This is a genomic window from Ruegeria sp. HKCCE3926 (genome assembly GCF_017872515.1).
In the GTDB taxonomy this organism is placed as follows: Bacteria; Pseudomonadota; Alphaproteobacteria; order Rhodobacterales; family Rhodobacteraceae; genus Ruegeria.
In genome coordinates this window covers 169,420-214,038 of the sequence record NZ_JAEDOU010000007.1, presented here as the reverse complement: position 1 = coordinate 214,038, position 44,619 = coordinate 169,420, and the positions used below count along the sequence as shown (strand labels likewise).

45 protein-coding genes (1 of these 45 only partly in view) are annotated in these 44,619 nt (G+C 60.5%); 22 read left to right on the top strand and 23 right to left on the bottom strand.

Annotated features, from left to right (window positions below):
• Nucleotides 1–343: 343 nt before the first annotated feature.
• Nucleotides 344–1,531, bottom strand: coding sequence for a Zn-dependent hydrolase (locus I9184_RS16985; RefSeq protein WP_171637246.1), 1,188 nt, complete (start codon nt 1,529–1,531; stop codon nt 344–346).
• A 136-nt stretch (nt 1,532–1,667) separates the two neighbouring features.
• Between I9184_RS16985 and I9184_RS16980 the strand changes: the two genes are divergently transcribed.
• The 4 genes from I9184_RS16980 to I9184_RS16965 are packed head-to-tail and all read left to right on the top strand — an operon-like array spanning nt 1,668 to nt 5,167.
• Nucleotides 1,668–2,318 (top strand): histidine phosphatase family protein, encoded by a 651-nt coding sequence (locus I9184_RS16980; RefSeq protein ID WP_171637248.1) that lies wholly within the window; start codon nt 1,668–1,670, stop codon nt 2,316–2,318.
• Nucleotides 2,319–2,336: 18 nt separating this feature from the next.
• Nucleotides 2,337–2,951, top strand: coding sequence for a glutathione S-transferase family protein (locus I9184_RS16975; RefSeq protein ID WP_171637250.1), 615 nt, complete (start codon nt 2,337–2,339; stop codon nt 2,949–2,951).
• A gap of 14 nt (nt 2,952–2,965) precedes the next feature.
• Nucleotides 2,966–4,021: a saccharopine dehydrogenase gene (locus tag I9184_RS16970; protein ID WP_209835233.1), complete on the top strand. Its 1,056-nt coding sequence runs from the start codon at nt 2,966–2,968 to the stop codon at nt 4,019–4,021.
• Between the two features lie 3 nt (nt 4,022–4,024).
• Nucleotides 4,025–5,167, top strand: coding sequence for a saccharopine dehydrogenase family protein (locus I9184_RS16965; RefSeq protein ID WP_209835232.1), 1,143 nt, complete (start codon nt 4,025–4,027; stop codon nt 5,165–5,167).
• Between the two features lie 91 nt (nt 5,168–5,258).
• Here I9184_RS16965 and I9184_RS16960 read toward each other — a convergent pair whose 3' ends face one another.
• The 4 genes from I9184_RS16960 to I9184_RS16945 form a co-directional block, all read right to left on the bottom strand.
• On the bottom strand, nt 5,259–5,462 hold the full coding sequence (locus I9184_RS16960; protein ID WP_171724662.1) for a DUF1127 domain-containing protein: 204 nt from the start codon (nt 5,460–5,462) through the stop codon (nt 5,259–5,261).
• A gap of 58 nt (nt 5,463–5,520) precedes the next feature.
• On the bottom strand, nt 5,521–5,748 hold the full coding sequence (locus I9184_RS16955; protein WP_171637256.1) for a DUF1127 domain-containing protein: 228 nt from the start codon (nt 5,746–5,748) through the stop codon (nt 5,521–5,523).
• 238 nt (nt 5,749–5,986) lie between these two features.
• The gene (locus tag I9184_RS16950; protein WP_117871872.1) at nt 5,987–6,304 is read right to left on the bottom strand and encodes a DUF3775 domain-containing protein; all 318 of its coding nucleotides are present in this window, start codon (nt 6,302–6,304) and stop codon (nt 5,987–5,989) included.
• A 40-nt stretch (nt 6,305–6,344) separates the two neighbouring features.
• Entirely contained in the window at nt 6,345–7,163 is an 819-nt protein-coding gene (locus tag I9184_RS16945) for a DUF1365 domain-containing protein (RefSeq protein WP_209835231.1), read from the bottom strand.
• Nucleotides 7,164–7,309: 146 nt separating this feature from the next.
• Between I9184_RS16945 and I9184_RS16940 the strand changes: the two genes are divergently transcribed.
• The 3 genes from I9184_RS16940 to I9184_RS16930 are packed head-to-tail and all read left to right on the top strand — an operon-like array spanning nt 7,310 to nt 9,077.
• Entirely contained in the window at nt 7,310–7,966 is a 657-nt protein-coding gene (locus I9184_RS16940) for a sigma-70 family RNA polymerase sigma factor (RefSeq protein WP_245218181.1), read from the top strand.
• A gap of 10 nt (nt 7,967–7,976) precedes the next feature.
• Complete coding sequence (locus I9184_RS16935) at nt 7,977–8,627, top strand: ChrR family anti-sigma-E factor (protein ID WP_171637471.1); 651 nt, start codon at nt 7,977–7,979, stop codon at nt 8,625–8,627.
• 45 nt (nt 8,628–8,672) lie between these two features.
• Nucleotides 8,673–9,077 carry a hypothetical protein gene (locus I9184_RS16930; RefSeq protein WP_209835230.1) on the top strand — a complete coding sequence of 135 codons (405 nt, stop codon included), beginning with the start codon at nt 8,673–8,675 and terminating at the stop codon, nt 9,075–9,077.
• 3 nt (nt 9,078–9,080) lie between these two features.
• Here the strand turns inward: I9184_RS16930 and rmuC are convergent, their stop codons facing one another.
• The 6 genes from rmuC to I9184_RS16900 all read right to left on the bottom strand — a co-directional run bounded on the left by rmuC (nt 9,081) and on the right by I9184_RS16900 (nt 16,392).
• Nucleotides 9,081–10,310 carry a DNA recombination protein RmuC gene (gene rmuC, locus I9184_RS16925; RefSeq protein WP_209835245.1) on the bottom strand — a complete coding sequence of 410 codons (1,230 nt, stop codon included), beginning with the start codon at nt 10,308–10,310 and terminating at the stop codon, nt 9,081–9,083.
• A 57-nt stretch (nt 10,311–10,367) separates the two neighbouring features.
• Entirely contained in the window at nt 10,368–12,233 is a 1,866-nt protein-coding gene (mutL, locus tag I9184_RS16920) for a DNA mismatch repair endonuclease MutL (protein ID WP_209835229.1), read from the bottom strand.
• Between the two features lie 263 nt (nt 12,234–12,496).
• Nucleotides 12,497–13,426 (bottom strand): metal ABC transporter permease, encoded by a 930-nt coding sequence (locus I9184_RS16915; RefSeq protein ID WP_171724665.1) that lies wholly within the window; start codon nt 13,424–13,426, stop codon nt 12,497–12,499.
• Nucleotides 13,423–14,628: a metal ABC transporter permease gene (locus I9184_RS16910; protein ID WP_170346667.1), complete on the bottom strand. Its 1,206-nt coding sequence runs from the start codon at nt 14,626–14,628 to the stop codon at nt 13,423–13,425. Before I9184_RS16910 ends, I9184_RS16915 begins: the two co-directional genes overlap by 4 nt.
• Nucleotides 14,629–14,631: 3 nt before the next feature.
• Nucleotides 14,632–15,435 carry a metal ABC transporter ATP-binding protein gene (locus I9184_RS16905; protein WP_152459357.1) on the bottom strand — a complete coding sequence of 268 codons (804 nt, stop codon included), beginning with the start codon at nt 15,433–15,435 and terminating at the stop codon, nt 14,632–14,634.
• 3 nt (nt 15,436–15,438) lie between these two features.
• Entirely contained in the window at nt 15,439–16,392 is a 954-nt protein-coding gene (locus tag I9184_RS16900) for a zinc ABC transporter substrate-binding protein (RefSeq protein WP_171171957.1), read from the bottom strand.
• Nucleotides 16,393–16,593: 201 nt separating this feature from the next.
• On the opposite strand from I9184_RS16900, the gene deoC reads away from it, so the two are divergent.
• From deoC to I9184_RS16885, 3 genes are read left to right on the top strand one after another with little or no spacing between them, the layout of a single operon-like run.
• Nucleotides 16,594–17,592, top strand: a complete 999-nt coding sequence (deoC, locus tag I9184_RS16895; protein ID WP_209835228.1) for a deoxyribose-phosphate aldolase — start codon at nt 16,594–16,596, stop codon at nt 17,590–17,592.
• Nucleotides 17,593–17,603: 11 nt separating this feature from the next.
• Nucleotides 17,604–19,937 carry an aldehyde dehydrogenase family protein gene (locus I9184_RS16890; protein WP_171637274.1) on the top strand — a complete coding sequence of 778 codons (2,334 nt, stop codon included), beginning with the start codon at nt 17,604–17,606 and terminating at the stop codon, nt 19,935–19,937.
• Between the two features lie 23 nt (nt 19,938–19,960).
• Complete coding sequence (locus I9184_RS16885; protein ID WP_171637275.1) at nt 19,961–20,770, top strand: SDR family oxidoreductase; 810 nt, start codon at nt 19,961–19,963, stop codon at nt 20,768–20,770.
• Nucleotides 20,771–20,793: 23 nt separating this feature from the next.
• Here I9184_RS16885 and I9184_RS16880 read toward each other — a convergent pair whose 3' ends face one another.
• The 7 genes from I9184_RS16880 to I9184_RS16850 form a co-directional block, all read right to left on the bottom strand.
• Entirely contained in the window at nt 20,794–22,104 is a 1,311-nt protein-coding gene (locus tag I9184_RS16880; RefSeq protein WP_209835227.1) for a pitrilysin family protein, read from the bottom strand.
• A complete protein-coding gene (locus tag I9184_RS16875; RefSeq protein WP_171724670.1) occupies nt 22,101–23,441 on the bottom strand; it encodes a pitrilysin family protein in 1,341 nt (446 codons plus the stop codon). The genes I9184_RS16880 and I9184_RS16875 overlap by 4 nt, the downstream gene beginning before the upstream one ends.
• An 81-nt stretch (nt 23,442–23,522) precedes the next feature.
• On the bottom strand, nt 23,523–24,038 hold the full coding sequence (locus I9184_RS16870) for a DUF3035 domain-containing protein (RefSeq protein WP_171637281.1): 516 nt from the start codon (nt 24,036–24,038) through the stop codon (nt 23,523–23,525).
• Between the two features lie 50 nt (nt 24,039–24,088).
• Entirely contained in the window at nt 24,089–24,565 is a 477-nt protein-coding gene (gene lspA / locus I9184_RS16865) for a signal peptidase II (protein ID WP_171637283.1), read from the bottom strand.
• Nucleotides 24,565–26,154 (bottom strand): bifunctional phosphoribosylaminoimidazolecarboxamide formyltransferase/IMP cyclohydrolase, encoded by a 1,590-nt coding sequence (purH, locus tag I9184_RS16860; RefSeq protein WP_209835226.1) that lies wholly within the window; start codon nt 26,152–26,154, stop codon nt 24,565–24,567. The genes lspA and purH overlap by 1 nt, the downstream gene beginning before the upstream one ends.
• A gap of 22 nt (nt 26,155–26,176) precedes the next feature.
• Nucleotides 26,177–27,916 carry a heparinase II/III family protein gene (locus I9184_RS16855; protein ID WP_171724674.1) on the bottom strand — a complete coding sequence of 580 codons (1,740 nt, stop codon included), beginning with the start codon at nt 27,914–27,916 and terminating at the stop codon, nt 26,177–26,179.
• A gap of 90 nt (nt 27,917–28,006) precedes the next feature.
• A complete protein-coding gene (locus I9184_RS16850) occupies nt 28,007–29,266 on the bottom strand; it encodes a transcription antitermination factor NusB (protein ID WP_209835225.1) in 1,260 nt (419 codons plus the stop codon).
• An 88-nt stretch (nt 29,267–29,354) separates the two neighbouring features.
• On the opposite strand from I9184_RS16850, the gene I9184_RS16845 reads away from it, so the two are divergent.
• Nucleotides 29,355–29,537, top strand: coding sequence for a DUF1674 domain-containing protein (locus tag I9184_RS16845; RefSeq protein ID WP_152459369.1), 183 nt, complete (start codon nt 29,355–29,357; stop codon nt 29,535–29,537).
• A 4-nt stretch (nt 29,538–29,541) separates the two neighbouring features.
• On the opposite strand, the gene I9184_RS16840 is transcribed toward I9184_RS16845, so the two are convergent.
• Nucleotides 29,542–30,396 carry a LysR family transcriptional regulator gene (locus I9184_RS16840; RefSeq protein ID WP_171637293.1) on the bottom strand — a complete coding sequence of 285 codons (855 nt, stop codon included), beginning with the start codon at nt 30,394–30,396 and terminating at the stop codon, nt 29,542–29,544.
• 99 nt (nt 30,397–30,495) lie between these two features.
• On the opposite strand from I9184_RS16840, the gene I9184_RS16835 reads away from it, so the two are divergent.
• The 3 genes from I9184_RS16835 to I9184_RS16825 are packed head-to-tail and all read left to right on the top strand — an operon-like array spanning nt 30,496 to nt 32,884.
• Complete coding sequence (locus tag I9184_RS16835; RefSeq protein ID WP_209835224.1) at nt 30,496–31,632, top strand: TauD/TfdA family dioxygenase; 1,137 nt, start codon at nt 30,496–30,498, stop codon at nt 31,630–31,632.
• Nucleotides 31,629–32,219, top strand: coding sequence for an HD domain-containing protein (locus I9184_RS16830; protein WP_171117191.1), 591 nt, complete (start codon nt 31,629–31,631; stop codon nt 32,217–32,219). The genes I9184_RS16835 and I9184_RS16830 overlap by 4 nt, the downstream gene beginning before the upstream one ends.
• On the top strand, nt 32,216–32,884 hold the full coding sequence (locus I9184_RS16825) for an ureidoglycolate lyase (RefSeq protein ID WP_171724678.1): 669 nt from the start codon (nt 32,216–32,218) through the stop codon (nt 32,882–32,884). The genes I9184_RS16830 and I9184_RS16825 overlap by 4 nt, the downstream gene beginning before the upstream one ends.
• Here I9184_RS16825 and I9184_RS16820 read toward each other — a convergent pair.
• Together I9184_RS16820 and dapB are read right to left on the bottom strand one after the other, a co-directional pair.
• Nucleotides 32,871–33,554, bottom strand: a complete 684-nt coding sequence (locus tag I9184_RS16820) for a DUF2306 domain-containing protein (RefSeq protein ID WP_171724679.1) — start codon at nt 33,552–33,554, stop codon at nt 32,871–32,873. The genes I9184_RS16825 and I9184_RS16820 overlap by 14 nt on opposite strands.
• A gap of 39 nt (nt 33,555–33,593) precedes the next feature.
• Nucleotides 33,594–34,403, bottom strand: coding sequence for a 4-hydroxy-tetrahydrodipicolinate reductase (gene dapB, locus I9184_RS16815; protein ID WP_209835223.1), 810 nt, complete (start codon nt 34,401–34,403; stop codon nt 33,594–33,596).
• A gap of 91 nt (nt 34,404–34,494) precedes the next feature.
• On the opposite strand from dapB, the gene rbfA reads away from it, so the two are divergent.
• The 6 genes from rbfA to rpsO all read left to right on the top strand — a co-directional run bounded on the left by rbfA (nt 34,495) and on the right by rpsO (nt 38,636).
• Nucleotides 34,495–34,890, top strand: coding sequence for a 30S ribosome-binding factor RbfA (rbfA, locus tag I9184_RS16810; protein WP_152459376.1), 396 nt, complete (start codon nt 34,495–34,497; stop codon nt 34,888–34,890).
• The gene (locus tag I9184_RS16805; protein WP_209835222.1) at nt 34,887–35,624 is read left to right on the top strand and encodes a phosphodiester glycosidase family protein; all 738 of its coding nucleotides are present in this window, start codon (nt 34,887–34,889) and stop codon (nt 35,622–35,624) included. Before rbfA ends, I9184_RS16805 begins: the two co-directional genes overlap by 4 nt.
• A 60-nt stretch (nt 35,625–35,684) precedes the next feature.
• Nucleotides 35,685–36,590 carry a tRNA pseudouridine(55) synthase TruB gene (gene truB, locus I9184_RS16800; RefSeq protein WP_170346688.1) on the top strand — a complete coding sequence of 302 codons (906 nt, stop codon included), beginning with the start codon at nt 35,685–35,687 and terminating at the stop codon, nt 36,588–36,590.
• Nucleotides 36,591–36,611: 21 nt separating this feature from the next.
• Nucleotides 36,612–37,115 carry a DUF1643 domain-containing protein gene (locus tag I9184_RS16795; RefSeq protein WP_170346689.1) on the top strand — a complete coding sequence of 168 codons (504 nt, stop codon included), beginning with the start codon at nt 36,612–36,614 and terminating at the stop codon, nt 37,113–37,115.
• Nucleotides 37,116–37,209: 94 nt separating this feature from the next.
• Nucleotides 37,210–38,223, top strand: a complete 1,014-nt coding sequence (locus I9184_RS16790; RefSeq protein ID WP_209835221.1) for a calcium-binding protein — start codon at nt 37,210–37,212, stop codon at nt 38,221–38,223.
• A 143-nt stretch (nt 38,224–38,366) separates the two neighbouring features.
• On the top strand, nt 38,367–38,636 hold the full coding sequence (rpsO, locus tag I9184_RS16785; protein WP_152459381.1) for a 30S ribosomal protein S15: 270 nt from the start codon (nt 38,367–38,369) through the stop codon (nt 38,634–38,636).
• A gap of 182 nt (nt 38,637–38,818) precedes the next feature.
• Here the strand turns inward: rpsO and I9184_RS16780 are convergent, their stop codons facing one another.
• Nucleotides 38,819–39,571 (bottom strand): class I SAM-dependent methyltransferase, encoded by a 753-nt coding sequence (locus tag I9184_RS16780; RefSeq protein ID WP_209835220.1) that lies wholly within the window; start codon nt 39,569–39,571, stop codon nt 38,819–38,821.
• Nucleotides 39,572–39,965: 394 nt separating this feature from the next.
• Between I9184_RS16780 and I9184_RS16775 the strand changes: the two genes are divergently transcribed.
• Nucleotides 39,966–41,087 (top strand): Hint domain-containing protein, encoded by a 1,122-nt coding sequence (locus I9184_RS16775; RefSeq protein ID WP_245218180.1) that lies wholly within the window; start codon nt 39,966–39,968, stop codon nt 41,085–41,087.
• A gap of 116 nt (nt 41,088–41,203) precedes the next feature.
• Here I9184_RS16775 and I9184_RS16770 read toward each other — a convergent pair whose 3' ends face one another.
• Entirely contained in the window at nt 41,204–42,805 is a 1,602-nt protein-coding gene (locus tag I9184_RS16770) for a BCCT family transporter (protein WP_171637305.1), read from the bottom strand.
• Between the two features lie 482 nt (nt 42,806–43,287).
• Here I9184_RS16770 and pnp point away from each other — a divergent pair, with 482 nt between their 5' ends.
• Nucleotides 43,288–44,619, top strand: the 5' portion of a protein-coding gene (pnp, locus tag I9184_RS16765) for a polyribonucleotide nucleotidyltransferase (protein ID WP_209835219.1). Its footprint extends 819 nt past the window's final position; only the first 1,332 of its 2,151 coding nucleotides appear in the window; its start codon is at nt 43,288–43,290; its stop codon lies beyond the right edge, outside the window.

Sequence of the window (44,619 nt, the reverse complement as noted above, 5' to 3'; positions counted from 1 at the left end):
TGCCACCAAGTTCGACGTGAAGGTCATACAAGGGCGTGCGCTTCGGTGTGGTCATGATCCGGTCAACTTCCGATTATCCAAAGGTCAAAATGCATAACCGTCAGTCTGCCCCAAGCCGCATAGAATGCAATGATTCCACCCGGTTTTTAGTGAAACACCGATCCGTAGAAGAGGCGGTATACAGACGCATGCACCATGAATGTTCCTATAGGAAACTTTTTTCCGTTAGGCAACAATCCTTGTTTCCATCGCGTGAATTCCCTGGCGTCCGACCGGATACCAGAGGGAAGGATTTCACCGTCGATACATACCTTCTTCGGGATTTCTCGGCGCAAAGTGACGTTCAGACAGAGAGGGACCGCACCGCACGCACCAGAACTTCGAGCCCGGCAATCAAATCGACCTCTGCCGTATCTTCTGCAAAATCATGGCTGATACCGTCGATCGAGGGCGTGAACAGCATCGCGACCGGCATCAGGCGAGACACATTGGTGGCATCGTGCAAGGCCCCCGAGGGCATCCTGCGCCACCGACCCGGTGCGACCTGTTCTGCACCGCGTTCAAGAGCGCAGCGCAAGGTCGGATCCATGGCAACGGGATCCAGCCCCAGCATGGGGCCGTAATCCAAGCTCATCCCCATTTGCTCAGCGGTTTCTTGTGCTGTCGCCCGAATGATCTCCTCCATCCGGGCCAAACGGTCTGCATCAGCATCGCGCCATTGCATCGAGAACCGAACCCGTCCCGGCACGATGGACGAAGCGTTTGGATGCAGGTTGACCCGCCCGATGGTCCAGACCGTCTGCGGCGTGACGACATTGCGAAACCTCTCATTGAGCCGGGTGTTGAACAGGGACAGGGCCTGAAAGGCGTCGCGGCGCAGGTGCATGGGGGTGGTGCCGGCGTGATTCTGCTGACCTTCGAATGTGATCGACATATCGCGGATGCCAACGATATCGGTGACGACTCCGATTTGGTCTCCGGACGCGTCCAGAGAGGGGCCCTGTTCGATATGCATCTCTATGAAGCCATTGAAACGGGACGGGTCCACGAATCCGTGGGACAGATCTGCCATGGACGATCGGGCCTGGCCAAAGCTGACGCCCGCCCCATCGGTCAACACATCGGCTTTTTCCAGAGACAAACCGCCCGACCAGACAGCAGAACCTGTGGTCACGCCAAACCGCCCCTCTTCGTCCTGAAAGCTGACAACTGAAATGGGACGGTCGACGGAACGTGCAACTTCCAGTGCGGCGATGACGCCAAGGGCGCCGTCCAGCCAACCGCCTTCGGGCTGACTGTCGGAATGTGATCCCATCAACAGCGAAGGGCCGGACGCCAATCCGAACAGGTTTCCCACCGGGTCAAACTGCGGAGTCAGGCCCGCTTCACGCATACGTCCGGCAAGCCACTGGCGCGCAGCGATATCCGCGTCGGAATAGGCAGGGCGGACAACCCCCTTGCCCACTCCTGCGGCACCAAATGCACGCAACTTATGCAGGTCGGTCAGAAAACGCGTGTGATCGACGGTCATATACCCCTCCGGAGGTTTGTTCGGGGCGAACCATAGCCAGAAACAGAAAAGGAGCGAGGTTTTTTTCGACAGGCGTGAAACCCCTCTGGCACCAGAGGGGAACCTGCCCTAAGACTTCGGCGCAAGAGGGACCGACATGTCACATATCACATTGGTGCGTCACGGGCAGGCAAACACAACGGCGCGGGACGAGGCAAGTTATGACAGGCTCAGCGACTTGGGGCATCAGCAGGCGCGTTGGCTGGGGGCGCATCTGCGCGACACCCGCAGCCACTATGCCCGGGTCTATTGCGGCACCCTGACCCGTCACGCCGAGACAGCGGACAGCATGGGATTGCACGATCCAATCCGTGACGCGCGACTGAACGAGATCGAGTATTTCACGCTGGCGCAACTGTTCGAGGACCAACACGGCGTCGCGATCCCCACCGACCGCGAAGGTTTCGTCGAACACCTGCCCAGAACATTTGCGGCCTGGGCCAATGGCGAAATCAAGAACCCGCCGGAAACCTTCGAAGAATTCGAGACGCGCGTGCGCGACGCGCTGCACGAGATCGGGACCGAGGGCGGACCGGCCATCGTCGTGACCTCGGGCGGGTTGATTTCGATGGTGGTGCGGCAGGCGATGGGGTTGGATATCCCGTCAATGGCACGGGTGGCCCTTGCCATCATGAACACGTCGATGCATCGTCTGCATCCGATTGGCGCTCAGCTGAGCCCGGTTCTTTTCAATGCCGTTCCGCATCTGGAAGCCCCTGATCGGCAGTTCGCGCAGACCCACCTGTAACCAGATCGGAGACGCCTGATGCAGCTCTACTATGCACCCCGAACCATCTCGGTCGCTGTCGCGATCGCACTGGAAGAGGCCGGGCTGGAATACGAAGCGATCAAACTCGACTTCGCCGGGGGCGAACAGACGAAACCAGCTTACAAGCAAATAAACCCCAAAGGCCGCGTTCCGGCGCTGGTGGTGGATGGCGGCATCCTGACTGAAACCGGAGCCCTGCTGGAATTCGTTGCGGCCAAGGCCCCCGAGGCCGGGCTGGTGCCGGCTGATCCGGTGATGGCTGCCCGGATGCGCGAAGTGATGTTCTACCTTGCCTCGACCATGCATGTGAACCACGCGCACAAGCTGCGCGGGCACCGCTGGGCCGACAAGAAATCCAGCTGGAAAGACATGAAAGACAAGGTCGCGCAGACGATGACCGCGTCCTGCGATTATATCTCGTCGAACGGCCTGCGTGGTCCATTTGTGCTGGGCGAGGCGTTCTCGCTGGCCGATGCCTATCTGTATGTGGTGTGCAGCTGGCTGGAAGGCGATGGTGTGGACGTTTCGGCCTTTCCCAAAATCGTCGCCTTCCGTGAGGCGATGGAGGCACGCCCTTCGGTTCAGGCAGTGCGTGCTGCCGGAATGCTCTGACAAAAGGAAATAAGATGACACATCTCTGGGTCCGGGCAGAACAGCGCCCGAACGAAGAACGGGTTGGGCTGACGCCGGAAGGTGCCGCCGCGCTGATCGCGGCCGGCATCCGCTTGACGGTCGAGGAAAGCCATGCCCGCGCCATTCCACTGGACGGCTACAAGGAAGCAGGCTGCGAGATCGCGCCCGAGAATTCCTGGCCCGAGGCCCCGCTGGACGCGATCATCTTCGGCCTCAAGGAACTGCCCGAAGACGGTACACCCCTGCCCCACCGCCACATCATGTTCGGCCATGCCTTCAAGGGCCAGCATTCGGGCCGGGCTCTGCTGGAACGGTTCAAGGCGGGCGGCGGCACGCTATATGATCTGGAATACCTTGTGGATGAAGATGGTCGCCGGGTCGCCGCATTCGGCTATTGGGCAGGCTACGCGGGCGCGGCGGTGACGCTCAAGACCTGGGCGGCGCAGCAACGGGGCGAGATCTGCGGCCCTGTCGGCGTCTATCCCGGCAAGGACGCGCTGAACGCCGAACTTCTGGCAGAATTGGACGCCACAGGCGCGCCCCGGCCCCGCGCCATCGTCATCGGAGCTTTGGGCCGTGTAGGCACCGGCGCCGCAGACCTATGTGAGGCGATGGGCGTCGCGGTCACCAAGTGGGACATGGCCGAAACCGCGCGCGGTGGGCCTTTCCCGGAAATCCTCGACCTTGATCTGTTCCTGAACTGCATCTTCGCGCGCCCCGGAACGCCTGTCTTCGTCCCGCGCGAGGCATTGACCGCCCCGCGCAAGCTGACCGCCATCGGTGACGTGGCCTGCGACCCGGACAGCGATTACAACCCGGTGCCCGTCTATGACCGCGCCACCACGTGGCAAGAACCCGCCCTGCGCGTGGCCACCAACCCGGTGATGGACGTGATGGCGATCGACAACCTGCCGTCGATGCTGCCGGTCGAAAGCTCGGAAGACTATGCCGCGCAACTGCTGCCGTCCTTGCTGACTCTGACCGATCTGGACAGCGGTGTCTGGGGTCGGGCAGAAGCAACTTACAAAACGCATATTGAAGGACTCTGAACGATGACCATTCATTGGTGTGGCACCGGCCTCTCGGCCATTCCCGGCCTGCGTCGCCTGATCGAAGGCGGCCACAAGGTCACCGTGTGGAACCGGACCGTCGACAAGGCCAGGGCCGAGGTCGGAGACCTGACCGACGACATCCGCGCCTTCGACATCGACGCGCTTGGCGCCGTACTGGAGAAGGGCGATGTGATCGTCTCGATGCTGCCGGGCGACTGGCATGTACCGCTTGCGGACCTGGCAATTTCGAAACAGGCCAATTTCGTCTCGTCCTCGTATATCGCGCCCGAGATGCGCGCGCTGGACGACAAGGCGCGCGACGCCGGCGTCGCACTGGTCAACGAGGTCGGGCTGGACCCGGGCATCGATCACCTGATGGCGCATGCGCTGGTGGACGACTACCGCGCCTCCGACGCCTTCGACCCGAAAAACCACCTGAGCTTCATTTCCTATTGCGGCGGCATTCCCAAGAACCCCAACCCGTTCCGCTATAAATTCAGCTGGTCGCCGCTGGGCGTGTTGAAAGCGCTGCGGTCGCCGTCGAAATCGATCCGAGATTACGCGCCGCTGGACGTTGCCCGCCCCTGGGATGCGATCAGCAGCTATATCGCGCCGCTGCCCACACCGGAGAGCTTCGAGGTCTATCCGAACCGCGATTCGATACCCTTCATGGCGCAATACCATTTCGAGGATCACTGGCCGGTCAAGGAATTCGTCCGCGGCACGCTGCGTCTGAACGGCTGGGCCGACGCGTGGTCGGATGTGTTCACCGAGATCGAAACCCTGTCCGGCCCGGAAGGGGATGCGCGTCTGAAAGAGATGTCGGACCAGTTCTGGGAGGAAAACGCCTATGACGAAGGCGAGCCTGATCGTGTTGTGTTGTGCGTGGGATTGAAGGCCGAGAAAGACGGCGTCGAAGTCTGGCACAAGACCTATGTCATGGATGCCTGGGGCGACGAGCGTGGCACGGCGATGGCGCGTCTGGTGTCGATTCCGGTCTCACTTGCGGTCGAGGCCGTATTGAACCGCGCCATCCCGGCCGGTGTTCACGCGGCCCCCAGCGATCCAAAGCTGGTGCAGGGATGGATGGGTGAAATCGAAAAGCTGGCCCAACATCTGCAAATCGTCGATCACAAGGCCTGAATGCAAAAAAGCCATTCCAGACTGCCTGGAATGGCTTTCATTGTTCCACTTTACGCATGTTGTCCTCGTTCGGGTTTCCCTCACCCGGACTTCAGATATACCGCTGGATGGTATCTTCGATATCACTGCGGTTGATGCCCAGCTCGGACAACTGATGATCGGTCAAAGCATTCAGATGCTGGGCTGCGCGGACAATATCAGGGCTGATCGAACGGATTCGCATGGCACGATCGAACAGCAAAAGCGCAGTGGCGGCCGGAGCCGGTTGATTGGTGGGCGGTACGACGTCGAACATTCTGGTAACCTCGCTAACATGCTTTTGGGGATTGTCTCAGTTCACGCTGAATGCTTGATCACTGCCGGTATGGCTTGTTGTGATACACACTTTCATATGCGCGTCTTTTGATCTGATCCCGCTGGATGCCGATGTCGGCCAGTTGTACGTCATCAAGCTTTTCCAGATCCCGCACGGTTTTCGAAAAAATCCGGCGGCGGAAATGCTCGACCTTTGCTTCTGCATAGTTTGAAAACAGACCGTCAAGCAGGCCACCCCGGCCTTCGAATGTTTGTGTATGTGCCATGTCTTTCTCCTCCTGAACTCAATGTCTTTGTCTTCCTGACATCAGATTTGGGAAGGCTGCCTTAACGTTGCCAAACCGGTTCATTAAGGTTTGTTAAGACTGTATTGGAGGGAAAGTTCGGGCTGGACCGGCGCGTTGATTACAGTCTTCGATCCAGGCCCGCGACATGTCTTTTCAGTGGCGGATCAAGATAACGCGAATGTCGATCCGTCGCAGAAACCGCCCCTTTGCAGGCAGGTCACATCAGATCGTTTTCAACGTCCTCGGCTGATATCCCCAGCGCGTCCAGACCGTTCTCAAGGTGGTCTGACATGTGCGGAGTGCCGATCAGGTAGTCGGCACAGGGGGTCGAGGCCTCGGCCTTGGCAGTGGCAATCGCTTCGGCCAGATCCTCGGCGAAAAAGCTTTCGCGGCCGATCCACATGATGGCAACCAGTTCGGCTTGCTCGTCTTCGCTCATACGTTCGATGAAGGCGCGCATTTCACCTTCTGCCCGGTTCAGCTCGCGCCCCATCATGGCAATCTGAGCGACCTTTCTTGCCGATATTTCCAACATGCATCAGCTCCTCGTGTTCGCGGTTGTTGTGCCATCACAATCACCGAACGGGGGGCGAGTCTTTGATCTTACGCAAACAACGGCCCTCGTTCCGCGCACGCGAAATCGGCCGGTCCGGTACCGGTTGCCTACGAAACGGGCGAAAGGTGGCTTTTTTCAACCACAGCCTGAAAGCCTGCCAGACGATCAGTGCAAAGGTTCTCCGGGCGCCGAATGGCCGCCGCAGCAAGGACCACAGAATCACGCGGTTCGTCAGGGGTTGCCGCGGGCCGGTCAGCGTCGCGATCAGCCCACCATCAGCGCGCCCGTAATCAATCCAGACACCGACGCGATCCGCGCGATAGTCGAAGCGGAACGTATAGCTGCCTTCGATTTTCTGAAACGGTGAAACATGCATCAGCTTGTCCGCCACCACCCTGTCAGTCGGTTCGATGACCGAGAAATCGGGTTTGTGACACAGGTAACTGTGACGGGTGCCATAGGTATTGGTGACCTCGGCCACCACCGCATAAAGGTGATCGCTGTCGTCAAAACAGAACCAAAAACTGACGGGATTAAAAACGTGCCCCAAAACGCGCGGTTGCGTCAGCAACTTGAAACGCGCCGGTTGTTGCACCGACATTTCATCAAACCGCGCGCGGAGCCACTGGGCCCCTTCCCCGTGACTCGGCTCTCCCCCATGGTCGGTGGTGCGCCAGTTCGTGACATTCGCGCGATCAACCGAAAACAGCAAAGGGGTGTCCAGCTCTGCTTCGGGGTCCAACAGGATGTAATCGACCGAGTATCGGAATGCGTTTTCAATCGCACCCTTGCGCCCGTGATAGGTATGACCCGCGATATGGTCTATTTCCTGCGTCATCCGCTGCTTTCTGGCCTTCCCGTAAACGCCTTGAACTGCACTGATTTCCCTCAGATGCTGGCAATTCTGATACGGCAATTTGCACAATTTGGATCATAATGTCCCGATAAAGTGATCCGGCTTGGGGAACGCGCCGTAATGAGGTTATGTTTACCGAGATCGATACCGTGACCTTGGACGAACCTGCGGCTGAACCGGCCGCCCTTCAGCCTCGGCGCGAAAAGAAACGCATCAAGGGTAGACGGGTGAACGGAAATAACGGCGGGCGCGAGACCAGAACCGAATGGGTGGATCACGTCAGGCGCATCCGCGACGCGCAGGACCAGGCGGCATTTGCCGAACTGTTCCAGCACTTCGCGCCACGGATCAAGGCGTTCCTGATGAAGTCAGGATCAGACGCCACGATGGCCGAGGAGTGTGCGCAGGAGGTGATGGCGACCTTGTGGCACAAAGCCCATCTGTTCGACCCGGCGCGGGCAACAGTGGCTACTTGGGTATTCACGATTGCTCGGAACAAGCGCATTGACGCTCTGCGAAAGCAACGCCGCCCCGAACCCGAAGAATTGTGGTGGGGTCCCGAGGCCGAGCCTGAGCAGGACGATGTCATCGCGCTGCAACAAGAAACCGCGCAGCTTCGCACCGCTTTGACAGCGTTGCCAGACGCGCAGAGAGAGCTGATCGAAAAGGCGTATTTCGGTGATCTGAGTCACCGCGAAATTGCGTCTCAGACCGGGTTGCCCCTGGGAACGATCAAATCACGAATCAGGCTGGCGCTGGACCGCTTGCGCCATGCAATGAACTGAGATGAGTATGATGAGTAAGTCGATCAAACATCACCTGACAGATGACCTGCTGATGGCATACGCAGCAGGCAGTCTGCCCGAGGCATTCGACCTGATGGTCGCGACGCATCTGTCGCTCTGCGACCATTGCCGTGCGCGGGCGGAAAGTTACGATGCCGTAGGTGGGCATGTTCTGGAGGAACAGACTGTATCCATCGCCATGAGTGATACATCTCTGGCCGCGACTATGGCGTTGATCTCCAAAGGTGCGCCAGCGGCCAAACCGGCGCGTCCGAACTGTTCGGTATTGCCGGCCCCGTTGCAGGATTATGTCGGCGGTACGGTTTCAGATATCCGATGGAAACCGATCGGCATGGGTGTGAAACAGGCCATTCTGCCGACCACAAGCGAGGCCTCGGCCCGGTTGCTGTTCATTCCAGCCGGAACGGCTGTACCAGATCATAGTCACAACGGTATAGAATTGACGATGGTGCTTCAGGGCGCATTCTCGGACGAAGTGGATCGCTTCGCCCGTGGCGACGTCGAGATCGCGGACGAGGATTTGGAACACACGCCTGTGGCGGACATTTCGGAAGACTGCATTTGTCTGGCGGTTACGGATGCACCGTTGAAATTCACCAAGCTGATGCCACGCCTGTTCCAACCCTTCCTGCGCATCTGAAATTGCCCGCGAGGGCCGCGAGCGGCGTGTTTGAAAGGAATGATCATGTTCGCAAGACTTGCTGTGTGCGCCCTTCTCGTTGCTGTCGCGCCCGTCGTATCGGCCCAAATGTCGGCCGAGGTTCAGTTTCAGCCCGGCAATTTTGGCACCATGGTCAGCGGAACCATCTCAGGAGATGAGTACTTCGACTATTCGCTGGGCGCCAAAGCCGGGCAGGAGATGTTTGCCGATCTTCAGGTCAGCGACACCAATGGTAACGGCGTGATCTATTTCAACATCCTGCCGCCGGGCAGCGACGGTGTGGCGATTTATAACGGGTCGATTGACGGCAATACGGCCCGGATCACCCTGCGCGACGATGGAGACTATACGATCCGCGTCTATCTGATGGGCAATGACAGGGATACCGGAAAAACCGTGGGGTACAATCTGGACCTGTCCATCCAGTAGATTTCAACCTTCGTGACGAGCAAGGGGCACAACGCCGTTTTCGGCCTTGGTCTCGATTTCTTCAAAGTCGAAATTGTCCAAACGCTGCGCGCGGCGGCCAGCCTTTTCGGCGCTGATCTTGATTTCCGAGATATCCTTGGCCGCCTGCCCGAAATGACGATCCAGGTTCGAGACGCGATCACCCAGGCGGTCCACATCCTTGTGCAGCAACCCCAACTCTTTGCGGATCGCGCCGGCCTGTTCGCGCATACGCGCGTCTTTCAGGATCGCCCGCATGGTATTCAGCGTGGCCATGCACGTCGTCGGGGACACGATCCAGACCCGCGCGGCGAACCCTTCACGCACGACATCAGGCAGACGCGCGTGCAGTTCGGCGTAAATCGCCTCGGAAGGTACGAACATCAAGGCGCCGTCCGCGGTTTCCCCGTCCAGGATGTATTTTTCGGAAATCGCCTTGATATGCACTTTCACCGCAGCGCCGAAGGCCCGCAGGCATCTCTCGACATCCGCCTTCGTCTGCGCAGCGGCCAACGCCTCGAAATCCTCCAACGGGAACTTTGCGTCGATCACGATCGGTCCCGGCGGGTTCGGCAAGTGAATCAGGCAATCCGCCCGCCTGCCGTTCGACAAAGTGGCTTGCAACGAATAACTGTCAGCGGGCAGCGCCTTGGACACGATATCGTTCAGCTGGATTTCCCCGAACATCCCGCGCCTTTGCTTGTTTGACAGTATATCCTGCAAAGACAGCACATCGCCTGACAGTTTGGTGATATTGTCCTGTGCCTTGTCGATGGCGGCCAGACGTTCCTGCAATTGGGTCAGCGAGGTCGCCGTCTGTTTCGACGAGCCATGCAACGTTTCTTTCATCCGTTCCTGCATCTCGGCCAGCGCACGCGCCGATTTCATCGCATTATCCGCCAGCCGGTCATTCATCTGTTGCTGGACCGAAGCCAAACGCGCCTCGACCGTCTGAATCACCTGCATCTGCGCATTGGCCTGAGTGTCCGAGACATGCTGAAGACCGCCGCGCAACTGTTCTTGCCCCTGGCCCAGTTGCTGAACATGCTGACCCAGATGCGCCATCTGCCGCGCCAAAGGTTCCGCCAGCCGGGCCGAGCGGTTGGCCGCCCGCAACGACAGGAACAGCAGCAGCAGAATCAACGCCACCACGCCACCCACGGTCAGTATCACGGGATCATTCAACGCCATCTCAGTGCCTGCAATCTGGATCATGGGGGTCAATTTGTTCTCGTTTTGTTTCTATCTTGTTAAACCGTGTTTGAAACCAGATCAACTGCGTCCGAACAGGCGTTCGATATCGCTGAGTTTAAGTTCCACATAGGTTGGTCGCCCATGGTTGCACTGGCCGGAATGCGGCGTCGCCTCCATCTCGCGCAGCAGGGCATTCATTTCCTCGGCCCGCATTCGACGGCCGGATCGGATCGACCCATGGCAGGCCACCCGGCTGAGGATCGCCTCGATCCTTGCCTGCACCATCTGGCTTTCACCCTGATCGGCGAGTTCATCCAGGATGTCGAGGATCATGGCGCGCGCATCGACTTCGCCCAGAATGGCGGGGGTTTCGCGTACGGCAATGGCGCTTCCGCCGAAAGGTTCGATGGTCAGGCCAAGGCGCGTCAAGTCATCTGCGACGGCCATCAGGTGGGCGCAATCCCCTTCCGACAATTCCACGATTTCCGGAATCAGCAGGGCCTGCGCCGCGACGCCATTCTCGGCCATCTGCGTTTTCAGCTTTTCATAAACCAGCCGTTCATGTGCTGCGTGTTGATCTACGATCACCATGCCATCGGCGGTCTGGGCAATGATGTAATTCTCGTGCACCTGTCCGCGGGCTGCACCAAGCGGCAGATCCTGCGCCTGAGGCTGCTCCTGCATCTCGGCGACCTGCGCAACCGGGGTCGGCTCGACAATGCTGCCGCTATAGTCATTGGCCAGCTCGGCAAAACCCGGAGCCTGCGCGCGATATGCCGCCGTGCGCGCGGCAGGCGACGGACGATCCATCTGGTAAACCCGCGCCGGAGCAGGCTGTGCAGGTTCTGGCCGCATCGCGCCCAGCGTCGCATTCGCCACGGTCGAGGATGCCCTGTGCCCGGCTTCCGCCAAAGCATGACGCAGACTGGACACGATCAGCCCCCGCGCGACGCCGGGATCCCGGAACCGAACCTCGGATTTCGCGGGGTGGACGTTCACGTCAACCAGCGTGGGGTCGCAGTCGATGAACAACGCCGCAGCCGGGTGGCGGTCGCGGCTCAGGAAATCGAAATAGGCCGCCCGCAGCGCGCCGGTCAGCATCTTGTCGCGCACGGGGCGTCCATTGACGAAAAGATACTGTGTTACGGCAGCCCCCCGCGAGTAGGTCGGCAGGGCGGCATAGCCGTACAGCCGGATGCCATCACGCGAGGCATCAATCTGCAAAGCGTTTTCTGCGAATTCGCGCCCGATCACGCGGGCCAGTCGGGCGTGGAGCGCATCAAACAGATCTCCGTTCTCACGATCCGCGCGGAAGGTCACGCGACCCTCTCCGCCGCCGGATACATCCCGCAGAGCGAATGTCACGGAAGGTTCGGCCATGGCCAGCCGTTTCACAATATCGGTGATCGCCTGCCCCTCGGCCCGGTCCGTGCGCATGAATTTCAGGCGGGCCGGTGTGGCGTAGAACAGATCGCGCAGTTCGACCACAGTCCCCGCGCGCAGGGCGGCGGGTTTGACCGCATCCATCTTGCCGCCCGCGACGTGCACCTGCGCCGCATCCGCGCCGGGAACACGGCTGGTGATGGTCAGACGCCCAACAGCACCCAAGGATGGCAGCGCCTCGCCCCGAAAGCCGAAAGTGTGGATGTTCAGCAGGTCCGAACCGTCAATCTTTGACGTGGCATGGCGGGACAAGGCCAGCGGCAGATCTTCCGCCGCGATACCGCAGCCATCATCCGTGACCCGGATCAGGGTCTTGCCGCCATCCGCGATATCAATGGCGATCCGCGTGGCCCCGGCATCGATTGCATTCTCGACCAGTTCCTTGACCGCCGAGGCCGGTCGTTCCACCACCTCACCAGCCGCGATGCGGTTGATTGCGGCATCGTCGAGCTGCCTAATTACGGGGCGTTTTTCGCCGATATTGGGGTTTGCCTGCGCCATACCCCTACACCTAGCATAGTAGCGCACGATTCTGCCACCGGTTTGAACCGCAGATTCTAAAAGAGAGGGGGCGCCCGGGTATCCGCGAACGAGAACTCATTCCGGATCACCCGGACGTGCCAAGTGAGTGGTGTGTTTCAGCTAATTTATGAGACCGCATGTATCACGCACCTGTCGGAAAATCTGCTTAAGATTCTCGGGCTCAGTTTCTTGGCAGAGATTGGCCGATGACGTGTGGGCCTGTGTGGCGGGAAGATGCCTGATCAGGCAGATATGCGCGCACCGATCCTGCCCCGGCAGGGTCCGAACATCGCTGCCGCCGCAAGAATCAGGCCTGACATCGTGGCGATCATACCCGCCGCGCTGACGGCATCCGCGCCGCCCAGCCACAGCGGGCCATAACCTGCCAGCACATAGCCCGACACCGCCGAGGCAATGGCGAACACAACGCTCCAGGCGATCTGCGCTTCCAGCCGGTTGGTCAACATCCGCGCCGCGGCAGGCGGGCAGATGAACATGGCGATCACGATGATCGAGCCCACCGCGTCAAAGGCCGCCACCGCCGCGATGGCCGCGGTGATGACCAATGCCATGCCCAGAACGCCGGTGCGAATGCCAATGGTCCGGGCAAAGCCTTCGTCGAAGGTAGAGATCTTCAGCGGCCGCCAGAACAGCCAGGTGAACAAAGACACACCGAGCAGTGTCAGCGCTATGCGGGGTAATTCCGGGGGCAGCCCGGACAGCGCCTCTGTGTCCAGCAAGGACGACCATCCGGTGGCGTCCAGCCAGATCAGGCTTTCGAGATTGCCGTAAAGCGCATGTTCCACATCCAGATGCACCGTCGACGTATCCGTCTGCTCAAGCAGCAGGACGCCCGCGGCGAACATGGTGGTAAAGACCACGCCCATGGCGGCCCCCGGTTCGATCTGACCCAATCGGCGAATGGCTTCGATCAGCACCACGGCCACAACGGCAGCGCCCGCCGCGCCCAGCATCATCGGCCAGGTCGATATCGCCCCTGTGATCAGAAACGCCACGACGATCCCCGGCAGCACCACATGGCTGATAGCGTCTCCGATCAATGCCTGTTTGCGCAACACCAGAAAATTGCCGGGCAACGCGCAGGCAATGGCCGCAAACGTACCGATCAGCAACGGTGTCAGAGACAGGGGGACAAATTCTTCACCACTCATACCGGCACCCCCATTGGCCCGCCGATGCGGCGGTCTATCTCGGCGATCTGGTCGCGGGTCAGGACGGTTTCGATGTCCCGTAACCCGTCATAAAGCGCGGCTGTTGCCTCATGCGCCTGATCTGCGCGCACGATTTCCCAGCGCTTTTCGTCCCGCAACGCCTTGGCCGCGCGGGCTTTGCCGATATCGGTCGCAACGCCGTCCGCGCGCACCAGCCCAGCGCGGCGCAGCAAGCGCAGGGTCAGGGGCTCGTAGATCTTTTGCCCCTGCGCCAAGGCCAAAAGACCCTGACGAATATGCACCCGGCGCTGAAAGCGCAAATGGCGCAGCACCGCCGCCAGAACGCCACGTATCGGCGCCAGAAACAAAGACACGACAAAAAAGGCAAAGCTGACCAGAACGATAATCGGCCCCGTCGGAAGGTTTGGCGCCGAGGCCGAAATGGCCGCGCCAATGTACCCTGCCAACCCGCCGGCCAATCCCGCAAGCAGAACCACATGGTCCGAGCGTTCGGACCAGAACCGCGCGGTCACGGCGGGAATGATCAGCAAAGCCACGATCAGAATCAGACCTACGATTTTCAGGCCGACCACGGTCACGGCCATGACCAAACCCATCATGGCCAGATCGATCCTGTGCACCGGCAACCCGCGTGCTGCGGCATATTCAGGATCGAAGGCCACAAGAATCATCGGGCGACGAATGATCATGACCAGCAGCAGCGTCGCAGCGCCGCCGACCGCAATGATCATCGCATCAGCCCAGAGCATCCCGGCAGTGGATCCCAAAAGGAAGCCTTCCAGCCCGGCCTGACGGCCTACGCCCATCGTCTGAATGACCGTCAGCAACACGATGCCAAAGCCGAAGAAGACCGACAGGACCGCTCCGATGGCGGCATCTTCGGCCAAACGCGTGTGACGCGTCAGCCAGTTCATGCAGAGAAGGCCGATCCAGGCCGAGATGGCCGATCCTGCCAACAGGCCCAGCAGGTTGCGCCCGTCTCCTCCCAGTGCGACCAATACCATGAAAGCCAGACAGACGCCCGGCAGGGTTGCGTGGCTGATTGCGTCACTGACCAAAGCGCGCTTGCGCAGAAACAGAAACGTCCCCGTCACACCGGCTGAAACACCCAGCAAGGTTGCACCGATGGCGACCAGCGTGGCGTTGTAGCCAAGTTGCAGGGTCAGAGCATCCCAAAGCATGCGTTACCCCAGCGCGCGCGATATCTGATCGATCTGCGCGGTTGCCAGTCGACCCCCATATGCTGATTGCAAGGTTTCCGCCGTGAAGGCCTCGGCCACTGGTCCCTCGGCCACCTTGCGGGTGTTGATCAGGAAGACATGGTCGAAATAATCGGTCACGGTCGCAAGGTCGTGATGCACCACGACAACCGTCTTGCCCGCCTCTTTCAGGGATTTCAGCACCGAGATGATGGCTTTCTCGGTGGCGGCATCGACACCTGCAAAAGGTTCGTCCAGAAGATACAGATCCGCGCCCTGCGCCAGCGCGCGCGCCAGAAAGACACGTTGTTGCTGCCCGCCGGACAGCTGCCCGATCTGGCGATCCGCGAAATCCCGCATTCCCACACGGTGCAAACAATCCATCGCGCACGCCTTGTGGCGGGCACGCACGCGGCCCAGCAAGCCAAGTTCGCGCGACAGGCCCATCAGAACCACGTCGATGACACGCGTTGGAAAATCCCAATCCACGCTGGCACGCTGAGGAACATAGGCAATGCGCGCGCGCTGCGTGTCCAATGGCTGGCCAAACACGGTCACTTGACCTGACAAAGGGGAAACGATGCCAAGCGCCGCCTTGAGCAATGTGGATTTCCCGGCCCCGTTCGGCCCGATGATCGCCGTCATCGCCCCGGGCTGTACGGTCATGTCGACTGAAAACACCGCAGGTTTCTGCCCGTATGAAACCGTCAGGCCGCGCAGGGCAAGGGGGCTGTCGGCCAACCCCTTGTCACCCACGGTCACGCCTTCATTGCTGATCAGGCCCAGCATCGATCAAAACCCCGCCGACAGTTTTCCGTCCATGCCACGATCTGGCACATCGCCACCCAAAGCACTGGCAATGACCGTGATGTTATGGTCCAGCATACCAAGATAGGTACCTTCATAGGTTCCTTCTTCACCCATGGCGTCCGAGAACAACTCGCCCCCCACGTGCACTTCATGACCCTTGGCGGCCGCGCCCTCGATCAGCGCGCGGATCGAACGATCCGAGACCGAGCTTTCGACGAAAACAGCCGTGATCTTGCGGTCAACCAGCAGATCGACCAATTCGCCTATCCGGTTCAGTCCCGCCTCGGACTGGGTCGAGATGCCCTGAATTCCCAGAACCTCGAACCCGAAACTTTCACCAAAGTAACCAAAGGCATCATGGGCAGTTACAAGAACCTTGTTGTTGTCGGGAACGGACGCCAGAACTTGATCTGCATAGGCTGTCAGGCGATCGATATCTGCCAGGTGGGCCTGCGCATTCGCTGCAAAAACCTCGGCCGCTTCAGGACGCACCTCGGTGAGGGCTGCCTGCACTTCAAGTACCACGTCCCGCCACAACTCGGGCGTCATCCAAACATGCGGATCATATTTGTCGGCGTAATCGTCATGGGCGCGCAGCTTCGACGTGTCGATACCTTCGGCAACTGCAACTACGGTTCGCTTGCGTTCAAGGTCATGGAAGAAATCTTCCATCTGCGCCTCGAGGTACAAACCATGCCACAGGATCAGATCCGCACGCGTCATCGCCACAATATCGCTGCGGGTCTGACGATAGGCATGCGGGTCGACGCCCGGCCCCATCAGCCCCTTGACGTCTACCTGATCACCACCGACCTGACGTGCCGCGTCAGCAATCATGCCCGTCGTGGCCACAACCTTGAGGGGTGCATCGGCCCAGGCCGTGACCGGCAGGGAAAAGGCCAGCGCCAATACCGCAAGAAAATTCCGGCGAATCATCTTCTACCTCAGTTTTTGCTTCTCGTTCGAACTGAATATGAGAACCATTCGCAAGTAAGTCAACGCTAATGCGAATTATTCGCAAGAAAGCGGTTACATTTTGTCCATTTGGTCAAAAATTATCCAAACATTGCCCGCCTGCATCTTCCATTCCCCGGTCTCCCGTGCGATTTTGTCGCAAACCTCCCAAAGGACGTGACAATGGATACGCAGAGCTCAGAAAGCCCCGTGCGCACCGCGCATCTGCCGCAAGTGACCGAAGCCCGGAATCCCGGCATGGATCTGGACCTGGACTGGGTGCGCGCCGTGCAGGCCAACACCTCGGCCATTGAACGCCGGGCCGCGACCCTGCCCGGGCGCCGGTCGGTGAAAAAGGAACATCAGGCCGCGTGGCTGCTGAAGGCAATCACCATGATCGACCTGACCACCCTGTCGGGCGATGACACCGAGGGCCGCGTGCGCCGCCTGTGCTCCAAGGCCCGCCAGCCGGTGTCGCCCGCCCTGCTGAAGGCGCTGGACATGCCGCCGATCACCACCGGCGCGGTCTGCGTCTATCATGACATGATCGAAACGGCGGTGGATGCGCTGACAGGCACCGGCATTCCGGTCGCGGCCGTCTCCACCGGCTTTCCGGCGGGCCTGTCGCCCTTTCACCTGCGCGTGGCCGAGATCGACGAAAGCGTGAAGGCCGGGGCCGAGGAGATCGACATCGTGATCTCGCGACGCCTTGTACTGAAAGGCGACTGGCAGGCGCTCTATGACGAGATGAAGGCATTCCGCGACGCCTGCGGCGAGGCGCATGTAAAGGCCATCCTGGCCACGGGCGAGCTGGGCAGCCTGCGTAACGTGGCGCGTGCCTCGCTGGTCTGCATGATGGCGGGGGCCGATTTCATCAAGACCTCGACCGGCAAGGAAAGCGTCAACGCCACTCTGCCCGTGTCGCTGGTGATGATCCGCGCGATCCGTGACTATTATGACCGCACCGGCTATCGCGTGGGCTACAAGCCCGCGGGCGGGATTTCCAAGGCCAAGGATGCGCTGGTCTACCTGTCGCTGATCAAGGACGAGCTGGGCGACCGCTGGCTGCAACCCGACCTGTTCCGGTTCGGCGCGTCGTCCCTGCTGGGCGATATCGAGCGGCAGTTGGAACATTTCGTCACCGGGGCATACTCGGCCGGCTACCGGCACCCGATGGGCTGAGGACAGGAAAAATGACAGTCAAAGAGATTTTCGAGACCATGGAATACGGACCCGCCCCGGAAAGCGCCGCCGAGGCCCTGGCATGGCTGGTCGATCAGGGCGACACGTTCGGCCATTTCATCGACGGCGCCTTCACCAAGCCCGGCAAAGGGTTTGAAAGCCGCAACCCGGCCACGGGCGAGGTTCTGGCCAAGCTGACCCAGGCCACACAGGCCGATGTGGACGCCGCCGTTGCCGCCGCCCGCAAGGCCCAGCCCAAATGGGAAAAGCTGGGCGGCCCCGCCCGCGCCCGATACCTCTATGCCATCGCGCGGCTGATACAGAAGCATGCCCGCCTGTTCGCAGTGCTGGAAACGCTGGACAACGGCAAGCCGATCCGGGAATCGCGCGACATCGACATTCCGCTGGTGCAGCGGCATTTCTACTATCACGCGGGAATGGCCCAGCTGATGGAAACCGAGCTGCCCGACGCACAGGCGCTGGGGGTCTGCGGCCAGATCATCCCGTGGAACTTCCCGCTGCTGATGCTGGCGTGGAAAGTGGCCCCAGCGTTGGCCATGGGCAACACGGTGGTTCTGAAACCGGCCGAATACACCTCGCTGACAGCGCTGCTGTTTGCCGATATCTGCATGCAGGCTGGCCTGCCCAAGGGCGTGGTCAACATCGTCACCGGCGACGGCGCGGTGGGCGAGATGATCGTGGCCGCAGACGTGGACAAGATCGCCTTTACCGGCTCGACCGTAGTGGGCCGCCGCATCCGCGAGGCCACCGCCGGGTCGGGCAAGTCCCTCACGCTCGAGCTGGGCGGCAAGTCGCCCTATATCGTCTTCGACGATGCCGATATCGACAGTGCCATCGAAGGTCTGGTCGATGCGATCTGGTTCAATCAGGGCCAGGTCTGCTGCGCGGGCTCGCGCCTGTTGGTGCAAGAGGGCATTGCCGAGCGCTTCTATGCCAAGCTGCGCGCCCGCATGGACACGCTGCGCATCGGCAACCCGCTGGACAAATGCATCGACGTGGGTGCCGTGGTGGATCCGGTTCAGTTGCAGACGATCACCTCCATGGTCGACAGCAATACGGTGGGCCATGTGCATCAGGCTGCCTGCGAATTGCCCGCAAATGGCTGCTACTACCCGCCGACGCTGATCACCGGGCTCGAAACCTCGGACCCGTTGATGCAGGAGGAGATATTCGGCCCGGTTCTGGTCTCGTCGACCTTCCGCACCCCGGCCGAGGCGGTCGAGCTGGCCAACAACACCCGTTATGGATTGGCGGCCACGGTCTGGACCGAAAACGTCAACCTTGCGCTGGACATCGCACCCAAGCTGGTCGCGGGCGTGGTCTGGGTCAATGCCACCAACCTGTTCGACGCGGCCGCGGGCTTTGGCGGCGTGCGCGAAAGCGGCTTTGGCCGCGAAGGCGGCTGGGAAGGGCTGGCCGCGTATACCAGACCTAAGGGCAAGGCCAAGCCGCTGACAAAGGTCGAGGCAGCCATGGGCGAAGGGGCACCGATCGACCCGATTGATCGCACCGCCAAGATGTATGTCGGCGGCAAGCAGGCGCGACCCGATGGTGGATATTCGAAACCGGTCTGGGGCAAGGCGGGCCTGCTGGGCCATGTGGGTCTGGCCAACCGCAAGGACGTGCGCAACGCGGTTGAGGCCGCGGCGGGGGCCAAGGGCTGGTCCAAGACCACCGGCCATCTGCGCGCGCAGATCCTGTATTACATCGGCGAGAACCTGTCGGCCCGTGCTGACGAGTTCGCCGCGCGTATCGACGCCATGACCGGTCGCAAGGACGGTGCGAAAGAGGTCGACGCCGCGATCCAGCGCCTGTTCACCGCCGCCGCCTGGGCCGACAAGTATGACGGCCAGGTGCATGGCGTTCCGATCCGGGGCGTGGCGATTGCGATGAAGGAACCGGTGGGCGTGATCGGCGCGCTGTGCGCCGACGAGGCGCCGCTGCTGGGTCTGGTCTCGGCCATGGCCCCGGCGATCGCGATGGGCAACCGGGTGGTTCTGGTGGCGTCCGAGCCCTACCCGCTGGCGGCGACCGATTTCTATCAGGTGCTGGACACCTCGGACGTGCCCGCAGGCGTGGTCAACATCCTGACGGGCAGCCACGCGGAACTGGCCAAACCGCTGGCCTCGCACCTGAACGTGGACGCGGTGTGGTCGTTCTCATCGACGGACCTGTCGGCGCAGATCGAGGTCGTCTCGGCCGGGAACCTGAAACGGACCTGGGTGAATAACGCGACGGCATTCGATTGGGGCATGGACCATTCCCGCCGCTTCCTTCAGGCTTCGACCGAAGTGAAAAACATCTGGGTGCCCTACGGCGAGTAGGGCTCCCGCCAAGGGAGGCCTACATGGATTTTTCGGGAAAAACCGTCATCGTCATCGGTGGCACCAGTGGCATCAACCGGGGCATCGCCGAGGCCTTCGCGGCCTCGGGCGCGAAACTGGCCGTGGCCAGCCGCTCGCAGGACAAGGTGGATGACACCGTCGCTGCGCTGAAGGCGGCAGGCGCGGCCGAGGCGATCGGCGCGGCCTTTGACGTGCGTGATGCCGAAGCGGTCGCGGAGGGGCTGAAACAGTTCCACGCGGCGCTCGGTGATTTCGACGTGCTGGTTTCGGGGGCGGCGGGCAACTTCCCGGCGCTGATGGCGGAAATGTCGGCCAACGCCTTCCGCACCGTGGTCGAAATCGACCTGATGGGCACCGTGCATGTGCTTAAAGGCGCCTATCCCTATCTGAAACGGCCCGGCGGCAACATCATCAACATCTCGGCGCCGCAATCCTACCTGCCCTACGAGGGCCAGGCCCATGTCTGTGCCGCCAAGGCGGGCGTCGATCAGATCACCCGCACCCTGTCGATGGAATGGGGTGTGGAAGGCATCCGGGTGAACTCGGTGGTGCCGGGCTTCATCGAGGGCACCGAAGGCGCGAAACGGCTGGCCCCCACCCCAGACGCGGGCGAGCAGCTGCGCCGGGACGTGCCGCTGGGCCGCTGGGGCACCCCGCAGGACGTAGCCAATGCCTGCCTGTTTCTGGCCTCGGACATGGCCAGCTATATCAGCGGTACGGTTCTGGCGGTGGACGGGGCGTTGTATCAGCGCGGCTCGGGCCAGTTCGGCCAGATGATGGGAGACATGCTGCGCAGCATGAAAAAGGGGTAAGCCGCAGCTTACCCCCGAAAGGTTCAGTTCGTTGTTTCCAGGCCCACCGGCTTGCCAACGACGACAAAGTGGAGACCGTCCGGGTCAAGCAGTTCGGCAGCAACGCGGTTGACATCTTCCAATGTCACCGCGTTCACCTTGTCATTGCGGGTGGCGATATAGTCGATCGGCAGGCCTTCCATCTGCATTCCGACCATGATCGAGGCAATCTGACCATTGCCATCGAACCGCAGCGGATAGGCGCCGGTCAAATAGGTCTTGGCGTCGTCAAGTTCCTCTTGCGTCACACCCTCGGTGGCCGCGCGCGCCCATTCATCGCGAATTACGTCGACGGCTTCGGCGATACGGTCATTGGCCGAGGACACGGACCCGAGGTAGACCGAAGCCAGATCCTTGGGCACCAGATAGGTCCCGACCCCATAGGTCAGGCCGCGCTTTTCGCGCACCTCCTGCATCAGCCGGCTTTCAAACCCGCCCCCGCCAAGAATGTGGTTCAGAACGAAGGCCGCAAAGAAATCCGGGTCATCCCGATCAATCCCGGCCTGACCGAACAAGGCCACGGACTGAGGCGTGTCGAATTCGACAACACTGACGCCGCCGGGAATGTTCACCTGGGCCTTGCCCGGGATGGGCTTGCCGGTGTCCGGCAAGTCGCCAAGCAGGGTATCAAGCAGGGTACCCAGTTCCTCAGCCGTGATATCGCCGACGGCCCCCACGTACAGACGATCCTTGGCGAACACGCCTTTGTAAGCCGCGACCACGTCATCGCGGGTCAGGGCCGAGACGCTTTCGATGGTGCCTTTCCCCTCGGATCCGTAGGGGTGATCGCCGTAGGCCATCTGCGCAAAGGTGAGGCCTGCGAGTTCGTTCGGGTCAGTCTGGTCCGAGCGCAGGCCCGACAAAACCTGCGCGCGCACGCGGTCAACCGCATCCTGATCAAAACGCGGTTCGTGGATCGTCGTGCGCAGCAAATCGACCACTTCATCCCGGTTTTCGGACAGAAAACGCGCGGAAATCGAAACTGAATCGTCGCCGGCATTGTATCGGAACGAAGCCGCCAGAGCCTCCAGCTCGCGGGCATAGGTCCGCGCATCCATGTCGCCCGCGCCTTCTTCGATCAGCCCGCTCATCAGGTTGACCGCGCCGCGTTTGTCAGGGTCGTCCAGCGACGTGCCACCACGGAACCGCAACTCCAGCGCGGTGAATGGGATGGAATGATCCTCGACCAGCCAGGCTTTGATACCACCGGGCGAGGTCACTTCTTCGATCTCGATCTCGGCCAAAGCCGGCAGGGCGACCAGGCAGGCAATCAGCGTTGCAACAAACCGTTTCATTGCGTCACCTCGTCATCGCGCATCAGCCAGCCTGTGACCGATGCCTCGGGTTGCAGAACTTCGCGGGCCGCGGCGATGATCTCATCCCCGGTCACGGCCTGAAGGATCTCGGGCCAGGCCTGAACATCTTCGACCGTCAGGCCGCTGGTCAGGGCCCGGCCATAGCGGTTGCCGATGCCGTCCACGTTGTCGCGCGCATAGGTCTGGGCGGCGCGCAGCTGCATCTTGATGCGCTCAAGATCGTCTTCGTTCACACCTTCGGCGATGAAGTCGGCCACGGCCTGGTCCATGGCGTCTTCGGCCTCTTGCAGGGAAACACCCTCGGACGGAACGACGATCAGATCAAAGGTCGTGTCATCCAGCGAAACACCGCGATAGAACGCTCCGGCATAGACGGCCTTTTGCTGATCAAACTGCAACTTTTCGTTCAGGTAAGACGTCGTGCTGCCGCCCAGCAACTCGGCCAGCAGAAACAGAGCCGCCGCTTTTTCCTGTTCGCCCGGATCGCGTTCCGGGGCCAGATAGCTGCGCTGAACGTAAGGCTGGGCCACGCGCGGGTCTTTGAAGGTCAGGCGACGCTCGGCCGTTTGCGGCGGCTCTTGGGACCGAACCCGCTCGGGCAGGTCCGGGTTGGCGGGAATCACACCGTAATACTGATCGGCAAGCGAGCGGACTTCAGCGGGATCGACATCGCCCGTGACCACCAGAATGGCGTTGTTGGGCGCATAATGGGTCTGGTAGAACGACAGCGCGTCCTCCATGTCCAGATCCTCCATCTCGTGCATCCAGCCGATGATCGGCACGCCGTAGCGGTGGTTCAGATACTGGGCCGCGCTCATCTGTTCGCCGAACAGGGCGCGCGGGTTGTTTTCGGTGCGCTGGTTTCGTTCCTCGAGAATCACGTCGCGTTCGGTCAGAATGTCCTCTTCGCTCAGCCGGAGGTTCCGCATCCGGTCGGATTCCATCCGCATCATCAGCTCAAGCCTGTCGGCGGCGACACGCTGAAAATAGGCGGTGTAGTCATACGAGGTGAAGGCGTTGTCGTTGCCGCCATTGGCAGCAACGGTGGCAGAGAACTCTCCCGGGGCCAGCGTGTCGGTGCCTTTGAACAGCAGGTGTTCCAGGAAATGCGCCACGCCGGATGATCCGATCGGCTCATCAGCGGATCCGGCCCGGTACCAGACCATATGCTGCACGACCGGGGCACGGTGGTCTTCGACCACGACGACATCCATGCCGTTGTCCAATGTGAATGTGGTGACCGCTTCTTTCCCGTCCTCGGCAAATACCGGGGCGGCAGCGATCAGGGCAGCCGACAAGGCCAGGGCCCGAACCATAGGGCATCCTCCGTTTCGTTTCTGGTATTCAAACTACGGTGACGTGGCCCGGGTTCAAGCCCGATGACAGAAAGTTAAGAATTATTCACCCGGCGGCGAAGAAGGGGTTTCGATCCCGGCCCGACGGGCGGCTTCCGTTTCCGCGAACGGATCGATCGATTGTTTTTCGTAAACCTGACCATAGCGGTCGACCGGGAACAGACGCAGGCCGGTCCAGCGCCCCCGGCGTTTGCGGAACGCGGCGTCATCAGCCTCGACCACCTGCCGCGCATCGGGAGAAACACCATATCGACTGGAAGCCGTGACAAGCGCTGCATCCGAGGATGGCACAGACGCGTTCGGATTCAGCGCAGCAGCATTGCCGCCCAGCGCAGCCACCGCATCGGCATTTGGGTTCGGATCCGTCAGATTCGCGCCACCCGGCGTGGGTGCAGGCAAGAACGCATAGTCCTGAGGTTGGGTCAGCGGCTTGACCGGCAGCACCGAAAACTCATCCGGCCCCGGGCCCGGAGGCGCCAGATCCCGCAAACCGGGATTCGAACACGCCGCAACCGCAGCGGCAACAGTCAAAACAAATAGGGCGCGCGGCATCCGCATTGGTGTCTCCAGCCTGTTTCAGGCGCTTTTATCGCATATCATTCCGCGCGTCACGAGGCCTTTTTGCCGTCAAACAGCACCAGCCCGATGGCTCCTGCAAATATGAAGACATCTGCGAGGTTGAAAACAAACGGATTGTTGATGCCGCAACAGGACATGTTCAGGAAATCCAGAACAAAGCCGTAAAGAACCCGATCCACCACATTCGCCAGCGCACCGCCGATCAGCAGGCCACCGCAAAACAGCATCAGCCCCGAATGGGCTGCACGGCTGAGCCAGACAAGCACGCCGACACAGATCGCCACGGAAATACCGATCAGAATCCAGCGCGCAGCCTCCGAATTTCCTTGGAACAGGCCGAAATTGATTCCCCGGTTCTCGCCGTATTTGAACACCAGAAGCGGTGGCACAACATCAATGCCGCCGGGCTGATCGGCCACGCGCATGACATGAACGACCAGATATTTGCTGATCTGATCGATCGCAAAGGCGGCCAGGGCCGCCCAGAGAAGCAGGCGTGACCGCATCAGTGACGGAAATGGCGCATGCCGGTGAAGACCATGGCCAATCCGGCCTCATCCGCAGCGGCGATCACTTCGTCATCCCGCATGGATCCTCCCGGTTGAATGACGCAGGTTGCACCTGCCTCGGCCGCTTCCATCAGCCCGTCAGGGAAGGGGAAGAACGCGTCCGAGGCCACGGCAGAGCCGATGGTCAACGGTTGGGCCAAGCCCAGCGCGTCGGCCATGCGCTCGGCTTTCTTGGCGGCGATCAGGGCCGAGTCCACACGGCTCATCTGGCCCGCGCCGACGCCGACGGTGGCGCCGTCTTTGACATAGACGATGGCGTTGGATTTGACGTGTTTGGCCACTTTCCACGCGAACAAAAGGTCACGCATCTGTTCGTCGGTCGGGGCCTTCTTGGTCACAACTTTCAGATCATCCAAGCCGACAAAGCCGTTGTCCTTGTCCTGCACCAGCAACCCGCCAGCCACCTGACGCACGGTTTTCCCGCCGGCGGCCACATCCGGCAAAGCTTCGGTTGTCAGCAGGCGCAGGTTTTTCTTGGCGGCAAAGATTGCCTTGGCCTCATCCGATGCGCCGGGAGCGATCACGACTTCGGTGAAAATCCCGGTGATCTCCTGCGCGGTTTCGGCGTCCAGGGGCTGATTCAACGCCACGATCCCGCCAAAGGCCGAGGTGCGGTCGCAATCGAATGCCGCCTTGTAGGCCTCAAGCAGGGTTGCACCCTTGGCCACACCGCAGGGGTTGGCGTGCTTGATGATGGCACAGGCGGCGCCCTCAGTGGGGTCAAACTCGGCCACAAGTTCAAAGGCCGCATCCGTGTCATTGATGTTGTTGTAGCTCAGTTCCTTGCCCTGATGCTGGATCGCGGTCGCTACACCGGGCCGATTGGTGCCGTCGGTGTAGAACGCGGCCTGCTGATGGCTGTTCTCGCCATAGCGCAAGGTCTGTTTCAATTCACCGGCAAACGCGCGGCGCTTGGGGGCTTCAAGCTCCAGCGCATCGGCCAGCCAGTTGGACACTGCCGTGTCATAGGCGGCGGTACGGGCATAGGCTTTCTGCGCCAGCTTGCGGCGGAATTTCGGACAGGTCGCGCCGTCGTGCTGATCCATATCGCCCAGCAGTTTTTCGTAGTCTTCAACATCCACGACCACATTTACGAACGCATGGTTCTTGGCCGCCGCGCGGATCATCGCCGGACCGCCGATGTCGATATTCTCGACGCACTCATCGTAACCTGCGCCTTTGGCCACGGTTGCTTCAAACGGATAGAGGTTCACAACCAGCAGATCGATTGCACCGATGCCGTGTTCGTTCATGGCTGCAACATGGGTGTCGTTGTCGCGCAGGGCCAGCAGCCCGCCATGCACCATCGGGTGCAGGGTCTTGACCCGGCCATCCATCATCTCGGGGAAGCCGGTGATCTCGCTGACATCCTTTACCGCAAGCCCTGCATCGCGCAGCGCCTTGGCCGTGCCGCCGGTCGACAGCAGCTCGACCCCGCGTTCGGCCAGCGCCTTGCCCAGCTCGATCAGCCCGGTTTTGTCGGATACGGAAAGCAACGCGCGGCGCACGGGGTGAAGATCGGTCATGGGTCCAAAGGTCCTTTTGGCGTCAGTCTAACTCGGGCTCGTCCCGGTGCGTATCGCGCACGGCATAGGCTGTGTCCTGTGCCTTGCTCAGAGTCCACCGGGTGCGCGTCGCATACTCCATTGCGCGCCCGGATAGAACGATCTGTTTTGTCGCGCGTGGCTTCAAACGCCCTTTTTCAAGGTAAACGCTTGGCTCGACGGACAATTTTCCAACGCCGTCATGTCGGAAAACCCAGATTTCACCGCTTTTGAGCGCCATCGACACTGCCGCCCCGCCCAAATCCAGCGCCGCATCGACATCCGGATGCAGGTGAAACCGGATGTCATAGCCAATGCCTTTGAGGCCCGAAGCGTCCATCGCCTTGTCAAATTGACGCTTTGCCTTGTCGGTCGCCGTCAGCAGAATATCCTCGACCGTCAGCTCGCGCCCGTCAAATCGCAACTCAAAGGTCCGCGCATGGGTCAGACCAAAGACCTTTGCGTATCCATCGTGCCCCGCCATGAAGCGGATGCCCTCGAACGCATCCTCGAAATCAACGGGCACCTCCTGTGGTGCGTCCACCAGCGCCTGCGCTTCACGCCCCGGCACCGGTTTGGCCAGCCGGGCGCTTGAGAACCCATCTAGGCAAAGCGTCGAGTGCGACGGCGTCGCCCGTCCTGCGCGGCGCCATTCCAGCCCGAAACTGGCCCCCGATCCGCAATTCACGATCAGCGGCCGCCGCCCCGAGGTCAGCTCGAACGCCAGAGTAGAGGCATGCGCATTGTACGAGGCCGCCCCCGACGGCGGTATGCTGGCATCCACGATCACCGTGGTGCGCGCCGCAGACAAACGGGCATAGCCCATTGGCAGTTCGGTCGCTGCCTTGTGCTTGACGCCGCTTTGCGCAAGGGCCTGTTCCAGTCGCCCTTCGACACCGCGCCCACCGCCATGGAACCGCGCCAAGGCCCCATCCGCATGGCGCAGGCTGCGCAGGGTCGGCGCGATCCGTTTGATCGCATTGGCCTGAGCGGCAGGCGTCCCGCGACCAAGATCATTCAGCGCAGCCGAAGTCCAGCTGAGCAGCGTGAATACCTCGAGCAATTCTTCCGGATTGCGGGTTGGAATTCCGCCCTGCGCATCCACCTGACGGTCGCATTCCCCGGCCAGGGCGCGCAGGGCCGGGTCGGCCATTCGCTCCAGCCCCTCCAGCGCCAGCCCGGCCTGCACCAGTCCGGCCAGCGCCTCGAACCGGGGCAGTCCCGGGGTCGCGGCATGCCAGCGTTTGGACAGGAACCATGTTTGCTGGGCCAGCGAGCGGAAAAACAGTTTGCTTTGTTTTTCATCCGCCCCTCGCAGCAGAAAAAGCGCATGGTTGATCCAGCGCATCACCCGACGTCCGGTCAGATCAGGCGCCCAGCCGGGCCCTTGCCCGCGGCCATGAGATTCGATCCATCCCCACACCCAGCGCTGCGCCTTTTCCCGCGCACGCATGTCTCCGACCGCCGCCAGATCATCCAGCCACGCAAAGCCGTGACGTTCTTCGTCAAAGCCGGCACTGGGGGCGGTGACGTCCCAAAGCCCGGTATCCTCGGCCTCGACCAGATAGCCCGCGAACAACAGATTTCCGGCAACCAGTTGCCGGCCACGTGCGAACGAACCCACCGAGCGCGGATCCGGTTGCGCAACAAACCCTGTGACCGCCTTTTGCCGCTGGCTCAGGCGCGCATAGAAACGGTTCTGAAACCGCATCCACCGACTGGCCATGGTGTCTGAATTCGACATGACGCGTGTTACTCTGCCCCTTGCGCTCTGCTGGCGCTTGAGACCCAACGATAGACCGCGCCGATCGTCAAGTCACCGAAAAGCGTGCGTTCAGACGGATTTGGTCAGACAAGCGATATAGAACCCGTCCATACCACCCCGATCCGGCCAATAATCCGGTCGCAATCGCAAGCCGCCTTCTTCGGTGATCCAATCCGTTTCGACACCGGGTACGTTCAGCGCGTCGCGATCCACGCTCATGTCCGAGTACATGTCCAGCGCCTCTTCAACCTGAACTTCCCCCTCGTCCGGCAGCAGGGAACACGTGCAATAGACCAGACGCCCACCGGGTTTGAGCAAGCCCCACGCATGGGCCAACATGCGCGTCTGGAGCTCGATCAGGCCGCCGAATTCCGAACCGTCCTTGGCAAACGGCAAGTCAGGATGCCTGCGAATCGTACCCGTGGCCGAGCACGGCGCGTCCAGCAGGATCGCGTCGTACCGGTCTTCGTGTTCCAGCGCATCGCCCACGATGACCTTCGCCCTGAGGCCGGTCCTTGCAAGGTTCTCGCGCACCCGTTCCATCCGTGATTCCGACACGTCTAGCGCCGTGACATTAGCCCCTGCGGCCGCAAGCTGCATCGTTTTCCCACCCGGCGCCGCACACAAATCCAGCACTTTCTGGCCCGCCTTCGGGGCCAGAACGCGAACCGGCAATGCGGCCGCCGCATCCTGCACCCACCAGTCTCCGGCCTTGTACCCCGGCAGGGTCGAGACCTGACCCGCATCGTGCAACCGCACCGACCCGGTCGGAAGGATCTCGCCTGAAGGGCCTTCCGCCCCGGGTTTCAAGGTAAGGTCCAGTGGCGCACCCGCGAAATGTGCCTGCTCCATTCCGGTAACGGCATCCGTGCCCCACGCTGCGATCAGCGGTTCACGCAACCAGTCCGGCAAACGCGGAACGCGCATCTTCGGCCACGCCTCGGGGCCTTCTGCCGCAACCTTGCGCAGAACGGCATTCACCAACCCCTTGAGGCGACCATGCTTGCGCGAACGGCTGACGATCTCGACCATGGAATTGACGACGCCATGGGCGGCTTCGCCGTTGCAAAGTTCGACCGCACCCAGTCTCAGCGCGTTGTGGACCGTCAGAGCGGGTGTTCGGTTCAGGTGGTTGGCCAGCAGGCGGTCGGCCCGTTCCAGCCCACGCAGTGTTTCCAACGCCAGTCGCTGGGCACGCGCGCGATCCTCGGGTTCCAACCGATCCACTGCGCCCGCCGCCAGACACTCGGCCAGCAGGCGACCTTCGCCCAGAACCTGATCCAGAAGATAGATTGCGCTGCGCCGTGCTGCTGTCGCGCTGTTAGACATGGTACCGCCTTCATGTGACCTGCGCCCGCATTGCCAATAGCGGACGCGGGCGTATATCAAGACTGCGCAAGGAAAGGAACCCGATGTCATGAGTGACGACCGCAAAGACTTGCCCCCCGCCGCCCAGCGCGCCCTGGCCGAAGCGGAAGAACGCCGCCGCAAAGCCAAAGCCGAGGCCCGGGAATTGCCGAAAGAGCTGGGTGGCCGAGACGGACCGGACCCGGCCCGCTACGGTGACTGGGAAAAGAAGGGCATCGCCATCGATTTCTGAACGGTCAACCACGCAGCGCCTTGAGGAAATCCTCGATCAGCGCCCGTTGTTTTCTGGACTTCGCCCGGTCTTCAGGCCAGGTCAGCCAGTACCCGTCTTTGGTGTGCAATTCGGGTAAATCCAGCCGCCGCAACCGACCCTCTTGCAAGTCGGCAAGGGCCAAGGGCACCGATCCCAAAACCACACCCATGCCGCGCTGCGCAGCCGAAATCGCATGTTCCATCGAATCAAAACTGATTTTTGATTGCGGCAGGTCCTGCTGGCCGTTTTTCTGGCTCCACTCTCTCCAGCCGGGGCGTTCTCCGCGCAGGTCAATCAATTGGGCGCCCCAGTCGACACCCGGCGGCGCCATGGGGGCAAGGACCTCAGGCGCGATCAGGGCGGCATCACGCCCGGCCCAGATGCCCCGACCATATCGGATTTGCAGCCAGGTTCGTTCTTCGTCCAAAGACGACCGGCGCGCGACCGAGTCGGTCATCACCCGAACCCCTGGCTGCATCTCGTGAAACCGGGTCAGCGCCGGCAGAACCAGTGCGTGGATGTTCGACGACAAGCCGGCCACGCGCAACTCGCGCGGGGATTTGCCAAACAGGTCCTCGGTATTGCGCTCCAGCGCGCGAAGGCTGTCCTGCACCAAAGGCAGATAGCTTTCACCTTCGACCGTCAGTGACACGCCCCGCGCCTCGCGCACGAACAAGGATCGGCCCAGCCAGGCTTCGAGGTTGCCGATCCGCTGGCTGACAGCGGCCTGCGTCAGCCCGAACTCCTTGGCTGCTGCCGAGAACCCACCAAGACGCCCGGCGGCCTCGAACACGCGCAGCCAGTCCAGTGGCGGTAGCCCGATCTTTTTCTTAGCCATTAGATTTTCCAAGCCTCAGCCGAAATAAGGATTAATTGTCGTAATGCCATGAACGGCGTATCTGCTCAACCAAAGCTCGCGCCGAACAGGAGACCCCAAATGCTGCGCACCGCCACCCATGACACTTCGATCGTCACCGTCGCGTTCGACACAGGAACGCAAGCCCGCTTTCACGCCGTCTGGTTGCGCGACAACGCGCTGGACCCGGAAACCCGCGCCCCGGGCAACGGCCAGCGGCTGATCACCATCGGCGATATCCCTGCTGACATCTCGGTCAGTTCAGCCGAGGTTGTCGCGGGCGGCCTTCAGGTCACGTTCCAGCCCGAAGACAAAACCGTTACCTTCCCGGCCGAATGGCTGGTCGAACACAACTATGATTGCGAACGGGACGATACGCTGGGCCGCACCGCCCCCGGCATCATCACCTGGGAAGGCGGGATCGCCGCACCCTCTGGCGATTGGAACGAGGTTCATGCCAGCCCTGCGGCCAAACGCAACTGGCTGGCGTCTGTGGCGAGTTACGGCTTTGCCAAGCTGACGGGCGGGCCTACCGAACCAGAATCGCTTTTGAAAGTGGCCGACCTGTTCGGCTATGTCCGCGAAACCAACTATGGCCCTTATTTCGAGGTTCGGACGGAAGTGAACCCGACCAACCTCGCCTACACCGGGCTTGGCTTGCAGGCCCACACCGACAACCCCTATCGCGACCCTGTGCCGACGCTGCAAATTCTCTATTGTCTGGAAAACAGCGCCGAAGGCGGCGACTCGATCGTGGTCGACGGCTTTCGCGCTGCCGAAAAACTGCGTGCGCAGAACCCCGAAGGTTTTGCGCTGCTGGCAGGCTACCCGGCGCGGTTTGAATATAAGGGGTCAGACGGTGTCTGCCTGCGGTCTCGCCGTCCGATGATCGAATTGTCGCCGGATGGAGAACTGGTTGGCATTCGCTTCAACAACCGTTCCTCAGCGCCATTCGTGGACGTGCCTTTCGACAGGATGGAAGCCTATTACGCGGCTTACCGCCAACTGGGCGAGATCATCGACGACCCGGCCATGGGCGTGTCGTTCAAACTGGAGCCGGGCGAAAGTTTCATCGTCGACAACACCCGTGTCCTGCATGCACGGCTGGGCTATTCCGGTGCCGGTTCGCGCTGGTTGCAGGGATGCTATGCCGACAAGGACGGGCTGCTGTCCAAACTGGCGGCGATGAAGATGACGCAGCCGGAGGCAGCGGAATGAAGCCCGATTTCTCGACCCTGAACCGGGACAATATCGTCGCCTTCATCGGGGATATCTTCGAACGCCGCGGCGGTGAGGAATATCTTGGCGAACCCGTCACCATGGCCCAGCACATGCTGCAAGGCGCCACCATCGCCGAACAGAACGGCCAGCCTGAAGAGATCATCGTCGGCGCCTTGTTGCATGATATCGGCCATTTCACGTCCGAATTCGGAACCTACCACCCCGATGATACCGAAGACCGCCACCACGAGGATGCGGGTGCTGAGGTGCTGGAACAGTTCTTCCCTTCGGTCATCACCGATTGCTGCCGCTATCACGTGGCCGCCAAACGGTATCTCTGCGCCACCAAGCCCGAATATTTCAACCGCCTCTCTGCCGCCTCGGTCCATACCTTGGAACTGCAAGGCGGCCCGATGAGCGCCGAAGAAGTCGCCGCCTTCGAATCCAATCCAAACCTGAAAGAGATCATTCAAGTCCGGTACCTGGATGAGGCCGGCAAACGGGCGGACATGGAGACACCGGATTTCGCCCATTTCGCACCGATGGTGCAGCGCATGGTCGACAAGCACCTGGGGGCATCATGACCGCACCCGAGTACATCTTCGAGGCCAGTTCCAAGCCATCCCTGCCGTGGCACGAGGTTCCCCTGATCCGGGCGACGGACAACACGGTTAGGGGGTACGGCTGTTTGGTTGACGACCCCGAGACCTTTGAAATCGAGATCGTACGCTGGCCGCAGCAGGGCTGGCGACCGATTGACGACGGCACGGGTGACGAAGGCGGCTGGGTTGAAGGCACGTTCAAATGCGATTGGCAGGGTGACGTGCTTTACGGTGAGAACGAGGCGGTCAAAGGCCATTACGTGCTGGGTTGGTCCGCCGACCCTCAGCACGCGCAAACCGACCGGCAAACGGCCCCGCGGGATCAGGTGTTGCTGTGGCATATGAATTATCACCCCGATGGCGGGCAGATGTTCTGGCCGCTGGACAACAAGCCCTTCATCGTGCCCGCGGCCCTGCCTGGCGACAATCTGACCCCGGACAAGGTGGTGGCATTCTGGTGTGACGGGTCAAAGGGGCTCTATATCCATCCCGGCATCTGGCACGAGGGGATTTTCCCGGTCGAGGACAACCAGCGTTTTCTGGATCGTCAGGGCCGGGTCCACGCGCGGGTCAGCGCCGATATCGGCAAAGAGTTCGGCGTTTATCTGGCCTGCCCGCTGCGGGCGGACAAAGTCAGGGATTTGTGACCAACGCCCCCTGATGCCTCTGGCGCCGGCGCGCAATCCAGATCTGCACGGCCAGCAGATAAGGCACAAAGAACGCGAAATTCTGCACCAGATCAAAAGGGCCCGAGAAATCGGGCTCTGACCCCACCCCTCCGGTCAGCAGATACCAAAGCGTATAGTGGACTCGGTAAAGCCACGACCCCAACGCCAGCCAGAACAGCCGCAATCCCCATGCCCAATGGCCTGCGCGATCCCCTTCCAAAGCCCTGCGCGCCACCATCAGCGCAGCCGTGAAAAGACACAGCCCGTACAGAAAAAAGGCGGCAGACATCAGCGGCCCACCGATGGTTCCGCGCAGGGGAATATAGCTCATGCCCGCCAGCCCGGTGATCCATGCCAGCGCCACCAGACAGGCTCCCAACATGCGGTGAAATCGATTGTACTTGAGCCGCAGCCCCTTCAACAGTTGAAGCGGGACGAGTGCGACCAGAAAAGTACCAGCCAGAATGTGTACCAACATCGCGGCATTGCCGACATTCTCACCATCAGCGAACAAGTAACTGTGCCGGGCAGCGTCCTGCGACAGGCCTTTGCCGATCATTCCAACGCCATGCGCAACGAATGGCAACAGTGTCAGGTAGAACACCGCAAGCAAAATGCCGGTTGCCAGTCCAGAGCGCCGAATCCTCATGAATCAAAGCTTAGCGTCGGCGACCGCTTCGTCTATGGCTCACAGACCCAGCACATCCACCATGTCATATTGGCCGGGTGCCTTCCCCTGCCCCCACAGCGCCGCCTTCAGCGCGCCGCGGGCAAAAATCGCGCGGTCGCTGGCCAGATGGCGCAAAACGATGCGCTCGCCGGGCGCGGCGAACAGGACGTCATGTTCACCAACGATGTCTCCGCCGCGAATGGCGTGGAAGCCAATGTCACCACGCTTGCGCGCACCGGTGATGCCATCCCGCCCCCGGTCGGCCACATCCGACAGTTTGACGCCACGCCCCTCGGCGGCGGCCTCGCCCAGCATCAGCGCGGTGCCGGATGGTGCGTCTACCTTGTGATGGTGATGCCCTTCGATGATTTCGATATCAAAATCCTCATCCAGTGCAGCCGCGACTTTCTTGGTCAGTTGCACCAGCAGGTTGACGCCAAGGCTCATGTTCCCTGCCCGCACGATCACCGCGTGGCGCGAGGCCGGTTCCAGCGCGGCGATCTGCTCATCCGTCATGCCGGTCGTGCCGATCACATGCACGCAACGCGCCTGCGCGGCCAAAGCGGCAAAGTCCAGCGTCGCCTCGGGCGCGGTAAAGTCGATCACCGCCTGTGCCTGCGCAAAAGCTTCCAGCGGGTCATCGGTAACTTTGACGCCCAGCGCCTGGCCACCCATGGCTTCGCCCACATCCTGACCGACCCAGTCATGCCCCATGCGCTCGACCACGCCGACCAGACGCGCCTGATCACTGTCGGTTACGGTCTTGATCAGCATCTGCCCCATACGGCCCGAAGCCCCTGTGATGACGATACCCGGAATATGGGTCATGGCGGTATTCCCTTGCTGCAAACTGCTCAAAGCCTCCTACCCCGTTCGCGCCCGCTTGGCAAAGCCCCGGTTTGCGCTTAGATCGGGGATTATGGCAAAGAACAAATTCCACGATGGCCCCGGCCCGTCCCAACGACAGCTGCGCGTCGGCGAACTGATCCGCCGCACCCTGTCCGAGGTTCTGGCGCGCGGAGATGTCCACGACCCCGACCTGAACCGCATGTCGATCACAGTGGGTGAGGTGCGCACCTCGCCCGATCTGAAAATCGCCACCGCCTATGTGCTGCCCTTGGGCGGCAAAGGGCAGGAGGACGTGATCGATCTGCTCGCCCGCAACAAAAGTGAACTGCGGCGCATGGTCGGTAAAAAGGTCGGCCTGAAATTCTCGCCCGATCTTCGGTTCCGCCTGGATGACACGTTTGACCGTCTGGACGACACCCGCCGCATGTTCGAACAGGACGCGGTGCGCCGCGATCTGGACGAGTGATCCGGGCATTCGTCACATTGGGCGCGGTTGTCTGGGCCGCACAAGCCTCTGCGGTCACTTGCGAAAAGCTGACCCATGATGACAAGCGCTATACCATCTGCGAGGTCGACGCGGAAAACGAAGACCTGCGCCTGTTTCTCAACGACGAAAACGGGGATCTGCTGGGGCATTTCTCGTCGGTGAACGAGGCGCTGGCCCCCGGCGGCAAGCGTCTGGCCTTTGCCATGAACGCGGGAATGTACCACGATGACCGTTCGCCCGTCGGCCATTATGTCGAGAACGGCAAAGAGGTCATGCGGGTGATCTCCAACCCCGGCCCCGGCAATTTCGGCCTGCTGCCCAACGGCGTGTTCTGCATCCGCGAGGGCCGCGCTGACGTGTTCGAGACGCTGGATTTCATCGACCGGGCCCCCGACTGCCGGTTCGCCAGCCAATCCGGCCCGATGCTGGTGATCGATGGCGACCTGCACCCCCGGTTCCTGCCCGATTCGACTTCGCTCTATGTGCGCAACGGGGTGGGCACCAGCGCCGATGGTACCCGCGCGGTGTTCGCGATTTCCGAAGATTACGTCACATTCCACGAATTCGGCCGTCTGTTCCGCGACGTGCTGGAAACTCCGAATGCGCTGTTCTTCGATGGCAATATCTCTCGCATGTATGACCGCGCGAACAATCGGTCCGATGTCGGGTTTTCGCTGGGGCCGATCGTGGGTGTGGTCGAAGACGCACCTTGAAATTGACAGGACGATGGCGATCCGCTAGGTCGCGCGCCTCAGCAAGATTGAAGGTGCTATATGGGACGCAAACGCAAGGGTCGCGACATTTCCGGCTGGCTGGTGGTGGACAAGCCCGCGGGCATGACGTCGACCGCTGTGGTCAACAAGGTGCGCTGGGCGATGGATGCCAAAAAGGCGGGCCATGCGGGTACGCTTGACCCCGAAGCGACCGGCGTTCTGGCCGTGGCTCTGGGTGAGGCGACCAAAACCGTTCCCTACATCACGGACGCTCTGAAAGCCTACACCTTCACTGTCCGTCTGGGCCAGGCCACCAACACTGACGATGCCGAGGGCGAAGTGATTGCCGAAAGCGATGCCCGCCCGTCGGATGAAGACATCAAACAAGCATTGACCCCGTTTCTGGGCGACATCATGCAGGTTCCGCCCAAGTTTTCCGCCGTGAAAATCGACGGCCAGCGCGCCTATAAACTGGCCCGCGACGGCGAAGACGTGGAACTGACAGCCCGGCCTCTTTGGGTCGAGGAACTGATCCTTGTCGACCGCCCCGACGCAGATCACGTGGTGTTGGAGATGACCTGCGGCAAGGGCGGTTATGTCCGCTCGATCGCCCGCGATCTGGGTGAAGCGCTGGGATGCCACGGCCACGTCCGGGAACTGCGCCGGATCTGGTCCGGACCGTTCGAGGCCGAAGACGGGTTGAGCATCGAACAGATCGACGAAATGGCAAAAACCACGGCGTTGGACGACTATCTGCACCCGCTGGAAGCCGGCCTGTCCGACCTGCCAGAGCTTAAATGCACCCCCGAAGGCGCAACCCGCCTGCGCAATGGCAACCCGGGCATGGTGTTGGCCTCGGATGTTGAATACGGCGACGAGGCATGGGCCTCGCTGGATGGCAAGGCCGTGGCCGTGGGGGTTTACAAATCGGGCGAATTGCATCCCAGCCGGGTGTTCGCCGCCTGAACCACGTGTTAGGCGAAAGGCATGATCACCCGAACGCACACCAAGGGCGATGCGCCCTCGACCGCCATTTACTCCGACTGCGAGAAATACCGCTATAGCCTGACCCGCGTGTGGGACCCGGCAGGGCGCAAGGCGCTGTTTGTCATGTTGAACCCGTCTACCGCGACCGAAGTGCAGAACGACCCGACGGTTGAACGCTGCGAACGTCGTGCCCGGGCGCTGGGGTTCGGCGCGTTTCAGGTGACCAACATCTTTGCCTGGCGCGACACCGATCCGCGCAAGATGCGCGCTGCTGCCGATCCGGTAGGCCCGGAAAATGACGCCGCCATTCTGGAAGGTGTTCGGTGGGCTGATCAGGTCATCGCCGCCTGGGGCACCCATGGTGCGCATCTGGACCGGGGCCCGGCGGTGGAAACCCTGCTGCGCCGGACCGGCCAGCCGCTGTTCCATCTGGGCTTGACCAAAGACGGTCACCCCAAGCACCCGCTTTATATCGCCTACAGCCAACAGCCCGAGCAATGGTGATAAAGTATTTACCATTTCAATAACTTGACTTTGACCCGATTGCCGATTGCATGGGATGTTCACCCTCGGAGCATTCTGCGATCGGAGAGGTGTCATGTTTCTGGCCGGATTGATCGGACTCGCCGCCATCGGCGGTGCCGCATACGCGATGAGCGATATGCTGATCGAAGACGAGGACGTTTCAGAGGACGGGCCCAACGAGGACCCGGAAGCGCAACCCTACACCGGAGAGTTTCTTGAGATTGGCGAAAACGTCGAAGACCCGGTGAATCCCGACATCGAAACCCAGTCCACTGGCACCGTAATCTCTGAAATCGAAGGAGACCTGGTGATTGCCGGCAGCGATGGCCCTGACCAGATCACCGGTCAGGACGGTGTTGACCAGATCAACGGGTTTGGCGGCGATGATACCATCGACGGCGGCAAGGGCGATGACGTTCTGCACGGGGGCGAAGGTACGGACACGATTTCGGGCGGTCAGGGTGATGATGTTCTGCACGGAGAGGCGGATAACGACATTCTGTTCGGCAATGAGGGGGACGATGCCCTGTTCGGCCATTTCGGGGACGACACCCTGGATGGCGGCGAAGGCGAAGACGAGCTCTATGGCGGTCAGGGCGACGATACTCTGACGGGCGGGGCGGATGATGACGCGTTGCAGGGCGGGTTCGGAGACGATGCCCTGAACGGTGGCGCAGGTGAAGATACGGTCTTTGGCGGCGACGGCGATGACTTTGTCTTTGGCATCGAAGATGGCGCAGCCGAAAAGGACTTCCTGAATGGCGGCGCCGGTGACGACACCATTGTGGCAGGCGGCGGGGATGTGGTTAACGGTGGTGAAGGCGCCGATGACATCGTGCTGAGCCCGGGTGACGAAGACGTGACCGTCATGGGATTCCAACCCGGTGAGGACAAGCTGCTTGTCACCTGGGAGGATGAGGCCGACCCGGAGATTGAGGTGGAACCTGACGCTGAAAACGCCAATCTGACCCGGGTGATGATCAACGGTCAGGAAGTGGCGCAGGTATACGGGGCTCAAGGCATGACGGTGGCCGACATTCAATTGATCACCGAAGCGCAACTGGCCCAGTACGGGCAGATGGTCTGAGCCCGCAAATTCCCTTTGCCATTTGGTGAAAATGCGCTTATACGCGCCCATCCGCATCGGAATCGGTGCGGTTTTCTCCATGGGCCTGTGCTGGACGACATCCCGGCCTGCGCCATCAACTCTAACCTTTGAAGGAGACCCCGATGTCGATCACTGCTGAAGAAAAAGCACGCGTCATGAAAGAATTCGCAACCAAAGAGGGCGACACCGGTTCGCCTGAAGTACAGGTTGCCATCCTGACCTCGCGCATCACCACTTTGACCGAGCACTTCAAGACCCACAAGAAAGACAACCACGGTCGTCGCGGTCTGCTGAAGATGGTTGCCCAGCGCCGCAAGCTGCTGGACTACCTGAAAGGCAAAGAAGAAGCACGTTACCAGGACCTGATCAAAAAGCTGGGCATCCGCCGCTAAGCGCTTTTTTGCAGATGACCTGAAACCGGGTTTTCCGGTTCAACGCCCGCCAACCGGCGGGCGTTTTCCGTTGGATCCGCCGCAAGCGATACATCCCCCTTAACTTGCCAGAACAGCAGAGCATTCCGTGGCGATCAGGGAATGCCGCGGCCGTCAGGGATTGTCCGTTGCGGCACTTGGTTCTAAGCTTTCTGCGTGTTTTCCCAGCGCGTGGCATAGTCGCTTTGCGACACACTTGCACTTGTCTTGGTGCCGGCAACAGGTTTTCGAACCACATAATCCAGAAGGACAGGCAACCCCAGACCAAAAGTTCCCAGCGGTCGCGGACGTTTCTTTGTCTTGTTGGGATTCGTCATCTTCACCACGTCACGGGCGGCATATGGCCTTAACGGCTGCCACACACATTTCAGAGCCTCATAGTTCATGGCGTTGACCCAAAAGCCGTACACGATCTCTGGGCAAATCTGATAGAAGCCGTGATTGATCCAGTTGTTCGATGGCGAATGTGCGATAAACACACCCCCGGGCTTCAGCATCTTGTCGATGTTCCGGTATGCGGTCGGCAAGTCGAACACGTGCTCGCATGTTCCACCGTCATAGATAACGTCAAACCGACCAACCAGGTTTTCAGGCAAATCCCCCGCGAGATCCTGAACGATGCTCGCACCTTCGAAATCCGAAAAATCCAGCGAATCCACTTCCGAGAACCCAAGTTTCCGAAAGAATGTTTCCGAATATCCATCATCCGGGTTGCAAAGGTCAGCTTCGGCCACTCCGGGCAGGTATTTCTGCAAGGTTTCCCTGAACAATGCGGCGGACGCAGACCGGCGCGCACCGATCCAATCCTGCCGCCCAAGCATCAGAAAGCTACCTGACAGGTCATTGGATTTGACATCTTCGATCAGGCGCGCAGCCAGGACATCAACAATTGACACTCATTCCTCCGGGGTGGTCGACAGCAGATCGTTTTGCAGTACAAATCCTGTTCCGAGAGTTCAATGTCAACGCAATAGCAGCGCCGAAGAACACTCGACAAGGCGGGCAAGTTCCCTGTTTGGGCAAGGATGGAATCGTCCCTGCCTCAACAGTATCTTGCAGCCATGGTTATTGGCATCTGAAAACACTCGCTGCGCCAGCCACAAGCCTTGGCACATCATCAGAACCAGCGGCTTTACCGGTATCAATTCCACACCACAGCGCCCTGCAGGGAGGCTGGACTTTCTAGTATGAACCGGAACACAAAACCGACACCACCCAATGCCCAGCCTGATTGTTAAACGCAAATGAGCTTTGTGCTAACTCAGGCTTATACAAAATTCAGAAAATTAGATGACCAGCTTCAGCATATCAGACGGTAACAGTACCACATATACAGATACTTCTCCCGGTGGCGGTGTCGTTATCGATTTCGATACGCTCGACAACAGCTTCAGTGCTCAAATCAACGGTGTTGACCTGTTTGTTGGCGGACCCGGATCTTCGCCCAATGAACTTCAGTTCCAGATTTCTGGAACCTCGGGGCAAACAGTTCGGTTTGCCGACGGTCAGAGATATGAAGTCAACACGCCAGCTGTTTGGCAGTTGGGGAATACAAACGGTGATCCCGTGGTCCGCCTGATGATCAATCCGGATGGGACGGTCGAACTCTACGGTGTGAAGACAAACAATGGTCCGCTTGAACCTCTAGAGCTGTTCAACGGAATGACAGTCAATACCGATGCGATTGCAGCGGCCTGGAACGACAGCGGTACCAATACTATTGAAATTGACCAGATTTTAACCGGCCCGACCAACGCAAGCGGTGAGTTTGTGGACGTTCTGTGCTTTGCATCTGGGACAATGATTGAAACACGCCTCGGATCAGTGGCGGTCGAAGACCTGCAGATTTCAGATCAGGTGTTGACCTTTGACAATGGCTACAAACCTATTCGATGGATCGGTACGCGACGCCTCAGCGCTGCCGAGCTTCATGCGCAGCAAAGGCTAAGACCCATTTTGATCCGCACCGGAGCTTTAGGCGACGGATTCCTCAAACAGGACCTTGTCGTCTCACCGCAGCATCGCGTTCTTGTGTCGTCGGCAGTTGCACTGCGGATGCTCGATTGCAAGGATGTGCTGATCCCCGCAAACAAGTTGTTGCCACTGGACGGCGTGGACATTGTGCAAGACACAACTGACGGTATTGAGTATTTCCACTTGCTGTTCGATACCCATGAAATCATCTGGTCCAATGGGACACCGACAGAAAGCCTGTTTACCGGCCCCGAAGCACTCAAATCAGTCTCGGCTGACGCGCGACAAGAAATCATGGACTTGTTTCCAGAGTGCTGCGCTCCGCAGTTTCAAGCAACTTCTGCGCGTTTTATTCCGCAACGGGGCAAGCTAATGCGAAAACTGGTTCAACGGCATCAGGCAAATCGCAAACCCCTCTTGGAAAATGTTCATAGGTAAACGCCCGTGCCCATCTTTACTTGGAGTTACGAGTAACGAAGGTCCAGGATTTCTTAAATCGACCCGAAAAAACGCCCACCATGCGGCAGGCGTTTTTTGGGGATTCGGTGTATAATCTACATCTTTGCCCGCTCAGATTTCAACGCCAGCCACAGGCAGTAGCACATTATCAGAACCACCAGCGTAAAGGGGATGCCGGTTGAAACCGCCGCGCCCTGCAATGCGGAAAGACCGCCTCCCAACAGCAATGCGATGGCAACCAGGCCTTCCAAAGTGCACCAGAACACGCGCTGAACCACTGGTGCGTCCATCTTGCCGCCTGCAGTGATCGTGTCGATCACCAAAGATCCGGAATCAGACGAGGTGACGAAGAAGATCACGATCAGGACAAGGGCGATCGGGGCTACGATGCTGTACAGCGGCAGCTCCTTCAGGAAACCGAACAACGCTCCCTCGGGGGCGTAGCTGTCGATCACGGTCGCGCGGACGCCTTCCGCTCCGCCTGCGTTCAACATGTCGATGGCAGCGCCGCCGAAGGTCGACATCCACAGGGCACAGACGGCAGTTGGCGCAAGCAGCGCACAGATTACGAACTCGCGCACTGTACGGCCCTTTGAAATGCGGGCAATGAACATCCCAACAAACGGTGACCATGCGATCCACCACGCCCAGTAGAAGGTCGTCCAACCGTGGAAATAGCTGGTGTCTTCCCGTCCGAACGGGTTCGACAGCGCAGGCAGGTGCAGCACGTAATCAGTCATCACGTTGAAATACCGTGCGATGGCGGTGCCAATGCCCGTTACAGCGATGACGAAAAGGAACAGCCCCACGGCCATGATCATATTGATCTCACTCAGCCGTTTGACGCCCGCATCCATGCCCAGCAAAACCGAGCCCAGCGCGATCAACGTAATGCCGATGATCAGCAGAACCACGACGGTGGGGCTGGGTTCGATGCCGAAGACCTCGTAAAGGCCAGCGGCAACCTGCTGAGCACCCAGACCGAGCGATGTGGTCAATCCGAACAACGTGGCAAAAACCGCCAACGTGTCGATGATATGGCCCCACCAGCCCCAGACCCGTTCACCCAGAATTGGATAGAAGGCCGAACGCAAAGTCAGGGGCAGGTTCAGATTGTAGCTGAAGATTGCCAGGCTCAGGCCGACTGCGGCGTAAACCGCCCAGCCTTCCAGCCCCCAATGGTGAATGGTACCGACGATGCCGATATACTCATTGCCCGGGACAGCGATATCGATACCCAGTGGGCGCGCATTCCCGTCTTCGGCAAAGTTGTAGTAGACCGGCTCCATCACCCCGAAAAACAACAGGCCGATACCAATACCGGCGGCGAACATCATCGCGATCCATCCGGCGTAGGAATAATCAGGCGTGGCGTCCTTGCCGCCGATCCGCACACTGCCGACGGGCAGGATGATCAGTACCAGACAAAACAGGGTGATTGCATCTACCGAAAGGACCAGAAACCAATCGAACGTGCTGGTTAGCCAAGGTCGGAGCCAGCCGAAAAACGTAGCTGCGGCCTCTTGGTTGGCCAATGCGATCAGAACGAACGCAAAGATCATGATACTCGAGATCAGAAAGACCGGGTTGTGAATGTCCAAGCCAAACGGCCGGACGTTATCCTGCCCCAGTTCATATTCCGTTTCGAAGTCGTAAATCCGGGGGTCCGGATCCAGCATCTTCTTTGTTTGTGCCATTCGATTGCCCTTCTGTTCGCTGTCTGCAAACGCCAAGGTATTCGGTCGGCGGACGGGAATGAGTTAGTTAACCCCCTTGGCGCGTTTCCGTCATTTCGACCGCAGGCTTAATGGTAAGAGCTTATACTGCCTTCATATTTTTACAAAATGCATTCGACTGCAGATATGTTAGCGCTACAGATTGATCTGTGTTCCCGTAATCCCGCTCGTGAAAAACGAACCGCGACTTGATAAGTTGATCGTTGTTCGGGCTTGAATCTTTTGCACCCGGTGGCAGCACAAGCCAGTCCCGGCATGAAACGGCCATCCGATGCAGTTTCTCTTTCCTTCCAACGCATTCTCATGTATGCGCGCGGTATCTGAGACGTTGTGCCCTGACCTCGGCACTCGAATGGAAGATAAATTGGGGTCGGCGGCAATGGGGCCGCCACGCAAAACGGGAGACCCGCAGGGGCGGGAGTGCTCCCATCTAGGATACGCATATGTTTGATGTAACGAAGAAATCGATGCAGTGGGGCGAGGAAACGCTTACACTGGAAACCGGCAAGGTTGCCCGTCAGGCTGACGGCAGCGTGATTGCCACCCTGGGCGAAACCAGCGTCATGGCCAACGTGACCTTCGCCAAGGAACAGAAGCCCGGTCAGGACTTTTTCCCGCTGACCGTGCATTACCAAGAGAAATACTATGCCGCCGGCAAGGTTCCGGGTGGCTTCTTCAAGCGCGAAGCGCGCCCGACCGAAAAAGAGACGCTGACCGCGCGTCTGATCGACCGTCCGATCCGTCCGTTGTTCGTTGACGGCTTCAAAAACGAAGTCCTGGTGATGTGTACCGTGCTGAGCCACGATCTGGTCAACGATCCCGACATCGTTGCGATGATTGCTGCTTCGGCTGCTCTGACCATCTCGGGCGCACCGTTCATGGGCCCGATCGCGGGCTGCCGCGTGGGATACACCGACGGTGAATATGTCCTGAACCCGACCGTGGACGACATGCAGGATCTGCGCCTGAACCCCGAACAGCGTCTGGACCTGGTTGTGGCCGGCACCAAAGACGCCGTGATGATGGTGGAATCGGAAGCGTACGAACTGTCCGAAGCGGAAATGCTGGGTGCGGTAAACTTTGCGCATGAGCAGATCCAACCGGTCATCGACCTGATCATCTCGCTGGCGGAAGAAGCCGCGAAAGAGCCGTTTGACTTCCAGGCGCCGGATTACTCCGAGCTTTATGCCGCCGTTAAGGCCGCCGGTGAAGAGCAGATGCGCGCCGCCTTCGCGATCACCGACAAGCAAGAGCGCACCGCCGCTGTTGCCGCCGCCCGCGAAACGATCAAAGAGGCGCTGACCGAAGAGCAGCTGGAAGACGGCAACCTCGGTTCCGCGATGAAAAAGCTGGAAGCCGGCATTCTGCGCGGCGACGTCGTCAGGGGCGGCAAGCGGATCGACGGTCGTTCGACCACCGATGTCCGCTCGATCGTTGCAGAAACCTCGATTCTGCCCCGGACCCACGGTTCTGCCCTGTTCACCCGCGGTGAAACACAGGCGCTGGCCGTGACCACGCTGGGCACCGGCGACGATGAGCAATTCATCGACGCGCTGCACGGCAACTTCAAATCGAACTTCCTGCTGCACTACAACTTCCCTCCGTATTCGGTGGGTGAAGTGGGCCGCGTTGGTTCGCCCGGCCGTCGCGAGATCGGCCACGGCAAACTGGCATGGCGCGCGCTTCAGGCGGTTCTGCCTGCGCCGACCGATTTCCCCTACACCATTCGCGTGGTGTCCGAGATCACTGAATCCAACGGCTCAAGCTCGATGGCC

What these genes read in the sequence shown, in the direction of transcription:
- I9184_RS16985 (WP_171637246.1), bottom strand. Translation starts at nt 1,531, where the DNA reads ATGACCGTCGATCACACGCGTTTTCTGACCGACCTGCATAAGTTGCGT.
- I9184_RS16980 (WP_171637248.1), top strand. Translation starts at nt 1,668, where the DNA reads ATGTCACATATCACATTGGTGCGTCACGGGCAGGCAAACACAACGGCG.
- I9184_RS16975 (WP_171637250.1), top strand. Translation starts at nt 2,337, where the DNA reads ATGCAGCTCTACTATGCACCCCGAACCATCTCGGTCGCTGTCGCGATC.
- I9184_RS16970 (WP_209835233.1), top strand. Translation starts at nt 2,966, where the DNA reads ATGACACATCTCTGGGTCCGGGCAGAACAGCGCCCGAACGAAGAACGG.
- I9184_RS16965 (WP_209835232.1), top strand. Translation starts at nt 4,025, where the DNA reads ATGACCATTCATTGGTGTGGCACCGGCCTCTCGGCCATTCCCGGCCTG.
- I9184_RS16960 (WP_171724662.1), bottom strand. Translation starts at nt 5,462, where the DNA reads ATGTTCGACGTCGTACCGCCCACCAATCAACCGGCTCCGGCCGCCACT.
- I9184_RS16955 (WP_171637256.1), bottom strand. Translation starts at nt 5,748, where the DNA reads ATGGCACATACACAAACATTCGAAGGCCGGGGTGGCCTGCTTGACGGT.
- I9184_RS16950 (WP_117871872.1), bottom strand. Translation starts at nt 6,304, where the DNA reads ATGTTGGAAATATCGGCAAGAAAGGTCGCTCAGATTGCCATGATGGGG.
- I9184_RS16945 (WP_209835231.1), bottom strand. Translation starts at nt 7,163, where the DNA reads ATGACGCAGGAAATAGACCATATCGCGGGTCATACCTATCACGGGCGC.
- I9184_RS16940 (WP_245218181.1), top strand. Translation starts at nt 7,310, where the DNA reads ATGTTTACCGAGATCGATACCGTGACCTTGGACGAACCTGCGGCTGAA.
- I9184_RS16935 (WP_171637471.1), top strand. Translation starts at nt 7,977, where the DNA reads ATGAGTAAGTCGATCAAACATCACCTGACAGATGACCTGCTGATGGCA.
- I9184_RS16930 (WP_209835230.1), top strand. Translation starts at nt 8,673, where the DNA reads ATGTTCGCAAGACTTGCTGTGTGCGCCCTTCTCGTTGCTGTCGCGCCC.
- rmuC (WP_209835245.1), bottom strand. Translation starts at nt 10,310, where the DNA reads ATGATCCAGATTGCAGGCACTGAGATGGCGTTGAATGATCCCGTGATA.
- mutL (WP_209835229.1), bottom strand. Translation starts at nt 12,233, where the DNA reads ATGGCGCAGGCAAACCCCAATATCGGCGAAAAACGCCCCGTAATTAGG.
- I9184_RS16915 (WP_171724665.1), bottom strand. Translation starts at nt 13,426, where the DNA reads ATGAGTGGTGAAGAATTTGTCCCCCTGTCTCTGACACCGTTGCTGATC.
- I9184_RS16910 (WP_170346667.1), bottom strand. Translation starts at nt 14,628, where the DNA reads ATGCTTTGGGATGCTCTGACCCTGCAACTTGGCTACAACGCCACGCTG.
- I9184_RS16905 (WP_152459357.1), bottom strand. Translation starts at nt 15,435, where the DNA reads ATGCTGGGCCTGATCAGCAATGAAGGCGTGACCGTGGGTGACAAGGGG.
- I9184_RS16900 (WP_171171957.1), bottom strand. Translation starts at nt 16,392, where the DNA reads ATGATTCGCCGGAATTTTCTTGCGGTATTGGCGCTGGCCTTTTCCCTG.
- deoC (WP_209835228.1), top strand. Translation starts at nt 16,594, where the DNA reads ATGGATACGCAGAGCTCAGAAAGCCCCGTGCGCACCGCGCATCTGCCG.
- I9184_RS16890 (WP_171637274.1), top strand. Translation starts at nt 17,604, where the DNA reads ATGACAGTCAAAGAGATTTTCGAGACCATGGAATACGGACCCGCCCCG.
- I9184_RS16885 (WP_171637275.1), top strand. Translation starts at nt 19,961, where the DNA reads ATGGATTTTTCGGGAAAAACCGTCATCGTCATCGGTGGCACCAGTGGC.
- I9184_RS16880 (WP_209835227.1), bottom strand. Translation starts at nt 22,104, where the DNA reads ATGAAACGGTTTGTTGCAACGCTGATTGCCTGCCTGGTCGCCCTGCCG.
- I9184_RS16875 (WP_171724670.1), bottom strand. Translation starts at nt 23,441, where the DNA reads ATGGTTCGGGCCCTGGCCTTGTCGGCTGCCCTGATCGCTGCCGCCCCG.
- I9184_RS16870 (WP_171637281.1), bottom strand. Translation starts at nt 24,038, where the DNA reads ATGCGGATGCCGCGCGCCCTATTTGTTTTGACTGTTGCCGCTGCGGTT.
- lspA (WP_171637283.1), bottom strand. Translation starts at nt 24,565, where the DNA reads ATGCGGTCACGCCTGCTTCTCTGGGCGGCCCTGGCCGCCTTTGCGATC.
- purH (WP_209835226.1), bottom strand. Translation starts at nt 26,154, where the DNA reads ATGACCGATCTTCACCCCGTGCGCCGCGCGTTGCTTTCCGTATCCGAC.
- I9184_RS16855 (WP_171724674.1), bottom strand. Translation starts at nt 27,916, where the DNA reads ATGTCGAATTCAGACACCATGGCCAGTCGGTGGATGCGGTTTCAGAAC.
- I9184_RS16850 (WP_209835225.1), bottom strand. Translation starts at nt 29,266, where the DNA reads ATGTCTAACAGCGCGACAGCAGCACGGCGCAGCGCAATCTATCTTCTG.
- I9184_RS16845 (WP_152459369.1), top strand. Translation starts at nt 29,355, where the DNA reads ATGAGTGACGACCGCAAAGACTTGCCCCCCGCCGCCCAGCGCGCCCTG.
- I9184_RS16840 (WP_171637293.1), bottom strand. Translation starts at nt 30,396, where the DNA reads ATGGCTAAGAAAAAGATCGGGCTACCGCCACTGGACTGGCTGCGCGTG.
- I9184_RS16835 (WP_209835224.1), top strand. Translation starts at nt 30,496, where the DNA reads ATGCTGCGCACCGCCACCCATGACACTTCGATCGTCACCGTCGCGTTC.
- I9184_RS16830 (WP_171117191.1), top strand. Translation starts at nt 31,629, where the DNA reads ATGAAGCCCGATTTCTCGACCCTGAACCGGGACAATATCGTCGCCTTC.
- I9184_RS16825 (WP_171724678.1), top strand. Translation starts at nt 32,216, where the DNA reads ATGACCGCACCCGAGTACATCTTCGAGGCCAGTTCCAAGCCATCCCTG.
- I9184_RS16820 (WP_171724679.1), bottom strand. Translation starts at nt 33,554, where the DNA reads ATGAGGATTCGGCGCTCTGGACTGGCAACCGGCATTTTGCTTGCGGTG.
- dapB (WP_209835223.1), bottom strand. Translation starts at nt 34,403, where the DNA reads ATGACCCATATTCCGGGTATCGTCATCACAGGGGCTTCGGGCCGTATG.
- rbfA (WP_152459376.1), top strand. Translation starts at nt 34,495, where the DNA reads ATGGCAAAGAACAAATTCCACGATGGCCCCGGCCCGTCCCAACGACAG.
- truB (WP_170346688.1), top strand. Translation starts at nt 35,685, where the DNA reads ATGGGACGCAAACGCAAGGGTCGCGACATTTCCGGCTGGCTGGTGGTG.
- I9184_RS16795 (WP_170346689.1), top strand. Translation starts at nt 36,612, where the DNA reads ATGATCACCCGAACGCACACCAAGGGCGATGCGCCCTCGACCGCCATT.
- I9184_RS16790 (WP_209835221.1), top strand. Translation starts at nt 37,210, where the DNA reads ATGTTTCTGGCCGGATTGATCGGACTCGCCGCCATCGGCGGTGCCGCA.
- rpsO (WP_152459381.1), top strand. Translation starts at nt 38,367, where the DNA reads ATGTCGATCACTGCTGAAGAAAAAGCACGCGTCATGAAAGAATTCGCA.
- I9184_RS16775 (WP_245218180.1), top strand. Translation starts at nt 39,966, where the DNA reads ATGACCAGCTTCAGCATATCAGACGGTAACAGTACCACATATACAGAT.
- I9184_RS16770 (WP_171637305.1), bottom strand. Translation starts at nt 42,805, where the DNA reads ATGGCACAAACAAAGAAGATGCTGGATCCGGACCCCCGGATTTACGAC.